The 51,566-nt window shown below is 54.0% G+C and carries 50 protein-coding genes and 6 pseudogenes (1 of these 56 only partly in view); 29 read left to right on the top strand and 27 right to left on the bottom strand.

Annotated elements, in window-relative coordinates:
- Positions 1–261: 261 nt before the first annotated feature.
- The 6 genes and pseudogenes from BCA33_RS05175 to BCA33_RS05150 all read left to right on the top strand — a co-directional run bounded on the left by BCA33_RS05175 (position 262) and on the right by BCA33_RS05150 (position 5,373).
- Positions 262–1,181 (top strand): annotated as a pseudogene (locus BCA33_RS05175) (LLM class flavin-dependent oxidoreductase).
- Positions 1,182–1,187: 6 nt separating this feature from the next.
- A complete protein-coding gene (locus BCA33_RS05170; protein WP_071263936.1) occupies positions 1,188–1,736 on the top strand; it encodes a YqiA/YcfP family alpha/beta fold hydrolase in 549 nt (182 codons plus the stop codon).
- A 96-nt stretch (positions 1,737–1,832) separates the two neighbouring features.
- Positions 1,833–2,855 carry a TRAP transporter substrate-binding protein DctP gene (dctP, locus tag BCA33_RS05165; RefSeq protein WP_071263935.1) on the top strand — a complete coding sequence of 341 codons (1,023 nt, stop codon included), beginning with the start codon at positions 1,833–1,835 and terminating at the stop codon, positions 2,853–2,855.
- Positions 2,856–2,973: 118 nt separating this feature from the next.
- Positions 2,974–3,566 (top strand): annotated as a pseudogene (locus BCA33_RS05160) (TRAP transporter small permease).
- 41 nt (positions 3,567–3,607) lie between these two features.
- Entirely contained in the window at positions 3,608–4,894 is a 1,287-nt protein-coding gene (locus tag BCA33_RS05155) for a TRAP transporter large permease (RefSeq protein ID WP_071263933.1), read from the top strand.
- Positions 4,895–4,929: 35 nt separating this feature from the next.
- Entirely contained in the window at positions 4,930–5,373 is a 444-nt protein-coding gene (locus tag BCA33_RS05150; RefSeq protein ID WP_071263931.1) for a universal stress protein, read from the top strand.
- A gap of 43 nt (positions 5,374–5,416) precedes the next feature.
- On the opposite strand, the gene BCA33_RS05145 is transcribed toward BCA33_RS05150, so the two are convergent.
- The 10 genes from BCA33_RS05145 to BCA33_RS21380 all read right to left on the bottom strand — a co-directional run bounded on the left by BCA33_RS05145 (position 5,417) and on the right by BCA33_RS21380 (position 15,829).
- Positions 5,417–7,690: a diguanylate cyclase gene (locus tag BCA33_RS05145; protein ID WP_071263929.1), complete on the bottom strand. Its 2,274-nt coding sequence runs from the start codon at positions 7,688–7,690 to the stop codon at positions 5,417–5,419.
- A 127-nt stretch (positions 7,691–7,817) separates the two neighbouring features.
- Positions 7,818–8,858 carry an extracellular solute-binding protein gene (locus BCA33_RS05140; RefSeq protein WP_071263927.1) on the bottom strand — a complete coding sequence of 347 codons (1,041 nt, stop codon included), beginning with the start codon at positions 8,856–8,858 and terminating at the stop codon, positions 7,818–7,820.
- Positions 8,855–9,622, bottom strand: a complete 768-nt coding sequence (potC, locus tag BCA33_RS05135; protein WP_071263925.1) for a spermidine/putrescine ABC transporter permease PotC — start codon at positions 9,620–9,622, stop codon at positions 8,855–8,857. Before potC ends, BCA33_RS05140 begins: the two co-directional genes overlap by 4 nt.
- Positions 9,622–10,482: a spermidine/putrescine ABC transporter permease PotB gene (potB, locus tag BCA33_RS05130; RefSeq protein WP_071263923.1), complete on the bottom strand. Its 861-nt coding sequence runs from the start codon at positions 10,480–10,482 to the stop codon at positions 9,622–9,624. The genes potC and potB overlap by 1 nt, the downstream gene beginning before the upstream one ends.
- Positions 10,466–11,602 (bottom strand): spermidine/putrescine ABC transporter ATP-binding protein PotA, encoded by a 1,137-nt coding sequence (gene potA / locus BCA33_RS05125; protein WP_071263921.1) that lies wholly within the window; start codon positions 11,600–11,602, stop codon positions 10,466–10,468. Before potA ends, potB begins: the two co-directional genes overlap by 17 nt.
- Before the next feature lie 152 nt (positions 11,603–11,754).
- On the bottom strand, positions 11,755–12,819 hold the full coding sequence (locus tag BCA33_RS05120; RefSeq protein WP_071263954.1) for a TRAP transporter substrate-binding protein: 1,065 nt from the start codon (positions 12,817–12,819) through the stop codon (positions 11,755–11,757).
- A gap of 164 nt (positions 12,820–12,983) precedes the next feature.
- Complete coding sequence (locus tag BCA33_RS05115; protein WP_071263919.1) at positions 12,984–14,660, bottom strand: methyl-accepting chemotaxis protein; 1,677 nt, start codon at positions 14,658–14,660, stop codon at positions 12,984–12,986.
- Between the two features lie 71 nt (positions 14,661–14,731).
- Entirely contained in the window at positions 14,732–14,950 is a 219-nt protein-coding gene (locus BCA33_RS19670) for a DUF3565 domain-containing protein (protein WP_083394637.1), read from the bottom strand.
- 10 nt (positions 14,951–14,960) lie between these two features.
- Entirely contained in the window at positions 14,961–15,368 is a 408-nt protein-coding gene (locus BCA33_RS21385; protein ID WP_254774198.1) for a hypothetical protein, read from the bottom strand.
- Complete coding sequence (locus BCA33_RS21380) at positions 15,338–15,829, bottom strand: cation transporter (RefSeq protein ID WP_254774197.1); 492 nt, start codon at positions 15,827–15,829, stop codon at positions 15,338–15,340. The genes BCA33_RS21385 and BCA33_RS21380 overlap by 31 nt, the downstream gene beginning before the upstream one ends.
- A 95-nt stretch (positions 15,830–15,924) precedes the next feature.
- Between BCA33_RS21380 and BCA33_RS05105 the strand changes: the two genes are divergently transcribed.
- On the top strand, positions 15,925–16,806 hold the full coding sequence (locus BCA33_RS05105; RefSeq protein WP_071263917.1) for a LysR family transcriptional regulator: 882 nt from the start codon (positions 15,925–15,927) through the stop codon (positions 16,804–16,806).
- 3 nt (positions 16,807–16,809) lie between these two features.
- Here BCA33_RS05105 and rarD read toward each other — a convergent pair whose 3' ends face one another.
- A complete protein-coding gene (gene rarD, locus BCA33_RS05100; protein ID WP_071263915.1) occupies positions 16,810–17,700 on the bottom strand; it encodes an EamA family transporter RarD in 891 nt (296 codons plus the stop codon).
- Between the two features lie 114 nt (positions 17,701–17,814).
- Between rarD and BCA33_RS05095 the strand changes: the two genes are divergently transcribed.
- The gene (locus BCA33_RS05095) at positions 17,815–18,195 is read left to right on the top strand and encodes a rhodanese-like domain-containing protein (RefSeq protein ID WP_071263913.1); all 381 of its coding nucleotides are present in this window, start codon (positions 17,815–17,817) and stop codon (positions 18,193–18,195) included.
- Positions 18,196–18,232: 37 nt separating this feature from the next.
- Here the strand turns inward: BCA33_RS05095 and BCA33_RS05090 are convergent, their stop codons facing one another.
- Positions 18,233–18,658 (bottom strand): hotdog fold thioesterase, encoded by a 426-nt coding sequence (locus BCA33_RS05090; RefSeq protein ID WP_071263911.1) that lies wholly within the window; start codon positions 18,656–18,658, stop codon positions 18,233–18,235.
- 45 nt (positions 18,659–18,703) lie between these two features.
- The gene (locus BCA33_RS05085; protein WP_254774196.1) at positions 18,704–19,492 is read right to left on the bottom strand and encodes an ABC transporter substrate-binding protein; all 789 of its coding nucleotides are present in this window, start codon (positions 19,490–19,492) and stop codon (positions 18,704–18,706) included.
- 205 nt (positions 19,493–19,697) lie between these two features.
- Here BCA33_RS05085 and BCA33_RS05080 point away from each other — a divergent pair, with 205 nt between their 5' ends.
- Positions 19,698–20,381 (top strand): type 1 glutamine amidotransferase domain-containing protein, encoded by a 684-nt coding sequence (locus BCA33_RS05080; RefSeq protein ID WP_071263909.1) that lies wholly within the window; start codon positions 19,698–19,700, stop codon positions 20,379–20,381.
- Positions 20,382–20,426: 45 nt separating this feature from the next.
- Here BCA33_RS05080 and BCA33_RS05075 read toward each other — a convergent pair whose 3' ends face one another.
- The 8 genes and pseudogenes from BCA33_RS05075 to BCA33_RS05040 form a co-directional block, all read right to left on the bottom strand.
- Positions 20,427–21,599, bottom strand: a complete 1,173-nt coding sequence (locus tag BCA33_RS05075; protein ID WP_071263907.1) for a benzoate/H(+) symporter BenE family transporter — start codon at positions 21,597–21,599, stop codon at positions 20,427–20,429.
- 141 nt (positions 21,600–21,740) lie between these two features.
- Positions 21,741–22,519 (bottom strand): annotated as a pseudogene (gene benD, locus BCA33_RS05070) (benzoate diol dehydrogenase BenD).
- Positions 22,516–23,544, bottom strand: coding sequence for a benzoate 1,2-dioxygenase electron transfer component BenC (gene benC / locus BCA33_RS05065; protein WP_071263905.1), 1,029 nt, complete (start codon positions 23,542–23,544; stop codon positions 22,516–22,518). The pseudogene benD and the gene benC overlap by 4 nt, the downstream one beginning before the upstream one ends.
- Positions 23,545–23,564: 20 nt before the next feature.
- Positions 23,565–24,056 (bottom strand): benzoate 1,2-dioxygenase small subunit, encoded by a 492-nt coding sequence (gene benB / locus BCA33_RS05060; protein WP_071263903.1) that lies wholly within the window; start codon positions 24,054–24,056, stop codon positions 23,565–23,567.
- A complete protein-coding gene (locus BCA33_RS05055; RefSeq protein ID WP_071263901.1) occupies positions 24,053–25,429 on the bottom strand; it encodes a Rieske 2Fe-2S domain-containing protein in 1,377 nt (458 codons plus the stop codon). The genes benB and BCA33_RS05055 overlap by 4 nt, the downstream gene beginning before the upstream one ends.
- A 32-nt stretch (positions 25,430–25,461) precedes the next feature.
- Positions 25,462–26,403: a catechol 1,2-dioxygenase gene (gene catA, locus BCA33_RS05050; protein ID WP_071263899.1), complete on the bottom strand. Its 942-nt coding sequence runs from the start codon at positions 26,401–26,403 to the stop codon at positions 25,462–25,464.
- Between the two features lie 113 nt (positions 26,404–26,516).
- Positions 26,517–26,807 (bottom strand): muconolactone Delta-isomerase, encoded by a 291-nt coding sequence (gene catC, locus BCA33_RS05045; RefSeq protein WP_071263897.1) that lies wholly within the window; start codon positions 26,805–26,807, stop codon positions 26,517–26,519.
- A 14-nt stretch (positions 26,808–26,821) separates the two neighbouring features.
- Positions 26,822–27,945, bottom strand: a pseudogene (locus tag BCA33_RS05040) (muconate/chloromuconate family cycloisomerase).
- Positions 27,946–28,052: 107 nt separating this feature from the next.
- Between BCA33_RS05040 and BCA33_RS05035 the strand changes: the two are divergent.
- The 6 genes and pseudogenes from BCA33_RS05035 to BCA33_RS22530 all read left to right on the top strand — a co-directional run bounded on the left by BCA33_RS05035 (position 28,053) and on the right by BCA33_RS22530 (position 33,926).
- Positions 28,053–28,955, top strand: coding sequence for a LysR family transcriptional regulator (locus BCA33_RS05035; protein WP_071263894.1), 903 nt, complete (start codon positions 28,053–28,055; stop codon positions 28,953–28,955).
- Between the two features lie 281 nt (positions 28,956–29,236).
- A pseudogene (locus tag BCA33_RS05030) lies at positions 29,237–30,051 on the top strand (CoA transferase subunit A).
- A gap of 25 nt (positions 30,052–30,076) precedes the next feature.
- Positions 30,077–30,826 carry a CoA-transferase subunit beta gene (locus BCA33_RS05025; RefSeq protein ID WP_071263892.1) on the top strand — a complete coding sequence of 250 codons (750 nt, stop codon included), beginning with the start codon at positions 30,077–30,079 and terminating at the stop codon, positions 30,824–30,826.
- A gap of 8 nt (positions 30,827–30,834) precedes the next feature.
- Positions 30,835–32,037: a 3-oxoadipyl-CoA thiolase gene (gene pcaF / locus BCA33_RS05020; protein ID WP_071263950.1), complete on the top strand. Its 1,203-nt coding sequence runs from the start codon at positions 30,835–30,837 to the stop codon at positions 32,035–32,037.
- Between the two features lie 24 nt (positions 32,038–32,061).
- Positions 32,062–32,850, top strand: coding sequence for an alpha/beta fold hydrolase (locus BCA33_RS05015; protein WP_071263890.1), 789 nt, complete (start codon positions 32,062–32,064; stop codon positions 32,848–32,850).
- Between the two features lie 164 nt (positions 32,851–33,014).
- The gene (locus BCA33_RS22530) at positions 33,015–33,926 is read left to right on the top strand and encodes a methyl-accepting chemotaxis protein (RefSeq protein ID WP_071263888.1); all 912 of its coding nucleotides are present in this window, start codon (positions 33,015–33,017) and stop codon (positions 33,924–33,926) included.
- A gap of 352 nt (positions 33,927–34,278) precedes the next feature.
- Here the strand turns inward: BCA33_RS22530 and BCA33_RS22690 are convergent, their stop codons facing one another.
- Complete coding sequence (locus tag BCA33_RS22690) at positions 34,279–34,407, bottom strand: hypothetical protein (RefSeq protein WP_368087218.1); 129 nt, start codon at positions 34,405–34,407, stop codon at positions 34,279–34,281.
- A gap of 149 nt (positions 34,408–34,556) precedes the next feature.
- On the opposite strand from BCA33_RS22690, the gene BCA33_RS05005 reads away from it, so the two are divergent.
- The 7 genes and pseudogenes from BCA33_RS05005 (at position 34,557) to BCA33_RS19665 (ending at position 40,748) form a co-directional block, all read left to right on the top strand.
- A complete protein-coding gene (locus BCA33_RS05005) occupies positions 34,557–35,264 on the top strand; it encodes an ABC transporter substrate-binding protein (protein ID WP_368087217.1) in 708 nt (235 codons plus the stop codon).
- A gap of 98 nt (positions 35,265–35,362) precedes the next feature.
- Positions 35,363–36,225: pseudogene (locus tag BCA33_RS05000) on the top strand (branched-chain amino acid ABC transporter permease).
- A gap of 12 nt (positions 36,226–36,237) precedes the next feature.
- Positions 36,238–37,194 (top strand): branched-chain amino acid ABC transporter permease, encoded by a 957-nt coding sequence (locus tag BCA33_RS04995; RefSeq protein ID WP_071263886.1) that lies wholly within the window; start codon positions 36,238–36,240, stop codon positions 37,192–37,194.
- 2 nt (positions 37,195–37,196) lie between these two features.
- Positions 37,197–37,964, top strand: coding sequence for an ABC transporter ATP-binding protein (locus BCA33_RS04990; RefSeq protein WP_071263884.1), 768 nt, complete (start codon positions 37,197–37,199; stop codon positions 37,962–37,964).
- Entirely contained in the window at positions 37,961–38,674 is a 714-nt protein-coding gene (locus tag BCA33_RS04985; protein ID WP_071263882.1) for an ABC transporter ATP-binding protein, read from the top strand. The genes BCA33_RS04990 and BCA33_RS04985 overlap by 4 nt, the downstream gene beginning before the upstream one ends.
- A gap of 95 nt (positions 38,675–38,769) precedes the next feature.
- Entirely contained in the window at positions 38,770–39,774 is a 1,005-nt protein-coding gene (locus BCA33_RS04980; protein ID WP_071263880.1) for a porin, read from the top strand.
- 113 nt (positions 39,775–39,887) lie between these two features.
- Positions 39,888–40,748 carry an IclR family transcriptional regulator gene (locus BCA33_RS19665; protein ID WP_217632613.1) on the top strand — a complete coding sequence of 287 codons (861 nt, stop codon included), beginning with the start codon at positions 39,888–39,890 and terminating at the stop codon, positions 40,746–40,748.
- Here the strand turns inward: BCA33_RS19665 and BCA33_RS04975 are convergent.
- A complete protein-coding gene (locus BCA33_RS04975) occupies positions 40,666–41,619 on the bottom strand; it encodes an AraC family transcriptional regulator (protein ID WP_071263948.1) in 954 nt (317 codons plus the stop codon). The genes BCA33_RS19665 and BCA33_RS04975 overlap by 83 nt on opposite strands.
- A gap of 148 nt (positions 41,620–41,767) precedes the next feature.
- On the opposite strand from BCA33_RS04975, the gene BCA33_RS04970 reads away from it, so the two are divergent.
- Both BCA33_RS04970 and BCA33_RS04965 read left to right on the top strand, forming a co-directional pair.
- Entirely contained in the window at positions 41,768–42,496 is a 729-nt protein-coding gene (locus tag BCA33_RS04970) for a MotA/TolQ/ExbB proton channel family protein (RefSeq protein ID WP_071263878.1), read from the top strand.
- A complete protein-coding gene (locus BCA33_RS04965; protein ID WP_071263876.1) occupies positions 42,493–43,539 on the top strand; it encodes a peptidoglycan -binding protein in 1,047 nt (348 codons plus the stop codon). The genes BCA33_RS04970 and BCA33_RS04965 overlap by 4 nt, the downstream gene beginning before the upstream one ends.
- Before the next feature lie 140 nt (positions 43,540–43,679).
- Here BCA33_RS04965 and BCA33_RS04960 read toward each other — a convergent pair whose 3' ends face one another.
- Positions 43,680–44,792, bottom strand: coding sequence for an S-(hydroxymethyl)glutathione dehydrogenase/class III alcohol dehydrogenase (locus BCA33_RS04960; RefSeq protein ID WP_071263875.1), 1,113 nt, complete (start codon positions 44,790–44,792; stop codon positions 43,680–43,682).
- Positions 44,793–44,974: 182 nt separating this feature from the next.
- On the opposite strand from BCA33_RS04960, the gene BCA33_RS04955 reads away from it, so the two are divergent.
- From BCA33_RS04955 to BCA33_RS04935, 5 genes are all read left to right on the top strand, one after another.
- A complete protein-coding gene (locus BCA33_RS04955; RefSeq protein ID WP_071263873.1) occupies positions 44,975–46,102 on the top strand; it encodes an alkene reductase in 1,128 nt (375 codons plus the stop codon).
- A 33-nt stretch (positions 46,103–46,135) separates the two neighbouring features.
- Positions 46,136–46,885 carry an SDR family oxidoreductase gene (locus BCA33_RS04950; protein ID WP_071263871.1) on the top strand — a complete coding sequence of 250 codons (750 nt, stop codon included), beginning with the start codon at positions 46,136–46,138 and terminating at the stop codon, positions 46,883–46,885.
- 150 nt (positions 46,886–47,035) lie between these two features.
- A complete protein-coding gene (locus BCA33_RS04945; protein ID WP_071263869.1) occupies positions 47,036–47,455 on the top strand; it encodes a YkvA family protein in 420 nt (139 codons plus the stop codon).
- A 66-nt stretch (positions 47,456–47,521) separates the two neighbouring features.
- Positions 47,522–48,298, top strand: a complete 777-nt coding sequence (locus BCA33_RS04940; RefSeq protein WP_071263867.1) for a MotA/TolQ/ExbB proton channel family protein — start codon at positions 47,522–47,524, stop codon at positions 48,296–48,298.
- A gap of 5 nt (positions 48,299–48,303) precedes the next feature.
- Positions 48,304–49,227: a flagellar motor protein MotB gene (locus tag BCA33_RS04935; protein WP_071263865.1), complete on the top strand. Its 924-nt coding sequence runs from the start codon at positions 48,304–48,306 to the stop codon at positions 49,225–49,227.
- A gap of 8 nt (positions 49,228–49,235) precedes the next feature.
- Here the strand turns inward: BCA33_RS04935 and BCA33_RS04930 are convergent, their stop codons facing one another.
- The 3 genes in view from BCA33_RS04930 to BCA33_RS04925 are tightly spaced (each overlapping or abutting the next) and all read right to left on the bottom strand, a layout consistent with a single transcriptional unit that may run on beyond the window.
- Entirely contained in the window at positions 49,236–50,321 is a 1,086-nt protein-coding gene (locus BCA33_RS04930) for a lipocalin-like domain-containing protein (RefSeq protein WP_071263863.1), read from the bottom strand.
- The gene (locus tag BCA33_RS22685) at positions 50,318–51,058 is read right to left on the bottom strand and encodes an FtsX-like permease family protein (RefSeq protein WP_368087216.1); all 741 of its coding nucleotides are present in this window, start codon (positions 51,056–51,058) and stop codon (positions 50,318–50,320) included. The genes BCA33_RS04930 and BCA33_RS22685 overlap by 4 nt, the downstream gene beginning before the upstream one ends.
- Positions 51,058–51,566, bottom strand: partial view of a hypothetical protein gene (locus BCA33_RS04925; protein ID WP_368087215.1) — the final stretch only. The gene runs 1,003 nt beyond the window's last position; 509 of the gene's 1,512 nt are visible here — the last part of the coding sequence; its start codon lies beyond the right edge, outside the window; it ends in the stop codon at positions 51,058–51,060. The genes BCA33_RS22685 and BCA33_RS04925 overlap by 1 nt, the downstream gene beginning before the upstream one ends.

Below are 51,566 nucleotides of genomic sequence, written 5' to 3'. Positions count from 1 at the left end.
ACAGTGGTGTCGTCTTCGTAGTAGGCGCTTTGATTCACAATGGTTTCCTTCACAGTGATTGGCGTTACGGGGTCCGCTCATTCTGAAATGGCGGAGGCACCGCTGGCTTGAGATGTTATCGTAGCATCATGTGGTCATCGATATTTGACCTCCTCAGCATCAGACAAAAGAGCGCAACCCGGGAGCATAATGAACCAATACCCTGACTACTCACTTCTGGAGCTCGCTTCCGTTCGTGAAGGTGATTCCGTAGGCGCCACTCTGGCAAACAGTGTTGCCTACGCTCAACATGCAGAAAAGCTCGGCTTTAAACGGTTCTGGCTGGCAGAACACCACAATATGGAAGGCATCAGCAGCTCCGCCACCTCAGTGCTGATTGGCCACATTGCAGGAAACACCCAAACGATTCGGGTGGCTCTGGTGGTGTCATGCTGCCAAACCATCCGCCACTGGTGATCGCCGAGCAGTTCGGAACACTGGAAAGCATTTACCCGGGCCGCATTGATTTGGGGCTTGGTCGGGCCCCAGGAACCGACCCCATCACGGCTCGCGCGCTGCGCCGCGATGGTATGGGGGCCGAACAATTCCCAGAAGACGTCGCACAGCTTCAGCGCCTGCTCGCACCACTTCAGCCAGGCCAGGCCGTTAAAGCCATCCCAGGTGCCGGCACCAACGTACCTGTGTGGTTGCTAGGGTCAAGCCTTTACAGTGCCCAGCTTGCTGCCATGCGAGGTTTACCCTATTCGTTTGCCGGACACTTCGCCCCGCGCCTGTATCGCGAAGCCATAAAGGTCTATAGAGACAACTTTCAGCCATCGGCGCAACTAAAAGAGCCTTACACCATTTTGGCAGTGCCAGCCGTACCAGCAGATTCAGTAGAAGAGGCCAAGTACCTGGCAACCACCAGCTACCAACGCATCCTCGCACTGTTCCGGGGCCAGGCACTCTGGATGAAACCCCCGGTAGAATCGATGGACGGCCTCTGGACTGCCGGCGAACAAGCAACGGTTAAGGATTTTCTAGGGCTTCAGTTACTTGGCGATGCCGCCGCCCTCAAGCGCCAAATCAACGAGCTACTGGCAAGCGTGGCAGTCGACGAGCTTATGTTCACGATAGACATCTACGACCCCGAAAAGCGCCGACATGCTCTGGATATACTCGACGAAACACGACAAGGCTGACGCACCATGAAAACAAAAACGACGCACGTGTTTCTCTCCCACGGCCTTGAGAGTGGCCCTGGTGGCACCAAAATCCAGGCTCTGAAGGCCTTAGCGGAGACATTTGACAACGTTCAGGCACATGCGATTGACCACCGAAGCAGCAAAGATCCGGCCGTTCGCCTTGCGCAGATGAATGATGCTATTTCTGCCAGTGGAGCTGCCCCGGAAGACATCATCCTTGCAGGCTCCAGTATGGGTGGCTGGGTGTGTGCCCAAGCGAGTGCACAAACACCGGTTTTGGGGTGCTTCCTGCTGGCTCCGGCACTAGCACTGCCAAGCTACCCCCAATCCAGTCCTCGCATACAAGCACAGCACGTACAGATCATTCATGGCTGGGACGACGACGTGGTGCCAGCCATGCCGGTTATCGAACTTGCTCAACAGCAAGCGCTTCCTATTTTGGTGTTGCCCGACGGCCACCGTCTTGCAAAAAGCCTTCACCGGGTCACAAAAGCCTTCGGTGCTTTCCTCTCCGGAACAGGCCTTAATAGCGCAGGCCTTGAAAAGTATTGAACCAAAAAGGTCAATTTCTTGCGAAAGTCGCCAAGTTTTGCCAGTCTTTAATAATGTAACAATAAATATCTGAAAAAAAACGAACGGAGAAAACCGATGAGCAGCATGAGTAAATTCAAGAAACTGGCCGGACTTTCAGCGTTCGCATTTGCAGCAATGACCGCAGCAAACTCAGTAAACGCGGCTAGCTGGCGCTATGCCCACGAAGAATATGAAGGCGATGTACAGGATGTATACGCATACAAATTCAAGGAATACATCGAAGATAACTCCGACCACACCCTCCAAGTGTATCGCTTCGGTGAGCTCGGCGAGTCTGACGACATTATGGAGCAGACCCAGGCGGGCATTTTGAACTTCGTTAATCAGTCGCCAGGCTTTACCGGCGCGCTGATCCCGGAAGCACAGATTTTCTTCATTCCGTATCTGATGCCCACCGACATGGACACGGTCATCAAGTTTTTCCGTGAAAGCAAAGCCATCAACGAAGACTTCCCGAAGCTTTATGCCGATCAGGGATTAGAGCTGCTACAAATGTATCCGGAGGGCGAATTTGTTATCACTCTGGATGAGCCAGTAACGACCCCCGAGGGAATGAAAAACAAGAAGATTCGGGTTATGACCAACCCGCTTCTGTCTGAGACCTATTCTGCTTTCGGTGCGACACCAACGCCGCTGCCCTGGGGTGAAGTTTACGGCGCACTGCAAACCAACATGATCAACGGCCAGGAAAACCCGATCTTCTGGATCGAATCCGGTGGGCTGTATGAAGTATCACCCAACCTGATCTTCACTGGTCACGGCTGGTTCACCACCGCGACGATGGCCAACAAGAATTTCTATGATGGCCTGGCAGATAAAGACAAAGAGCTCGTCCAGGAAGCGGCGGATTACGCCTTTGAGAAGATCATCAAGCACATTGACGGCCTGGCAGATGAAGCCCTCGCTAAAATTCAGGAAAGCAGCGATGAAGTTACCGTCACTCGCCTGAATGAAGAGCAGATTAAAGCCTTCAAGGACAGAGCTCCACAAGTTGAGAAGAAGTTCATTGAAATGGCTGGCCAAGGTGGCCAAGACTTGCTTGATCAGTTTAAGAAAGACCTGAAAGCTGTACAGTAAGACTGATACTGTACTGTGCCTGTCCGCCGGCGCCCGCCGGCGGACACTCTAATGAACTAACCCCGCCCCGCCAAGCATCAACGACCGGTCGGGAGCGACATGATCTGGAGCAGACCCCATGTCCGAGAATTCCCCGGAGTTAGACGACGACACCGGCACATTTGAGTCCGGCCTACCTGGGTTTCTGGGAACCATCGACGGATGGATCGCCAACACCGAGGCCGTCATACTGGCTGCGGGCGTGATTCTGATGGCCATTAATACATGCGTTAATGTTATTGCGCGATTTGTATTTGGAGAAGGCCTTTTCTTCTCCGGTGAGATTAACCGCATCTTGATTATCCTGGTTACCTTCGCAGGTATCGGCTATGCAGCACGCTACGGCCGACACATACGGATGTCCGCGGTTTACGACGCCCTCCCGCCCAAAGGTCGTAAAATACTGATGATCACCATTGCCCTGTTCACTTCTGCGGTAATGTTTTTCCTGTGCTATCACTCGTTCGGTACATAGAAACCCTTTACAGTCGCGGCCGTATTTTGCCCGCACTGGGCTTTGAAATCTGGTGGATTTATGTCTGGGCACCTGTGGGCTTTGCGGTTACCGGCATTCAGTACCTCCTCACGGCCGTCAAGAACTTCACCAGTGAGGGTGTTTATCTCTCCACTGGAGTAATTGATGGTTACGCTGATTCAGAATCGGAAGTCTGATCCGGCTTAAATACCGGGCACGATAAAAAAAGGGCACACCTATGGCGACTATTCTAATGATCATTATGATCGGGCTGCTGCTCCTCGGCTTCCCGATGATGATTCCACTGACAACTGCCGCCGTCGTTGGCTTTGTCATGATGTTCGACGGCTTCGGCCAAATGGGCACGTTTATTCAGCAGATGATGGGGGGTATTCGTCCTGCGTCACTTATTGCGGTGCCCATGTTCATTCTAGCCGCAGACATAATGACCCGCGGCCAGTCCGCAGATCGGCTAATTAACATGGTCATGGCCTTCATCGGCCATATAAAAGGCGGGCTGGCTATCAGTACCGCAACTTCCTGCACGCTTTTCGGTGCAGTTTCTGGCTCCACCCAAGCAACGGTTGTCGCTGTAGGCTCTCCCCTGCGCCCGAAGATGCTCAAGGCCGGCTATTCCGATTCATTTACTCTGGCACTGATCATCAACGCCAGCGACATTGCTTTCCTGATCCCTCCCAGTATCGGCATGATCATTTACGGGGTTATCTCCCAAACCTCCATCGCGGAGCTGTTTATTGCGGGTGTAGGCCCAGGCATCCTGATCCTATTCATGTTCTCGCTCTATTGCCTGTTCTACGCCTATAAAAACAATGTGCCTACAGAACCCAAGGCAACCTGGGGTGAGCGTGCGCTCTCTGTTCGTGATGCCAGTTGGCCACTGTTTTTCCCGGTTATTATCGTTGGCGGCATTTACGGCGGCATATTCAGCCCGACTGAAGCAGCGGCCGTCTGTGTGCTTTATGCGTTCCTGCTGGAATTCATCGTCTTCCGCTCATTGAAGATTGGTGAAATTTACAAGATTGCCAAGTCAACCGGCCTGATTACCGCCGTTGTATTCATACTGGTGGCAGTAGGTAATGGTTTCTCCTGGATCATTTCCTTTGCCCAGATTCCCCAAGCAATTCTGGAGTCTGTGGGTGTTAACGAAGCCGGCCCGGTAGGCGTGCTTATAGCCATCTGTGTGGCGTTCTTTGTTGCCTGTATGTTTGTTGACCCTATTGTTGTCATTCTGGTACTGACTCCGATCTTCGCGCCCGCCATCCAGGCAACAGGGCTGGACCCGGTACTGGTGGGCGTACTCATTACCTTGCAAGTTGCGATCGGCTCGGCAACGCCGCCGTTTGGTTGTGATATTTTTACGGCGATTGCAATCTTCAAACGGCCTTATCTTGAGGTTATTCGCGGCACGCCGCCGTTTATTATCATGCTGATCGCCGCTGCCGGTTTGATTATTGCTTTCCCACAAATTGCCTTGTTCCTGCGTGACCTTGCCTTTGCAGACTGACGCCCAACCGGATCTGGATTTTTAAGGAGAAAATCATGTTCAATAGGATACTGGTGGCGGTGGATGGCTCCAAAACCTCACTCAAGGCTTTGGATAAAGCTATTGAGCTGCAAAAGCTGATGCCCAAGGCGGAGATTTTCATTCTCTGCGTCTACAAGCACCACAGCCTGTTTGAGGCATCACTCTCCATCGGCCGGCCTGCGGATATGGACATCCCAGACAAAGTGCTTTCTGAGTACGCCAAAGGAGTCGTCAATCACGCCAAGGATATGGCAAAAGAACATGGAGCGACCAAGGTGCGCGGCTTTGTGAAAGCCGGGCGCCCCTCGAAAATCATTGTTAAGTTTGCGGAAGATAAGGAAGCGGACTTGATTGTGGTGGGTACCCGAGGCACTCACAGCGACAAGGACGGCCTGCTCCTCGGCAGTGTGTCGCACAGGGTAGCCTCTCAGGCCAAGTGCCCGGTTCTGGTGGTTTAGGCTCTCAATAATACTTACGCCGACCAGGCACTCTGCCGGTCGGCTAAGCTTCTGGAAACACCTCAACTTTGTCGCGGCCGCCTGTTTTAGCGCTGTACAAAGCCTCGTCTGCAAGTTTCAACAACTGTCCCGGCATGCTCGTATTCTCCGGCCAGCTAGCCACTCCGATGGAAATGGTCAGGGGGCCCAGGTTGTTGCCCTCAAACATCACAGCCTCTCTCCGTGTCGCTTCACGCAGCTCTTCTGCGCGCTCTCTGGCGCCGGCGATATCTGAACCTGGCAAAATCACAACAAATTCCTCACCACCGTATCGACATACAATATCGCTGCCACGAAAACGTGATTTCAGTATCGCAGCAAAGGCCTGCAAAGCCGTGTCCCCCGCCTCATGTCCGTGGGTGTCGTTAAAACGTTTAAAATGATCGATATCCACCAGTAGAAGCGATAGCGGCAAACCTTTGCGCAAAGCCACAGCGGTTTCATGCTCAAACAACTGGTCAAAATATCGGCGATTTTTCAGGCCAGTGAGCGCATCTTCGTAGGAATATCGTTGCAGATCTTCCCTAAGCGAAATGCCGGATAGGGTAATCCCGATGCGTTCAGCAGCCAGATTAATGGATGACATAAGCCGAGCGGCACCGTATTCAGTGTGCCCCGACGTGCTAATGCTGTCGCCATCGAGTAACAACAGCCCCTCAAGTGCAGTGCCATGGTTTGCAAACTCAATATTCAGAGGGAAGCACACCAACCCCCGCCAACTCCTGCTTGCAGCTTCAGCATCCTCTATAGACCCCGCGATCAGGCGAATCGGGTCAGGCAGGCTATTGAGCGTTGCAACAAAAGGCGCTAATTCTGGATGCCCGTCGCCATAACCCCAGTGATCAAGGCGCTCATAACCGCCACTGGCTGTTTGTCGGTAAATCATACCCTTGAGCGGGCTGCAGAGTTTTGGCATGGCTTCAACGAGCAACTGGAACGCTTGGTTCAGACTTACACACGCCTGCAGCTCGGCAATAACACCTGCGAATACTTGGATTTTCTCGTTCTCTAGCGACAGCAAACTTGCCCTTGCCTGCTCCCGCTGAAGAAGGATCTCCGTTTTTTCTGTACGCTCGGCCACCTGTTGCTCCAAGGTCACCGTCAACTTCTGCAAGGATTTCTGGGTAACCACGTAGTGCCTTAACGAAATAACAACGACCGCCAGAGAAAACACAAACAAGCCAAGGCTAACTGGCACCGGCCTCCAGGGCAGCACACCGTGAGCCACAGCCATATCGACCACGAGCAGAGCGCCAAAAACTCCGCACACCAGCACAAGCACCTGCTGTTCTCCGGCAAGTGATGATATCCGGGGTATCGTCACTCCGCCCATCACCGTAAGAGATAGCAAAAGCAGCGCATCAAACGGTGGATAGGTGGATGAAAGCTCCACTGCACCGGCTAAGGCTAAACTCAGTGCACACACCGCATAAGCCAGGTGCAGCTTCCAGATTAAGTTGATTGCTGGAGATCGGCGATCGCCCAGCCATTGATCCAGCATTAACCCCATCGCGACAGGCAGCAGGAAGTAACCACCCGCCCCCAGATAGTTCCAGAAGATGGCATTTGGAACAATCAACAGACTGGCCTGGCTTTCGGCGACAAGCATGACGGAGGAAGCCAGTGCAAACAGGGCAACACTGGAAAACGTCTTTCTGCCACCCTGGAGCATAGAAAAAATAAGTGCGAGCAAGGCCACGAGCAAAGAGAAGCCGGCAACAAACAAATCTTCAAAGGAGTTTTTCAGGACATAGAGCATGAGCTCAGAGTTATCCATAAGACTAATCTCGCCCCAAAGACCAATATCCGTATAGCCTGAGTACACGCGAAAGTAGAGTGTCTTGCCCTGGTAATCGGTGGGTAGCGTAATTTTGTGCCAGGGCCAGCCTTCAAACTTGCCGCGCCCATGCTCATCAAAGGTGCCGTACTGGTAAATGTTTTGGCCGTCCAGCCACACCTGCACAATCAGGTCTACGCTCAAGATATAAAGCACAGGCTCGTGAAAATCACCGGCTGGAAGAATCACCCGATACCACACTTGGTCCCGGCCATCACGGCCCGGCGGGTTGGAAGGAAACTTTATAGCGTTCCACTGTTCGGGCTGCAGTGTAGGTGCCCAATCCGGGGTGCCGTCTGCGTTAAAGGGCAGGTCGCCCCACCGATATTCCCAGCCCTCGGTTACAGGCTGCGGGGTTGCTACTGCAGCAACTGGCAAAGATCCGCATAAAATATTAAAGAGAATGATCAGGATTTTCAGAGGATGTGCGAGTAGTGGCACTGGGAACCTGCCATTGGCGACTTTATACAAGCAAGTATAGATCACCGCTACCTTTACGTGTACAAATTAAAGACAGTAGCGTGCATGTACAATACTGCAGAGCCGGGGTGGCCCTGCAGTATTGACCTCAGAGCCCGGACTTCAGCTTTTCCCAATACTTGGCATATACCTGCAAAGCTGCATCCCCAATATCAGTCTGAAACTCGGCATTAACCATGTCCTCTGGTGAGGGGTAGCTGGAGCGATCTCCGGCAACGTCATCACCCAGCATATCCCGCGCCGGTAGTACTGGTGTGGCATAGCCAATGTCCTCGCTGATCAGCGCCGCAATTTCCGGTTGCAGAACAAAGCTGATGAACTGATGAGCCGCTTCCGGGTTTTTTGCATTCTTCGGAATCACAAAACTGTCCAGCCAAGCAATAACACCCTCTTTCGGATACACATATTCCAGTGCTTCCATACTTTCCTTGCCCATAACGGCTTCACCGTTCCAGATCATGCCTACATCCGCCTCGCCTTCAAGGAACGGCATTCGGGGTGCGTCTGAGTTGAACGTGCGAACAGAAGGCATAAGCTCCTTCAGTTTTTCATAAGCTTCTTCAATTTGCTGCGGGTCGGTACTGTTACCGGAATAACCCAGCACGCGCAGACCCATGTGGAAGACTTCGCGCATATCATTGGTCAGGTTCACCCTGCCTTCGAAGCGCTCATCCCAAAGATCCTCCCAAGCGGCAACCGGCTCGCCCTCAATATCAGCGGTATCTACGCCAATGCCCGTTGTCCCCCAGAGATAGGGCACGCTGTACTGGTTTTCCGGATCAATATCCAGGCCGGTAAGTTCTGGATCAAGCTGATCAAAACCGCTGATTTTGCTTCGATCGATAGGCATCAGCAGCCCTTCGTTGCGCATTTTGCTTACATAGTAAGTTGAGGGCACCGCAAGATCGTAAGCAGCGCTCTCGTCCAGCAGCTTGAGCCGGGCGTACATGGCTTCGTTGCTGTCATAGGTGGTGTAAATCACTTTGATGCCGGTTTCGTCCTGAAAGCGTGTCAGCACCTCCTGGGGCATATACTCCGACCAGTTATACAGGTTGAGCACCTGCGGATCGTCGGAACTGCAGCCCGTCAGGCCCAAGGCCAGCAGGCCGGCCAGTGCAAGTTTTTTCATTGTTTGCTCCTTGAAAGAATCCATTGTGACAACATCAGCATCGCCAGAGAGAACACAAGCAACAGAGTGCCCAGCGCGTTTACTTCGGGTTTAAGGCCCACACGCACCATAGAGTAAATGCGCAGAGGAAGAATTTCATAGCTGGGACCGCTCACAAATGTGCTCACCACCACATCGTCCATGGAGAGCGTGAAACCGAGCAACCAGCCCGCCAGCAGCGCCGGCATGATTACCGGGATCAATACGGTACGAGTCATGGTGAAATCGCTGGCGCCAAGATCTCGTGCGGCTTCCGGCAGGCGCTCATCAAAGCCGCTGAGCCGCGCCATAACGGTAATCACCACGAACGGCAGGCAGAAGGTTACGTGCGCCAGCAGCAACGATACATACCCAAGCTTCAAACCCAGCAACAGGAACAAACCCAATAATGAAATAGCCAGCACAATTTCCGGCGACATCATCACCACAAACAGCATGCCATTCAGTACTTTTTTGCCACGGAAACGATAACGATGCAGGGCCAGTGCAGTAAGCGCACCAATACATGTGGACACCGTAGCCGCTGTGAGCGCCAGCCACAGGGAATTCCACATGGCTTGTACCATGGCATGGTTACTGAACAGTGATTCGTACCAGCGCACGCTGAGGCCACCCCAGTTGTAACCCGTCCGTGAGTCGTTAAAGGAAAAAATCACCAGCACCACAATTGGCACGTAAAGCAGCAAGTACACCAGCGCGAGGTAACTACGGGAAAGCCAGCGCACTACGCACCCTCCTCGCCCAGGCGGCGCTTACTCAGGCGGTGGGCAAACATCAGCAGCGCCATAGTAAGGGTCAGCACAATGCTGGCAGCGGCACCAAACGGCCAGTTACGGGCATCCAGAAACTGATTTTTGATCACGTTGCCTACCAGCAGGTTGCGCGAGCCACCCAAAATGTCCGGCACAAAGAACAGCCCCATGGCTGGAAGCAACACCAGCATGACACCCGCCAGCACACCTGGCAGCGTCAACGGCACAATCACATTTTTAAAGGTGGCAAAACGCCCGGCACCCAAATCGTGAGAGGCAAGTAGGACGTCTTGCCGCAGATCTTCAAATACCGAGTAAAGCGGCAGAATCATAAACGGCAACAGCAAGTACACCAGGCCCACAATGACGGCTCCCTCGGTGTACAAAAGCTGTGCTGACTCGTCGATGACTCCGAGAGACATAAGCGCGCTGTTAAGCAAACCGTTGGTGGCCAGGATCAACTTCAGGGCATAAGTGCGCACCAGTGAGTTAGTCCAAAAAGGCACGATCAACAAAAAGATCAGCAGTATTTGACGGCGCTTTTCCACCCGCGACAGCGCCCAGGCAAACGGGTAACCGATCAACAGGCAAACCAGCGTCGTCATGGCAGCCATATACAGAGAGTGAAGAAACACTTCCAGATACAGTGGGTTAAACAGTTGCCGGTAGGCATCCAGGTTTAATGGCAGGGAAATGAAGTTTGCGGGATCCCGCGTCATCACGCTGGCCCCGACCACCAACATATTGGGCGTAAGCACAAGGAAAACCAGCCAACCCCATACCAGCACCAGAACAGCCGCTCGAAACGGCTGTTGCCTAATGCTCTGCATCATCGGCCGCCAGCTCCTCTTCGTCCGTCAATGGCTCGTCGCCTTCTTCCGCCAGTAACCATTCCCAGCCATCCACCCAACTTACGCGCACCCGCTCGCCAATGCTGTAGTCAAACGTCGGATCATCCTCATCAAAGAACTCGCTGGCCATCACATGGCTGCCATCTTCCAGCTCGATAACCGAATCCAGGGTGCTGCCCTTGTAGTTACGCTCCACGATCTTGCCGGCCACACCCTCGGCATCATCCGGCGCCAACACGCGAATATCTTCTGGGCGCAGTAAAACGTGCAGCGACTGATTCATTGCCACGCGAAAAGAGGGTTTGCCCAGCTCTCGGTTTAGTCCGAATACATCCACACTGATGCGCTCACCCTCGATCTTGGTGACACGGCCCGGAAAAAAATTGGTCTGACCCACAAAACGCGCAGTGAACACGTTTTCCGGTCGCTCGTAGACTTCCCGTGGTGTGCCAAGCTGCTGAATATAGCCGTCTTTAAGCACCACAATGCGATCAGACATAGACAACGCCTCTTCCTGATCGTGAGTCACGAATACGAAGGTAATACCCAGCTCCCGCTGCAGGCGCTTGAGCTCAACTTGCATGGTGCGGCGTAGCTTGTAGTCCAATGCCGACAGCGGCTCATCCAGCAGCAGCATCTTGGGCCGCTTCACCACAGCCCGGGCAATCGCAACCCGCTGTTGTTGGCCGCCGGAAAGCTGGTGCGGTTTGCGCCTGGCAAAATCCTCTAGCTGCACCATGGCCAACGCGTCTTCAACCCGTTCGAGGATTTCAGCTTTCGGCCGCTTTTCCATTTTCAGGCCATAGGCCACGTTGTCGAAAACCGACATGTGAGGAAACAGCGCGTAATTTTGAAACACTGTATTGAGTGGCCGGTTCTCTGGCGGGGTTTGTGTGATGTCCACGCCAGACAGAGTAATAGTGCCTTGATCTGGGAGCTCGAACCCCGCCATCATGCGCAAAAGGGTGGTTTTACCACAGCCAGAGGGCCCAAGAAGGGTAATAAACTCGCCATCATCAATCGTGAGGCTGAGTTCATCCAGCACGGTCTTGCCGCTAAACTGCTTGCTGATGCCGCTCAGCGATAGGAGTGTTCTAGTCATCAGCCCTGCCCACAGAATAAGCGGCGTATTTTTTCAGAAAGCACACCATATAAAAAGCGTAGTGCAGGATTTTTGCACCACAATTTCGAGGAATATTTTGCAATGAGTGCACCCTGGCTCTCAAAATCGCCAGGGTGCAGGAGACGCGGGGGTCAGTCGGTAGCAATACTATTCAAGTAGGCCTTATCTGAAATATTGGTCCACTGACGAACCTGCTTCAGATAGTCATGTTGGGAATTGATGATTTCTTTCGCAAGATCATCTTTCTCAGCCGCCTCGGCCAGCAACTTGTTGGTTGCATCGCGCATCGCGTCGATCACTTCCGGCGGGAAGGTTTTGTGGGTCACTTCTGGATAGTCTTCTTTCATGCGATCCCAGGCCACGCCGCTTTCGTGGGTGGTCTGAATGTACATGTCATAAGCTGCTGTGCGCATCGAAATACGCAGGATTGCCTGCAGATCTTTGGGCAGCTTATTCCAGGATTTTTCATTAATCAGGAACTGTACCTCTGCGCCCGGCTCCTGCCAGCCTGAGTAGTAATACTTGGCAATCTGGTGGAAGCCCATGGGAAAGTCGAGAGCCGGCCCTACCCACTCAACCGCATCAACCGTACCGCGTTCAAGTGCGGTGTAAAGCTCGCCGGGGGGCAGGTTGGTAACAGCAACCCCTAGCTCGGCCATAACCTCACCCGCAAACCCGGGGGTGCGCATTTTGAGGCCTTTGAGATCCTCCACGGAATTGATTTCTTTGTTGAACCAACCGCCCATCTGGTTGCCAGTGTTACCACCGGGGAACGAGAGCAAGCCAAATGGTTCATAAACCTTCCGCATCAGCTCCATGCCATCGTCGTGGTAGAACCAGGCATACATTTCCGGAGCAATCAGCCCGAACGGTACGGTGGTGAAATACATCGCGTTGGGAATTGTGCCCTTATAGTAATAAGAAGCAGTGTGGCCCATGTCGTACTGACCATTGCGGACCAAATCAAAAATGCCAAAAGGCGCTTTGTGCTTGTTGGCACTGTCGATTCGGATTTTAAGGCGGCCGCCAGACATTTCTTCGGCCATCTTTGCCATGTTCTCGGTAGTGTCACCAAGAATTGGCGAATTAGGCCCCCAGGTTTGCGCAAGCCGCAACGTATAGTTTTCTGCCGCTACGCCGAGCGAACTAACTGAGAACAACAGCGTCACCGCTGCCATTCTGAACAGGCGAGTCATCATTGTTAGCACCCTTTTATTATATCGTATTATTTTGTCGCATTATTACCGTTGAAACGTCTGCAATACTAGCCCGCCATCAACACCTACGCCAAGAATGCCTGCGAAAAAGTTCTTGGTGTGGCGAGCTCATTCAATGAGTCGTTAAATAAACTGACCGGCCGTCAGACTTTAAACTGGCTCACCAGGTCCCGTAGGCTCTCACCTAACCGAGCCAGTTCCTGGCTGGCTTCGTTAGTCTGGGTAACTCCAGTATCGCTACGCTGAGCCGCTTCAACAATTCGCACTACGTTCTGATTTACTTCTTCCGCAACCTGGCTCTGTTGCTCCGCAGCCGCGGCTATCTGAGTAACTTGTTCGTGGATCTGACCCACTGATTTTTCAATCGTTACCAATGAGCCCGTTGCGTGATTAATACGCTCTACCGTCTCATAGGAGCGTTCGCGGGATCGGTTCATACGCTCAACGGCTGAGCGTGACTCATTCACGAAACCATCAATCATTTCCCGGATCTGGTCTGCCGATTCTGCGCTGCGCTTTGCAAGCTGGCGCACTTCATCCGCTACCACGGAGAACCCACGACCATGGTCACCTGCACGGGCGGCTTCTATCGCCGCGTTCAGTGCAAGAAGGTTGGTTTGTTCGGTAACGGCCTGAATTACATCGAGAACCTTCTGAATATCATCAGACTTTTCAGCCAAGGCATGGATGCTGAGTGCGCTTTCCTGAATCTCGTCAGACAACTTGTTCACCGCAGCCTGGGCATTGGCAATGGTCTCACCGCCTTCCCGGGCCATACGGTCAGCATCTGAAGCAGCGCTTTCAACTTCGTTAGCGTTCCCCGAAATCTGCTGAATGGTCGCTGCCATTTCATTAATCGCGGAGGCAATCTGGTCGGTTTCAGAACCCTGTTCCTGAACCGAGGCGCGTGTTTCATTTGCCACACGGCTCAACTCTTCTGCAGCAGAGGCAACCTGATCCGTTGTTGCGCCCACTTCTCGAATGGTCGACTGAATTTTGATAACAAACGCATTAAAACGATGGCCTAGCTCCGAAAGCTCATCATTGCCTTCTTCCGGCAAACGCTGGCGCAAATCACCGTCGCCATCGGCGATTTCTTGCATCATATCGCTGACGACCTTCAAAGGCTTAGTTACCGTGCGACCAACCAAGACACCGATCAACAACGAGACCACCACAACAACGACCGTGACCAACCCTATAAAGCCTAAGGTCGAGACTATGTTTTCCTCTATCTCAACACGAGCAGCCGCGACCTTCTTATCAATATCAGCAATGTACACGCCGGCACCAACCATCCAGTCCCACCCGGGGATGATGGTGGAATATGACAGCTTAGGTTCTTCGTTTCCGGAGGCTGGATTCATCCAATCGTAGCCGTAGTAGCCACTGGATTCCGCAGCATCAAATAAGTCCCCCACCAGCCGCTTGAGTGTGGGGCTATTGCTTGGCCCTTCTTTGGAGGGATCTGGAGCGTAGGCAAGATTGTATACATCCCGCCTGTAAGCAAAGACGTAATTGGTCTTTTCAAACCGGATAGCACGCAAGCGAGACGCGGCTTGCGCCTTCGCCTCGGCTTCAGACAGTGCGGGATTATTTTTTGCCTCCAGCACCACCGCTTTTGCGGCATCAATCAGGTTTTTCAGACCCGCCTTCCGACCTTCCAGAAGACTCGATTCAAGGCGCTCCAACTCTGCCTCACCGTTGGTCTGGATTTGGCTGACAGAAATCCACGCAACGGTAGCTGCGGTAACAAGTACCGGGATCAGTACAGCCAAAAGCAAGCGGGTTCGTATGCGTAGGTAGTTCATGAAGTTCATTACAGCAGATCCTCGGAAAGGGCGTTGTCCCGATACCCTATCGACCAAATCCGCAATATCTTGAATACGATTTAATTATTATTCTGTCGAAAGTCAGCGCCGGCCCCTTCGTCACACTTTCTGCAGTCGAGCTCGAAACCAAGCATAGAGCGCCGCCCCTGCTCAGTGGTGACCCAAGGCCGATTTACCCAAGGCGGGGTGTGGCGCACGTGCTGGTTATGACCACAGGCCAGTCGAGCGACCCAGTGATCCTCTTCATCTTTGTGATATCCCGTGATCGGCTGTTTCATAATGCCCAAATTAACTGACCAGGCTGCGGATGAAAATCGCAGGTCGCACCGGAAGTCCTGCCAGGTGCCTAAGCAGGTTCCACTTCAAACGCTCCACACGCCCCGGCCAGTTGGCGGGCAAGCTGATTTCCATCATCAGGTTCGGGCCAACCTTGGCCATTTTCACTTGCTCCGGAACAATACCTACAGAACTCAGCGCTTCATGAATTTCGTCTGTAAACTCCGCTGAGGGTGCGGCCAACATCAGTTCCCGCACTGCGCCAATGGTCATTTTTACCGGCACGAGTATGAAATAGGCGGAAATGACTAGCATCATCATGGGGTCTGCATATACTGCCCAGGCCGACCAAGCGCTTTGTTCCAACCACCAGGCGGCGCCAAACCCTATCAACACGGCAGCGCTGAGCACCGTATCCATAAACCACTGGCTCTGCTCAGCAACGACCAGCCTGAAGATTTTCCTCGCTCGACCCATTTCAGGTACAGCCATACGGCCACACAGCCCACCACACTTACCGCGGCAAATATCAGCGCTTTGTCTGCACTTACCGCCCGCCCACCTTCAAGCAGCGCAGCAATAGCTGAGGCCAAGGACAGCACACATACCATGGTTATCACGAGCCCTTTCACGGCAATCACCAGCGGCTCAACCGCACCGCGGCCAAATGGATACTCTGCACTAGCCGGGCGACGCACTAGCCGCGCCGCATATAAGGATAAAAGCGACAGCAACAGGCTTACCAGCGAATAAGCACCGTCAAACAAAATAACCAATGAATCAATCCATAAACCCCAAGTAATACCCGCCAGCGCAAACAGGCCGGCCGCTACCGCAGACAAACTCAGCGCCATATTTTCCCGCGCTATCAACTTAAACATTTTGATCTCCCATGAATTACCGACATATTATCGCTGTACACTAGGCAGCGTGAGTCGGTGACCGACGGAAAAACCGTCACCAGAAGGGGGATTTGTTGAAAACATCACAGGTACAAGTATTCCTGGCCGTGGTGCGCAACGGCACCATTGCCGCAGCAGCCCGCGAGCTAAACCGGAGCCGTACGACCATAAGCACTGCCCTGGCAGCACTGGAAGATCAGCTTGGAGTGACATTGTTCGAGCGCAGCGGCAATCAGCTTCAATTGACCACCATTGGCCATGCCATCGTTACGGATTGCAGGCGGTTTGATCAGGTAGCCGGGCAGATTTTTGCACGCTGCCAGCATCATCTTAGCGGTGCAGAGTCAGTTTTGCGTATAGCAAGAGACGACTCGATTCCGGAACCCGTGTGGCGTGACCTTCTGCGACGGCTCAAAATTCGCTTTCCGCAGACCAGCCTTTCCGTATACCTGGCCACTCCCCGGGAGCTGCCACCGCTGGTCAAAAACCAGTCCGTTGATGTGGCTTACGGCTTGATGCCTGAGCTGTTAAACGAGGGCTATCAATGGTTCCGGGAACTTGCAGATGTGCGCATGCTCACGGTTGCCGCACCGGATCACCCGCTGAGCCAACTTAAACGGGTAACTCAGGACGACCTCATTAGCTACACAGAGGTCACACTCGCGTTTATGGAGAACGACCGACTGGAAGCCGAGTCCCCAGAAACCGCCAACTTCCTGGCATTTACCCAATACGAGCTGATACGAGACGCCGTTATTGATGGTGCCGGCTGGGCAGACCTTCCTCTGCCCTTAATAGCAGATGCCCTGACCCAAGGCACACTTAAGGTTATTCACCATCGCAGCGCCAAATGGTGGAAAGTGTTCAGCGCGCTGGAGTCGGAGCAAGCACAAGCTGGCGCCGTGGTGGGCTGGCTGGCGGAGGAGCTGGAGCAGTACCTGGAATCGATAGAATAAACGTTACGATGGCACCGGCTTGGCGCGCTCTACCCACGCCGACCAGGAATAGAGCCCCAGGGCTACCCAAATCATCACAAAGCTTGTCAGCTTTTCGGTGCTCAGAGGCTCGCTGAATACCAGCAAAGCAATCAAAAACTGGATAGTAGGGTTAATGTACATAAGGAAGCCGACAGTCGACAGGCGCAACCTTCGGGCGGCACCGGCAAAAGCCAGCAAGGGAATAGCCGTTACGATCCCGCTAGAAAGCAGAAGCAGGGTGGTTCCTGTATCGGCTGAAAAATGAGAAGCCCCAGCGTAGCTCAAGGCAGCCAACGCCAGAATACCCACAGGCAACAAGAGCAGCGTTTCCACAAACAGGCCCGAAAGTCCGTCTAGCGCAACCTGCTTGCGAAGCAACCCATAGGTGCCAAAACTAAAAGCCAGTACCAATGTAATCCATGGCACCACGCCCAGAAGGAAGAGCTGGTAGAGAATGGCGATGGCTGCCAACGCCACAGCCACAACCTGCAACCGGGAGATGCTCTCTTTAAGTACCAGCATACCCAGCCCCACATTCACCAGGGGCGTCAGGAAGTAACCAAGGCTGGCCTGTAGCACTTGCCGGCTTTCCACCGCGTAAATATACACACCCCAGTTCACTGCAATAAGCACCGCACAACCGAGAACAAACCCGAGCTTTTTGGGGCGAGCCAACGCTGTTTTAACCGGCTGCCAGCGCTTCAAAAAGGTAATAATAATTGCCAGGAAAACGCAGGACCAGAGCACCCGGTGAGTCACCACCTCCCAAGCAGGCACGCCTTCAAACAGTGCGAAGTAAAGCGGGAAGCAGCCCCACATAGTATACGCAGCAAGGCCGTATGCAACGCCCTTGCTGGTTTCCTGCTCGGCCATACCAATAGCTTCCTTATTAAATGGTGGTGTTGAATTTAACACATCTGATAGGTGACGCACCTTGGTAATATGTCTTAATCTGGCCGAACACCCATATAGCTCGGAGAACCTGTTATGAAAACAGCCCAGGATTTCGTTACCCAAGCCAAGCAGAAAATTCAGGAAATACCCCTGAAAGAAGCCGACAGCGCAATTCAGGCCGCGGATTTGCTATTGGATGTTCGTGATGGAGACGAATTCCGGCAGAGCCATATTCCCCACGCCACAAATATTTCCCGGGGCATGCTGGAATTCAAGTTTAGCAATGATCCAGCGCTGGCGAACCGGGATATGAAAATCGTGGTTTACTGCAAAACATCAGGCCGCGCGGCACTGAGCACAATAGCCCTGCAGGAAATGGGTTATCTACACGTGCAATCGATTGAAGGCGGGTTCGATGCCTGGCAGGAAGCCGGTAAGCCTATCGTCAAACCGGACCTGCCTTCGTTCAAGTAATCGTAGCGAGACACCCACAAGGGTCATTTAAGAGGCACTAGGGCCGCCGTGTAACCGCCATGGTCAAGCGGGAAATACAGGTGGTCTTGCCCTCCTCGTTTGCCATGCGAATCTCCCACACTTGGGTTGCACTGCCAATATGGATAGGTTTGGCTGTTCCGTATACCCAGCCCTTGGTGACGGGGCGGATGTGGTTGGCATTAATTTCCAGGCCGACCGCAACGGTATCCGGGTCCTTGAGGCAGCAATTGGCGGCCATGCTGCCTAGCGTCTCTGCCAAAAGCACCGATGCACCCCCATGGAGAATGCCAAAAGGCTGCACCGTGCGCTCATCTACCGGCATACGGCCTGTTACGTAATCATCGCCGATTTCGGTGTACTCAATGCCGAGGTGGCTGACTGCTGTGTTAGCACTGGCTTCGGCCAGATGCTCAAGATCCGGTGTGCGGGTCCAAATTGCCATACTGATAAAACTCTCTAGTTGGTTGGGGAATCCATCTCCAGGGCGCTAAGGCCGAAGAGACAAGTAGCGGGCCGTGTATTCACTGATAAGCTCGTCCAGGCGGCCTGAATTAGTCAGTGTATACAGGCGGTCTGCAATGCGTTCACGGAGTTCAAACGTGTTGCACTTCGAATTCTTGGAGAACGTAAAGAACAACCCTTCGTTGCTGACAGGCACATCCAGGGCAATAAACTTTTCTGCTAACCCCAGGCGCTGAAGTTTTACCTGCCCCTGTAATCGCTCATACAAAACGTAATCCACACGCCCGGCAAGCGCCATTGCAAAAGACTGCTCTATGGTCCGCACACCGACTATCTGCAAGTGCTTTTCCGCATATCGGTCAAAACCCTGCCCAAAGCTGTTGTTGATCAGCGTGGCGCCCTGCTTGCCCTGCAAATCTGGCCAGTGGCGATATTCGAAGACCTGGTCTTTGGGCACCCAAACTGACGCAGGAGCGCGCGTAAAAGGCGGCAACAGATAGTCCATGTATCGGATGCGCTCCGATGTAATGAAAGCACCGGCAATCATATCCAGCTCGCCGACTCTTGCATGACGCTGAACCCGTGCCCAGGAGCCAAGGCTTTGAATCTCAAGCTTCATCCCAAGAGGTTCAAAAATCTCCGCCAGCAGTGCCGTGGCGGCACCTGTCAGATGCTCCGGATTTAGGGGGTCTTCCCAGAGAAGCGGAGGATACTCCGGGTTGCCGCTCACGGTCAGCGTTTCGCAGGAGGGCTCAGCTGCTCCGGATTTACAGAAAATCATCAGTGCCAGCAAAACAGCAATCAATACTCGCATTGTTTGTTACCTTTTTACGCCTTTGTAAATCATAACCAGCAGCGCACTGAACACAAAGTATAGACGTTCTCAGGTCCGAGCACGGCCAGGCTGCGTAAAAGTCGCGAGTCACGGCGGTTGAATTAATACGTTAGCAACACAAGACACAGAAGCAGGTCTGGTAAAAACAGGTGACTCTCACTTCACAACCAAAAGGACAGGCACTATGAATATACTCATGGTACTTACTTCACACGATCAGATGGGCGACACCGGGCACAAGACCGGGTTCTGGCTGGAAGAATTCACAGCGCCCTATTACGTATTCCGCGATGCCGGTGCAGCCATCACCATCGCGTCGCCAAAGGGCGGAAAGCCCCCCGTCGACCCCAACAGCGAAGCCGACGAAGCCTTAACCGACACCACTCGCCGCTTTCAGGAAGACGCCCACGCCAAGGAAGCACTTGCCAGCACGAAAAAGCTGAACGATGTTGATATGAACGGGTTTGATGCTGTCTTCTACCCTGGCGGTCACGGCCCAATGTGGGATCTGGTTAACGACGACAAATCCGTTGCCCTCATCAAAGCAGCCTATGAGCAAGGCAAGGTTATTGGCGCTGTCTGCCACGCACCGGCTGTGTTCAAGAATGTGGAAATCAAACCCGGCCAAAACCTGGTTGGTGGTCGCGAGGTAACCGGCTTCAGCAACAGCGAAGAGGAAGCTGTTGGTCTTGCAGCGGTCGTACCTTTCCTGCTGGAAGACATGTTGAAAGAAAACACCGCAACCTACTCCAAAGGAGATGACTGGGCGCCGCACATTGTTGTCGATGGCAAACTGATTACTGGCCAAAACCCGGCTTCATCTGAAGGTGCTGCCAAGGCAGTGGTGCAGATGCTTCAGCAAGGTTAACTACATGAGGCTGCGGCAGATGAAAAGCTGCATCTGCCGCAGTTTTCAGGGCTTTACTCGCGTGTTTAGCACCAAATAGCATCCGTAACCAATTACCACTCCCCAGAGCGCGGAAGACAGCCCATATAACGACATGCCAGACGCCGTGACCACAAACGTAATCAAAGATGCTTCTCGATGGTTCGCATCTTCCAGCGCGGAAAACAGATTCCCGGAAATAGCACCCAGCAGAGCCAATCCCGCCAGCACTGCAACAAACGCCGCAGGCAGTAATGTGAACAGGCTGACAATGGTTCCGGCAAACAGCCCACCTACAAGATAAAAAACTCCGTTAAACACGCCTGCAATGTAACGGCGGGACGGATCTTCATGGGCATCTTTACTCGTGCAAATCGCTGCCGTAATTGCTGCCACGACCGTGGTTATACCGCCGAAAAATGCTATTGGCAATGAGACCAAACTGGTTACTCCAATGATCGGTTTTGCCTTCACTGGGTAACCTGCCCCCTGAATTACTGCCATCCCCGGGAGGAATTGTCCCGTAAGGCTCACCAAAACCAGCGGGACTGCCAGGCTCAGGGTGGAACCTAGCGACCACTCTGGTTTAATGAATTGCGGAACCGCCAAGCTCAAGCGCACGCCAGACAGCGACGCCCCCTCCAATGCAACTGCGAGGATAACACCGGCAATCAACAACAAAACCAGGGTATATTTTGGAAACAGTCGCCGGAATACGACATAGCAAGCCAGCATGCCGATGGCCAAAGCCGGAGTCGTTTCAATGGCGGTGAACGCTCCCACACCAAACTGGAACAGTATGCCCGCCATCATTCCCGCAGCAATGCCCTTGGGAATAGCGCGAACAAAGGCATCAAAAGTCCCCGAAACACCAATGATAAAGATAATTATTGCGGCTGTTATGTAAGCACCCACGGCTTCATTCAGAGACAGCCCCGGGAACAGCGACACCAGCAAGGCTGTGCCGGGTGCTGACCAAGCCGTCACCACCGGCGCTTTCAGCCAGATTGATAGAATAATTCCGGATATTGCCGCGCCCATGGAAATAGCCCAAACCCAGGAAGTCATCATCTCCGTGGATATGCCCGCGCTCGCCCCAGCTTGAAAAAATATGGCTAATGGCCCCGAGTAGGACACCAGGACAGCCAGAAAGCCGGCTACAATAGCCGGCAAGGAAAGATCTTTCAGTAGTCTCGACATAAGCGTGAACCCGATATTGATTATTATAAATTCGGCTCATAAAAAAAGCCCCGGACATTGAGCAACGGGGCCGAAGAAGGAAAGGTTCGATAACTTGTACCGCGCCGCTGATAACGTCATCGGCAAGTGATTCTCGCCCGCTTAGCCTAAATCGCCGCCAGCCACAGGAATCACCGTTCCAGTAATGTAGCTGGCAGCATCCGATGCGAGGAAAAGGATGGGTTCTGCCTGCTCATCCAAGGTACCGTACCGGTGCATAAAACTGTTTTCCGTCGTCTGGTCGATCAACCCTTGGTACCACGTCTTTTCTTGCTCAGTCTGTTCTTTTGCATTGCGCGGCGTCAGCCGCGGTGGCGCCTCGGTACCGCCAGGCGCGGTGGCATTCACCCGGATATTGTGCGACGCGTACTCGTACGCCATATTGACTGTCATAGCGTTCACGCCACCCTTGGCCGCTCCGTACGGCACTCTCATCAGTCCGCGTGTTGATACGGACGATACGTTCACAATCACGCCGCCCTTTTGTTCGAGCATATAGGGAGAACAGCGCGGCAGCACCACAGCGTTGTGAATAGTGAGCGCTGAATTTCTTTTTCAATCTGTTCAGGCGTGTATTGATCAAAGGGTTGGGCCCAGATTGTACCGCCCACATTGTTGATCAGAATATCAATCTTGCCGAACTGCCTATACGCCTCCGCCATAATGCTTTCAGCGCCCGCCCAGGTCTCCAGGTTGGCCTGAACAGCAATCACACTAACGCCCTGATCGCGCAGATCTGCGGCAACGTTGTGCACATAATCCGCGATATCCACTAACAGCAAGCTTGCGCCTTCAGCGGCTGCCAATTCGGCAACACGCTTGCCAATGCCTTGGGCGGAACCGGTAATAACCATCACTTTATTGGTGAAGCGGGCTTTCATGCCACTTTCTCCCCAGATCCTGACTCGCTCGGTGTGAATTTTTCATAGTGGAAGGAGTGCGGCTTAATACCTTGCTCGCGGAAGTAGCCAAGCACGGAATCGACCATAGGGGGTGGCCCGCACAAATAGACATCCACATCGCCCTCGTTGAGTGGTGCGTTGTCCATGTGGTGAGTGACGTAACCTTTGCGCGGATGATCGCTTTCGTCGCTGGACACACAGGTAACGTAGCTGAACGTATCAATATCCTCAGCGAAGCGATCCAAAGCATCCAGACACACCAAGTCGTCGTCATTTCTGACTCCATAAACCAGGTGCGTCGGTACGTTACATCCGTTAGCCTTCATGTGTTCCAGTTTGGCCAACAGAGGTGCCAGGCCAGTTCCCCCAGCAAGCATCAATATTGGCCGCTCAACAGGTCGCAGATAGAAGCTGCCCATAGGCCCTGTCAGGTTTAGTTTGTCACCAGTGCGAGCTTTACCTACAAGCCACGAGCTCATCAGACCGCCCGATACATTGCGAATCAGAAAACTCAAATCACGGCTACCAGGCTTTGAGCTAAAGGAGTACGAGCGGGTTTCCTCTGTGCCTGGCACCTGAATTTTCACGTATTGCCCCGGCAGGAAAGCCAAGTCGTCGTCTGCCGTAATCTTCAATTCGATGGTGGTGGATGAGATCAGGTTTACTTCGGTTACAGTTCCGGTTTTTTTGGCATTACCCGTTTTGCACATGGTGGAAGCCACCGGGACTTCCACCACACAGTCACCGGAGGGCACCATCTGACAAGTCAAAACCATGCCCCGCTCAACTTCTTCTTCAGACAGCGCTTCGTCAAGGTACTCGTCACCCAAGTCGAACTCGCCCTGATGGCAAGCACCCTTGCAAGTGCCGCAAACGCCATCCGAGCAATCCATAGGCAGGTTTATCTTTGCACGATAGGCGGCATCAAGGACCGTTTCACCTTCATTGCAGGTCACAAAACGGGTAACGCCGTCTTCGAAGTTAAGTGCGATGTTATAACTCATTATGATGCTCTCCCCATCAATTAAAGGTGATAAACGTCCAGCACCTGATGGATGCAATCATTGTTCAGAACGATTCGCTTCTCACGGATCAACGGTTGTTCGCCTGTGATGTCCAACGTGTAGAAAGACGTCCCGAAAAACTCAGCCGCTTTCTTATAGCGGTAGGCCTTGGTCAACCAGTTAAAGCGCAATTTCACTTCGCTGTCGTTCTGGGACAGAATCTCCAGATTGCTCGTGAAGTGCGTTGTCCGTGGTTCCGGCATAGAACTGGCACCGGAACGCTCCGTCTTGATCCGGTAAATCCGATCTTCCAGACCGTCTTTGTTGGGGTAGTAGATGAGCGAGATTTCGCTTTGCGGATCCTCGGTCAACTCCCCATCATCGTCCCAAGCGGGCATCCAGTATGTGGCATCTTCGTGATAGCACGACAACCAGTTGTCCCATTCCCGGTCGTCCAGAAAACGGGCTTCGCGGATGATGAATTGTTCGATATCGTGATAACTGAGGCTCATGCGGTCTCCTCCCCTGACGTCAATGGAATGAAGCGCGCACGCTCGGCTTCAATCGCGCGAGTCATTTCAACTTGCCAGTGTTGATGGTGGTTCACGTAGATGCCTTCGTCATCCGGCCTGGCCCCGCTCATGACCGGCTTCATGCCAATCTGATCGGCGTGTTCGTCGGGGCCGTCAATCCAGTGCTTGGCACCACGGCTCATGTCGTTCCAGCGCATACCGCTGGCCTCATAACCGTTCTGGCAGGCACGGAATTCTTCCAGATCGTCCGGTGTCCCCATTCCCGTCACGTTAAAGAAATCCTCATATTGACGAATACGCTTGGCTCGAAGTTCAGAGGGCTCGTTCTTTGGACCAAACGCGTAAATCGTTACTTCTGTCTTATTAACGTCAATCGGTCGCGTCACACGAATTTGCGTAGAGAACTGATCCATAATGTAAACGTTCGGATACACACACAGATTTTTCGTGGTACGAACAATAGAATCGGCACGAGCCTCACCGTAGGCCTTTTTCAGGCGCTCCAGTTGACTGAAGATCGGGCGCACTTCCGGGTTCAGCAAGCGGGTCCACAGCATAATATGGCCGTTTTCGAAGGTATAGAAGCCACCCTGTGCCGACCAACTCTTGGCGTCGACCGCCTCGGTTCCCCCCTTGTCATAATTACGCTGCCCCATAGTAGACAGATAGTTCCAGTGCACGGTGCCAACGTGGTAACCGTCGGCGCCGTTTTCTGCGGTCAGCTTCCAGTTGCCGTCGTAGGTGTAAGTCGAGCTGCCCCTGAGGACTTCCAGGCCGTCTTCGGATTGGTCCACAATGTTGTCGATAATCTTGGTGGTTTCGCCCAGATGCTCTTCGAGCGGCATCACGTCAGAGCTCAGGCTGCCAAACAGGAAACCACGATAATTGCTGAACTTCGGCATTTGCTTCAGGTCGTGGGAACCATCGGTATTGAACTGTTCCGGATAACCACCCACCTTCTGGTCCTTTGCCTTCAGCAGTTGGCCGTCATTACGAAAGGTCCAGCCGTGGAACGGGCAGGTAAAGGAGGTTTTATTTCCACGCTTTTTGCGACACAGGGTGGCACCACGGTGAGAGCATGTATTCAGAATGGCTTTCAGCTCGCCATCTTTGGTGCGGGTAACGACCACTGGTTGGCGACCAACCGTGACTGTGTAGTAATCCCCGGGTTCCTGAATTTGACTCTCGTGAGCCAGATACACCCAGCCGCCTTCGAAAACGTACTTCATTTCCAGGTCGAACAGTTCCCGATCCGTGAATATGCCGCGATCACATTGATAACGGCCGGTCTCCGGATCCGCGACGACTGCATTGCGCACCTTCTCTGCGAGCTTGTCGAGTTTGGTAGTCATGTCGTTCACTCCGTTTTGTTCTTGGATGGCACTTACGCAGCGTCTGTTTGCAGGGCGCGCTGACGTGCGTGGCGTTCTTGGAGTTCTGCTTTATCCGTGGCAACCAGGACTATGTTGAATTCAACCTCGGTGACCGGACCATTTAAACGGTGCTCGGAAGCGGTTTCGGAATGCTCAACGCGGTTGGCTTCCACCACCAGCTCTTCGCGGGTTGCGAATGCGAAGTCGTCATAGGTGTACTCGTCCCCGGCAATATTGATCTGGGTGGTCAGGTGTTTGTAACCCGGCTTCGACACGAAGTAGTGAATGTGCGCAGGGCGCTGGCCATGGCGGCCCAAATGGTTCAGAAGCTGTTGAACAGAACCTTCCGGCGGAACCCCGTAGCCAGAAGCCATGATGCTTTGAGCGACGTAACGGCCTTGGGCATCTGTCTTGATGCGACGGCGCAGGTTGTACTCACTCTGTGACTGGTCAAAGTACGAATAGGCGCCTTTGGTGTCAGCATGCCAAATATCGACAATGGCGTTGGCCAGTGGCGAGCCCTTTTCGTCTGTGACCTGACCCTTGATCAGAACCACCTCAGCGCCTTCGTCGGATCCATCGTCCATGCGGGCAAAGCCATCACTCATTGGTGCTCCTGCAACGTAAAGAGGGCCTTCAATCGTGCGGGGTGTTCCGCCAGTTAAACCGGCCTGCTCGTCTTCAGCGTCTTGGCGGATATCCAGATAACGATCCATGCCCAATCCCGGAGCCAACAGGGCGGCCTCACCATTTGCGCCCAATTCGCCGACGTAATAAACAGCGCTCCAGAATTCTTCTGGTGTGACATCAAAATCCTCAACGATCTGAAAGATGTCGCGCATAACGCGATGAACGATTTTTTTAACGCGCTCATTTCCGCCGTCTCTGTCGAAGCCAGCCACTTTATCCAGTAGTTCTTTGACATCGGCTGATTGCATTGTTTTAACGGTCATTGTTGATCTCCTCGATCTTTTATTTTTGTTGCTCAAGACAGCTCTCAATTGGCAACGTCATATATGCCGCCCCTCTTCCACGAAGACACCGGCACTTGGTTCACAGCTCCTGCTTAGCGATCATCCTCGTGAATTGAGGACGGATGACGGCACAGGGGCGCAACGGTAATGTCCATATAGGGAAACAGCGGAAGATTGCTGATCAGCTCCTGTAATTCGGCATTGTCCTCAACGTCGAAAATACTGACATTTGCGTAACTGCCCGCTACACGCCACAAGTGGCGCCACTTGCCCTGTTTTTGCAGATCCTCGGCGTATGCTTTCTCGCGTGTTTTGATATCAACCGCGACATCTGCAGGCATATCGGTGGGCAGATTGACCTTCATTTCAACTTTGAACAGCATGCAAGCTCCTCCGTTTATTGATCTTTGCGGCGGTATTCAGCCAGCTTGTCTTCATCTATTTCGACGCCCAGCCCCGGCCCCGCCGGAAGATCAACGCCATTGTTATGAAAATTCAGCGGCTTGGTTACGATGTCGTCCTTCATAAGCAGCGGACCAAACATCTCCGTACCCCAATGCAGGGTCTCCAACGTAGACCATGCGTGAAGGGCCGCTACCGTCCCAATCGTGCCTTCTAACAATGTGCCTCCGTACAAGCCGATACCCGCAGCCTGGGCTACAGTTGCCTGCTCCAGAGCACGAGTAGGACCGCCGGCTTTAGCGATTTTCATTGCTACGGCTCCGGCAAAACCTGCGGCGGCCAGGGCAAACATATCTTTCGCGTCCGCTATGGACTCGTCCGCCAGAATCGGGATATGAAACTTCCGGGAGAGTCGAACCAAGGCGCCAAGGTCTTTCATCGGGGTAGGCTGTTCGACCAGATCAATGCCGGCCGACTGAAGCTCTGCCATCCCTTTGGTCGCTGTGGTTTCATCCCAGGCCTGATTCACATCGACCCGCACACTCGCCTGCTCTCCCACTGCCTCCTTAATAGCGGCAACGTGGCGAACATCATCCATCACCCGGCGCGATCCGATCTTCAATTTGAAATCGCAATGGCGTTTTTGCGCCAATAAGCTCAGCGCTTCGTCGATGTCTCTGGCGGTGTCGCCGCTGGCCAATGTCCACAGCACAGGAATATGCTGATGCAACGCACCCCCAAGCAAATCAGATACAGGGCGGTTCAGCCGCTTTCCTTGCAAATCCAGCAACGCGGTTTCAATGGCTGACCGCGCCAGGTTGTTGCCTCGGGTTGAGCGGTTTAACATTACCCTCAAGGTATTGATGTTATCCGCAGGCTGCCCCACAAGTTGCGGCTTGAAATAGGCTTCAATGGTAAGCTTTACACTTTCAGGCTCTCTTGGCCGTAGGCCAGGCCGCCTATGGTGGTGGCTTCACCTAGCCCCTCGAGCCCTTCAGAGTCTTTCATTCGCACGATTACCATGGTCTGAACACCCATGGTTGTCATCGCCAGCTGGTGCGGCCGAATGGTTGGTATATCTACCAGAATGGCTTCAATGGACCGAATTGTTGCGAACATTTACTCTCCAAATCACAAGTAGAAAAAGCTTATATTTTGAACAGTACGCAGTTTTACTCACCCGCACTAATATTGATTTAGTAATAACCAATACCCTGGAGGTATGAGTGGAGCTCAGACACTTACGATATTTCGTAGCGGTAGCGGAAGCCTTGAACCTGACCCGGGCGGCAGAAAAGCTGTTTATTGCTCAGCCGCCCCTAACCCGGGCTATCAAACAACTGGAGGAGGAGTTGGGGGTAGAGCTATTTATCCGCAAACCCCGGGGGCTTCAATTGACCACTGGAGGAGAGTATTTCCTGGAACAGGCGCGGCAGATTCTCAACAAAGTTTCCGGCACGATTAACGACACTCGCCGAATTGCACAACATCGAAAAACGCTGTTCTCGATCGGTTTCGTGCCCTCAGTGTTTTATGGGCAGCTGCCATTTATGGTCAGACGTTTGAGGCGCAACAAAAATCTGGAAATCGTCCTTCATGAATTGAAGACACGGGAGCAGGTGGATGCACTGAAAGCAGGCAAGATAGACATTGGTTTTGGTCGCGTGCGGATTGAAGACCCCGACGTGGAACAGACGCTGCTGTTTGACGAGCCCATGATTGCCGCGGTACCCGCCGGCAGCTCTCTAACCAAGCACCCACCCACCCTTAAGGATTTATCGGAATGGCCGATGATTACCTTTCCCTCTACCCCCGGCCCCAATTTCGCGGACATGACCCAGAGTCTGTTCCATCGCTACGGCCTGCGCGTTAACGTGATGCAACAGGTCAATGACGTGCAGACCGCTCTATCCCTGGTGGCCTCGGATATGGGTTTTACGTTGGTTCCGGAACAGATCCGGCGCGTGCACAGGGAAGGGGTGGACTACATGCCCCTGGAGGACGACAGCATTACTGTGCCGGTAATTGCATCAAGGCGAAAAGGCGAAAATCCCAACGCAGTGATGCGGCTGGCAAATACCATTCTGGATGAGCTGGTGGAAAACCGACTCACCGGGCGCTACCCCTGACTCAACACCGGCACCGCGACAGAGCGAAGCCCGGATACTTGCGCACCAACATAGTCCCGATCTCCGGTTTTAAGAACCTGACTGCCCATCCCTGCTCCTTTACCGCCCAAAAGACAGCACTTGCATGCTAACAGCTAGTTCGGTGTCCGAACATCCGTGCATTTTTGTAACTGGTGAAAATTCATACTTGACGACGGTAAAACCTTCGAGCCATTATGTTCGCATATTAAACTTATGTTCGCACATCGAACTTTGACAATCACTGCAATGGAGACTCTGTGATGGCTGAATTTCTCTCCCTGAAGGAGGCCGTGAGCCGCCACATCAACAATGGCGACACGGTCTGCATGGAAGGCTTCACCCACCTGATTCCGTTCGCCGCGGGCCATGAAATCATACGTCAGGAAAAACAAGACCTGACCCTGATCCGCATGACCCCGGATCTGGTTTATGACCAGATGATCGGTGCTGGCTGCGCGAAAAAACTGATCTTCTCCTGGGGCGGCAATCCCGGCGTGGGCTCACTTCACCGCCTGCGGGATGCCGTTGAGAACGGCTGGCCGAACAAGCTGGAAATCCTCGAACACAGCCACGCCGCCATGGCCAGCGCTTATGAAGCCGGAGCCGCCGGGCTGCCGCTCGCCGTGCTGCGCGGCTATGTGGGCAGCGACCTGCCGAAAGTGAATGACCAGATCAAATTCATTGAGTGCCCTTCACCGGTGAGCGCCTGGCCGCGGTGCCTTCGGTTCGCCCGGATGTCTCCGTGATTCATGCCCAGCGCGCCGATCGCAAAGGCAACGTACTCGTTGAGGGCATTATCGGCATCCAGAAGGAAGTGGTGCTGGCAGCCAAGCGCAGCATCGTTACCGTTGAGGAAATCGTCGATGATCTTGGCGCTTCCGTGAATGCCTGCGTACTGCCGTCCTGGGCTATCACTGCCATCGCCGAAGCTCCGAAGGGCGCCAGTCCTTCCTACGCACTGGGTTACTACGACCGTGACAACGCCTTCTACAAAGAATGGGACGGCATCGCTCGTGACCGCGAAACCTTCCAGGCCTGGCTGAAACAAAACGTGTTTGAAAAAGGAGCTGCGTGATGAGCTTGAATATACCTCTTCGGAAATGATGAGCGTCACTGCCGCTCGCGCACTGACCAACGGCATGACCTGTTTTGTGGGTATCGGCCTGCCCAGCGAGGCGGCCAACCTGGCGCGCCTAACCCATGCGCCGGACGTGACCCTGATTTACGAGTCCGGTACTTTGCAGACCAAACCAGATGTTCTGCCGCTCTCCATAGGTGACGGCGAGTTGTGCGAGTCTGCCCTGACCACGGTTTCGGTACCGGAGATGTTCCGCTACTGGCTGCAAGGTGGCCACGTCAGCGTCGGCTTCTTGGGCACCGCCCAGATTGACCGTTACGCCAACCTGAACACCACCCTGATTGGTGACTACCGCGAGCCCAAAGTCCGCCTGCCTGGCGGTGGTGGCGCACCGGAGATTGCCACCAGTGCGAAGGAAGTATTCATTACCGTTAAACATTCCAAACGCACCTTCGTTAAAGATGTGGATTTTGTGACCACTGTCGGCTTCGGCCGCGACGGCAAAGCCCGGGATAACGTACCTAACATTGGCAATGGCCCAACCGTGGTGATCACCGACCTGTGCATTCTGAAACCGGATCCAGAAACCAAAGAACTGGTGGTCAGCTCCCTGCACCCAAACGTGACCCGAGAAGACGTGATTGCGGCCACCGGCTGGGACATTCGCTTTGCAGAAAACCTGGCAACAACACCGGAACCCGGCACCAGGGAGTTGGAAGTACTACGTGACCTGAAGGCACGCACCAACGCCCACCATGCCAGCCAACAATGAGATCCATCATGACTGACGTCTATCTATGCCATCCCCGCCGGTCGGCCATTGGCCGCTTCGGCGGCTCCCTGTCCAGCATTCGCCCCGACGACCTGGCGGCCCATATCTTCAAGGCCGTACTGGAACAGGCCCCGGAACTGGACCCTGCCGCCATCGAGGAAGTGATGATGGGCTGTGCCAACCAGGCTGGCGAAGACAATCGCAACGTGGCGCGCATGTCGGCGTTGCTCGCGGGCTTGCCTACCTCAGTCCCCGGCACCACACTCAACCGTTTGTGCGGCTCTGGTATGGATGCCGTAGGCACAGCTTTCCGCGCCATTCGCGCAGGCGAGATGGACCTGGTGCTGGCCGGGGGTGTGGAATCCATGTCCCGTGCGCCCTACGTCATGGGCAAGGCCGACAGCGCGTTTTCCCGCAAACAGCAGATTGAAGACACCACTATTGGCTGGCGTTTTGTAAATCCGTTGATGAAAAAGCAGTATGGCATCGATGCTATGCCGGAAACCGCCGAGAACGTCGCCGAACAGTTCAACGTATCGCGGGAAGATCAGGATCTGTTTGCGTTGCGCTCCCAGCAAAAAACCGCCCAGGCGCAACAGGCGGGCACCTTGGCCGAAGAGATCGTCGCAATCTCAATTCCGCGTCGCAAACAGGAACCGCTGGTGTTCGATACCGACGAACACCCCCGCAGCACCACCCTGGAGAAGCTGGCCGCCCTGCCTGCACCCTTCCGTGACGGCGGCAGCGTCACCGCTGGCAATGCCTCCGGTGTGAACGACGGTGCCGCCGCCATGCTGGTCGCCAGTGAGAGTGCAGTTAAGGCTCATGGTCTCAAACCCATGGCCCGCATTCTGGGCATGGCCACGGCCGGAGTGGAGCCACGCGTGATGGGCATTGGCCCGGTGCCCGCCGTTCGCAAACTGCTGGAGAAGCAGGGCGTCAGCATCAATGACATCGACGTGATCGAACTGAACGAAGCCTTTGCCGCCCAGGGCCTCGCGGTCCTGCGTGAACTGGGCGTCGCCGATGACGATCCAAGGGTGAATCCGAACGGTGGTGCCATTGCCCTCGGCCACCCTCTGGGCATGTCCGGCGCCCGATTATTAATGACGGCGGCCCATCAGCTCCAGCGCACCAACGGCCGCTACGCCATATGCACCATGTGTGTAGGTGTCGGCCAGGGTATTGCTACACTCATCGAACGGGTCTGAAACAGACGGAAGTAAGGAGAGCCCATGGCATTTCTCAAACACAACGGCCGCACCATCTGTTATCGCTTGCTGGGTGACAGCGCGAAACCGCTGCTCCTCATGGCGCATCCCCTGGGTATGACCCAGGGCGTATGGGACGACATGCTGCCCACATTGCTGGGTAAATTCCGGGTACTGACCTGGGATCTGCCGGGGCACGGTGCCAGCAGCGCCTGGCCGGAAGAATCCGACCAAATCACTCCAGAAGAGCTGGCGCAGGAAGCCCTCGCGCTCGCTGCAGTTGCTGCCGCCGAGAACTTCCACTTTATCGGCACTTCTATTGGCGGCGTGATTGGCCAGCAGCTCCTCAGCCAGCATTCGGACCGGTTGCTATCCACCACGCTCACCAACACCGGCGCCGTCATTGGCACGCCCGAGGCCTGGAACAGCCGCTCAGCGAGCGTCATGGAACTCGGTCTTGATACCATGGCAGTGGACATAGTGCCACGCTGGTTTGGCCCTGCCGCCTGTGATCAGCAGCCCACCCTGATAGAGGGCTGGCGCGTCATCCTGGGACGCGTTGATAATCGCAGCTATGCGTTGCTGTGCGAGATGCTGGGCGAATGTGACTTCCGGGAAAAACTGCAAAACCGTCGTACACCCCTGGTGCTGGTGGGTGGGGCCGACGATGTCGCGACACCGCCAGAGACACTGCAAGCCCTGGCCCAGTTCAGCGGCGCCGAGGCACCGGTGATCCTCGAGCGGGTTGGTCACGTGCCCTCCGTGGAATGCCCGGACAAACTTAATCAGATCTTGCTTGATAACCTGGCCTGAACGCCAGCCCTGAAGCCAGGCCTTGTCGTCAGGGGCCTGGTTTCGTGTTTGCAGCCTCGCTTTTCAGAATACGGACAAAGCTCTGCACTGCGCGGATAGCTCGCCGCACAAAAAGCCTTAGCGTTTATCCACGATGCGAACTCTTGCCCAGTGGAAACAGAACCATGATCAATACCGTCCCCCTCGAACAAGAAACCTCTCACCCCGGACCTTCCAAGGCCCTGGTCTACGGAACACTGGTTCCGGCAATTGCCAGCTCAGCCGCACTGCTGATTATGGCTGACGCTTCGATCCAGGTCGCTCTCGCAGCCCTGACCCTCGGTTTGGCCACCACCGCGCTGATACTCTGCGCCAGATTAAAGCCAGTGACGGTCACGGTCCGGGAACAAGCACCGACACCCGAACCTGTGCAAGAGCCGGAGATACAAGCTCCGCCCCCGGCTCCGGAATCACCAGATCCCATGCTGATTAGTCACCTGGATGATCTGCACAGCAACGTGAATGTCATACTTGCCGAGATGGACGAGGCCGGCAAACTCGCCAAAGCGTCCGGGGCCAAAGTAGCCCAAAGCGCGAACTGCATTTCCGAATCCGAGGCGTCTATACGGGAACTGGTGAACTTCATGAGTCGCATTGATGACGTCTTTACCCAGCTTGGCATGCAGTCTAAAGAGATTGGCAGCATCGTGGGTAAAATTCAGGACATTGCCAAACAGACCAACCTGTTGGCTTTGAATGCCTCTATTGAGGCCGCCCGGGCAGGGGAACACGGTCGTGGTTTTGCCGTGGTCGCCGATGAAGTGCGCAATCTGGCGGTGCGTGCCAACGAATCCAGCGAGGGCATTCGCGCCATCGCCAACAGCCTCAATACAACCTCGGTCGAGGCCGGTAATGGCATGGACCAAATCCGGGAGTCCTGCAGCCAGTGTCTGGGCCAGTCGGGCGAAGCCTTGCAAGCCATGAAGGATATTCAGGCCGGTGCGGTGGCACGCATGGAGGTGGTACAGGGCATTACCGACCGGCTGCAGGTTCAGCGCAACCTCACCCATCAACTTTACACGGATCTCAGCGCATAACACCGAGATTCCCTAGCCTTTTTTTGTCGGGCAAACGACTGAATTGCAACGCTTAGCCACCAGCGCTGCAATCACCGGACACCCCCGTGCAGAAAACGGATATTTATATAGCGACTTCACGCCTCTAATAGCAGAACTTACAACAACAATCTGAGGTGTTGAAATGAGCAGGATCACATTCCTTGCCAGTGCAGTACTGGCAACCACATTTACCGCCGGACTCTCTTCTGCCGCCCTGGCGGCCACGGGCGATCCAGTAAAAATCGGTCTCATGCTGCCTTTTAGTGGCATTTACGCGCAACTTGGCGAAGCGGGTCGGGATGGCCTTAAGCTGGCATTGAAGGAACACGCATCAGAGCTGCATGGATCTCCGGTGGAGTTCATTGAGCTGGATACCGAAGCCAAACCGTCCCGCGCGCCGGAACTGGCGTCCTCGATGCTCAATCAGCACAAAGCGGATTTCGTAATTGGTCCGGTCCATTCTGGCGTTGCCATGGGCATGATCAAGATGCTGCGAGGCAAGGACACCATCATGATCATCCGAACGCGGGTTCCGCCGCCGCAACCGGGCCACTGTGCTCCCCCAACGTATTTCGCACGTCGTTTTCGTCTTGGCAGCCGTCTTACCCCATGGGCAAGGTGGCGCTGGAGAAAGGCTATAAAAAGGTTTATGCCATCAGCTGGAACTACGGCATGGGTCGCGAGAGCCTGGATGCATTCAAAGAATCGTTTACCGCGGGCGGCGGTGAGATTATCGAGGAAGTACTACTGCCCTTCCCGTCTACCAATTTCCAGTCTCACGTCAGTGCCATCGCCGACAAAAACCCGGACGCCGTGTTCACCTTCTTCGCCGGTGGCGGCGCCATCAAATTCGTGAAGGATTACGACGCCATGGGCCTGCGCGGCAAGATCCCGTTGCTGGGCTCCGGTTTTCTTACCGAGGGCACCCTGCAAGCTCAGGGCGAAGCCGCGGAGGGCGTGATTACTGGCCTGCACTACGCCGAAGAGCTTGATGTTCCCAAAAACCGGGAATTCCGCGAAGCCTTTAATACCGAATACGGTCACTACCCCGACATCTACGCAGTTCAGGGGTATGACGCCGGACAAGCTATTGCCAGCACCCTGGACCAGCTCAACGGCGACATCTCGGACAAACAGGCCGCAATCGCCATCATGGAGAAATTGACCATCGACAGCCCAAGGGGAAAGTTCACCTTCTCCAAGGCTCATAACCCGATCCAGAATATCTATCTGCGGGAAGTGAAGGATGGCGTGAACGTGGTGCAGAGCGTAGCTGCAGAAGCGCTGGAAGATCCCGCCCGCGGCTGCAAGCTCTGAGCGCGGGTTCCGCTAGCCTCCGGCACTCGCCGGGGGCTTATTCGAAGCTCCCTACCCGCACCTGAACTGAATTTTCCGTAAAACCGTTGGGTTCCGTTATGTCTACCGAACTTTTCTTTGTGCAACTCGTCAATGGCGTCCAGTACGGGTTGCTTTTGTTTCTGATCGCCTCCGGGCTAACCCTGGTGTTCGGCGTTATGGGCATTCTCAACCTCGCCCACGGTTCCATGTATATGGTGGGCGCGTATCTGGTGTGGTACTTCGTTGCACTGACCGGCAGCTTTACTGTGGCCGCCATTCTCTCAGCCGTGATCGCTCTGGGGCTGGGCATACTCATAGAGCGAATGCTGATACAGCGGCTCTATAACCGCAATCACCTTGACCAGGTGCTGCTGACCATAGGCATGATATTTGTATTCAATTCTCTGCAAAGCATCCTTTGGGGCAACGACCCCTACGGCGTGGCCGTTCCACATGCGCTTAGCGGCTCAGTACCCTTTACCGACAACTCCAGCTATCCGATTTACCGCATCTTCGCGGCTGTAATCTGCATCGCCATTGCTGCTGCGTTGTATTTTTTGGTGAGCAAAACGCGTCTGGGCATGCTGATTCGTGCCGGTGAATCCAATAGGGAAATGGTTGAAGCTCTGGGCGTTAATATCAAAAGCTCTACACCATTGTGTTCGCCATCGGCGTCATGCTGGCTGCCATATCAGGCATTATTGCCGCGCCCATGAGTTCCATTGTTCCGGGTATGGGAGAAAGCGTACTGATTACCTGTTTCGTGGTGGTGGTCATCGGCGGCATGGGCTCCATCAAGGGCGCCTTCGTGGGTGCTCTGCTTGTCGGGATTATCAGCACCTTTGCGGCGGTCCTGATACCGACCATGTCCAACATGATTATCTACATCTTTATGATCCTGGTGCTGCTGGTGAAACCCCAGGGCCTGTTCGCAAAGTAAGCGGAGCCGAACATGATTTTTGAAAAGCGCACTGAACGCATTTTCCTGGCGATCTTTTTCCTGATTGCCCTTTGTATTCCTCTGTTCCTGGAGGACAACTCGTTCTTCGTGGGAAAAGTTACCACCATCCTGATCCTGGCCGTCTTCGTGATGTCGCTTGATTTTCTGGTCGGGCGTGTTGGTCTGGTAACCTTGGGACATGCCCTCTTCTACGGTCTGGGGGGGTACCTGTTCGTCATCCTTACCCCCGAGTATGAAGCGGTCAACTTCTGGGTTTATGCTTTCTACGTAATGGGGATCAGCGCCCTGATCGCACTGGTTATTGGCGCCGTGGTGCTTCGCACATCTGGCATCTACTTCATTATGATCACTCTGGCCATATCGCAAATGGGCTATTACTTCTTCTTCGACTCGCTGGAATTCGGCGGTGGGGACGGCCTGTTTATTTTCATGAAGCCGGAGACCAGTATTTTTGGCCTCAGCTTCCTGAATCTCGATAACCCGACGCACTTCTATTACCTGGCATTGCTGGGCGTGCTCATTACCCTGCTGACGATAAAGATCGTCTTACGTTCGCGTTTTGGCCGGATTATCGAAGCCAGCCGCCTGAATCCGGAACGTACTGAGGCGCTGGGCTACAACATCTTCGCCTTCCGCCTGATCAGTTACGTCATCGGCAGTACCCTGGCGGCCTATGCTGGCTTGTTGTTTGCCTTGCAATACGGTTACGTGAATCCGCAATTCATGACTTGGGAGATGTCTGGTACCGCGCTGGTAATGTCCATTCTCGGGGGCATGGGAACGATCTACGGCGCCATTCTCGGCACTATCACGTACGAGGGTCTGCAGTATTTTTTCGAGCACGTGAGCCAAGACTGGAAGCTGTTCATGGGCGGCGCCATCATCTTGATGGTCTTGCTGCTGCGCAAAGGCCTAGCCGGTTATCTTGAAAAACTGCTGGAGAAATAATCATGGCCAACAACATCATTCTGGAAACCGAATCCCTCAGTAAACACTGGGGTGGCATCAAGGCACTCAACGATATTTCGCTGCAGTTCCATGATAAACAACTGCACGGAGTGGTAGGCCCTAACGGGGCTGGCAAAAGCACCTTGCTTAACATGCTATGCGGCACGCTGAAGCCCACCAGTGGTTGCATTCTCCACAAGGGCGAACAGATAGAGGGCATGAAGCCCTGGAAATTTGTGCGCCGTGGCATCGGCCGCAGTTTCCAGAAAACCAATATCTATGCCGATGTCAGTTGCTTGGAAAACTGCGCAGTGGCAGCCCAACGCCGCTTTGCGGGCAGCTTCAATCTGTTTGCATCACGCCATGCCAACAAGCTGGTCAGGGAAGCTGCGGAAAAAGCGCTTCACCAGGTTGGTTTGGCCGACCGGATTAGCACTATCGCGGCGGAAATATCCTACGGTGAACAGCGACAGCTGGAACTGGCCATGGTGCTTGCAACCGATCCCTGCATCCTGCTGCTGGACGAACCCATGGCAGGCATGGGTCACGAGGAATCCCTGCGCATTATCGAGCTACTGAACGAACTCAAGCAAACTTACAGCATTGTGTTGGTAGAGCACGATATGGATGCCATTTTCGAACTCTCAGACCAGCTGACCGTGCTTGATAACGGCACCCATCTGATTACCGGCACCGTGGATGAGGTGCGCAATGATCCTCGAGTGAAAGAAGCCTACCTGGGTAAGGACGACGAGGAGGAAGCCGCATGAACACTACACTTCTGGAAGTAAAAAACCTCAATACCCTTTATGGCCGCAGCCATATCCTCCACGACTTGTCATTCCGGCTTGAAAAGGGTCAGTCCATGAGCCTGATGGGCCGCAACGGCATGGGAAAAACCACCACGCTGAAATCGATCCTGGGCATCGTGTTACCACGCAGTGGCCATATTTATTTCGACGGTGAGGACATCAGCAAGCTACCAACCTGGAAGCGAATGCGCCGCGATATCGCGTATGTCCCGGAAGGCCGGGGCATGTTTCACAACCTGACCGTGAAGGAACACCTGCAGATGGCCGCCCGCCCGGACAGAAATGGCAAATCCGACTGGGATTTCGACCGGGTCATGGCAACCTTTCCCCGCCTTCAGGAGCGGTTGTCGAACCTGGGCACGGAACTTTCGGGAGGAGAGCAGCAAATGCTGGCTATCGGTCGGGCACTCGTTACCAACCCGCGGCTTATGATGCTCGATGAAGCCACAGAAGGCCTGGCCCCACTGATCCGGGAAGACATCTGGAATGTCATTGCGACCATCCGGGAGTCCGGCATTTCCACGCTTGTGGTGGATAAAAACATCAAGGCCCTGAAAAAACTATGTGACCGACACGTGGTTGTTGTAAAAGGCAAAATTCACTTTGATGGCAGCTCTGAAGAACTGACCCAGAACTTGGAGAACGTCGAAACAGCGCTCAGTGTCTAAACGTACAGAAAACGGATAGGAATGTTCATTAACCGGATATTTGATCGGGCCCGGATAACCGATAGTTCATGTGCCAAATAAAAAGGAGAAAGCAAATGAACTATCGTAACCCACTGTTAGCGCTGGCAATTTCATGCGCCCTCGGCACTACCCCCGCAGCAAATGCCATTGATCTCGGCGAATTCAACGACACAGCATTCAGCATTGGCGGCTATTTCAAAGCCGAGGGTATCTACGAAAAAGTAGACGACGGGGACTCCCGTATTTTTGGCCGATCAAACCAAAGCCGAGTTAACCTTAAAACCGTCACAAAAAAGCAAGGACACACCATCGTCGGTTTTGTTGAAGGCGATTTTTACGGCGGCACTTTCCCCGGTGAAAACAACGACCTTCGGTTACGTCATGCGTTCATCAAGGTTGATCAGACCACTGTAGGTCAAACGTGGACTGGCCAATTCTGGGCGGTTGCCTATCACGACTATCTGGATTTTCTTGGTGGCCCCCGAGGAACTTTGGGCGGTTTTAATTTTCGCACCAACCTGATTAGTCACGAGGTAGCGGGCTTTCGTTTCACCGCACAGGATCCAGTCAATAATGATGCCGACACCCCGGACCTGGCGATCAACTACACGCTGAATCTCAACGGCGGCCACCGTGTCATCCTAACTGCATCCGGTCGCGAGATAGAGAATGGGGACTTTGTTGGTGGCGGAGCCATCGGCTCCAAGTTCATGATTGGACCTCACAGCATCAACATAAACGCTCATTACGGAGAAGGTCTTGGCGCTTTCACTGGTGTGGGCGTGAATAATAGCCTGTCATCGCCCGATATTGAGAACGGCGAAGCCGTTAGCCAAACAGGCTTTGATGTCGGTTTCCGTTATGTGATTAACCCCGAGTGGCGGGCCAATTTGGCATACACAGCGGTGGAAGTTGATGATAACGCCGGCACCAACTATGAGGCTCAACGCGTAAACGTGATCCATAATATTATGAGCGACCTGGAAGTTGGATTGGAATGGCGAAAGTATAACCTGGCGTTTGGCCCTCTCATCCCAAGGGGACAACAAGTCGAGTTGATGGCAAAATACTCGTTCTAAATCGAGCACTCAGAAGTAAAAACTTCGATAAAATAACAGGCGCTAAACGTCTTTCTGGCGTCTGTTATGATTCATCGATCGAGTCAATTCTCTACCCTATAACGGCAATATCCATGGCAGAAGAGAGTCCCAGACGACAAGGAATCGGCTCCCTAGAGATCGGCCTTCGCATTCTTAATTATATTTCCAACGCCGCAAAGCCACCGACGTTAAAGGAACTATCTGGCGCACTGGACCTGTCTCCCAGCCGTGCCCATAAGTATCTTGTGAGCCTTCTGCGCGAGGATTATATAAACCAGGTCAACCAGACCCAGTACACTCTAGGGAACTCCAGCTTAACTCTTGGTATCTCGGCGCTGCGCCGTATTAACCCAATTCAGCTGTCCTATGCGGCTGTCGACCTACTAAATGAGGAAACTGACAAGACGGTCTCAGTTACTGTCTGGAATGGCAACGGGCCACTTGTTATTAAGTGGCTTGATTCCAGCCAACCAATTGCAGTCAATGTGCGCCTTGGCGCTGAGTTGTCGGCCCTTAATTCGGCATCTGGTCGAATTTACCTTGCAAGTATGCCAAAAAAACGCCGAAAGGAGCTGATTGACCACTATTATCGGCAATCACCGACACTACCAAAACATAATAGAAAAGACATACCTAGAGAAAAACTGGGGAGTTATTTAGAGTTAATTCGGGAGAAAGGTTATTGCGCTTTTTTCAGCGACTACCTCCCCGAAATCAATGTATTGAGCATGCCTGTATTTGACCTGAACGGGAACATAGTTACCGTAATTACACTACTTGGCCTTGAGCAGGACACTGATATCAACGAGGCTCGGAATTGTTTAATCAAGTGCGCCAATGCGTGGAAAAGATTACACGTCAAATATGTGGTCAACCCGCCAGTCGCATGGTTTCAGATGGCAGCTCACCAAACCGTTTGCGATAATCTGAGGAAAAACGACCAAGGTGGCTAAAACCGTAATCCAGTGCAGCTTCAGTGATATTCCGGCAGTTGCCTTGCAGCAAGTCACTCCTCAAACGTCTAAGCTTAATAAGTTTCACATAACTTTTGGGGGTCGTTGAGAACATCCTTGAAAAAGCGTTGTAGATAGAGCGAATACTCATGTTGGAAATTTGAGAGAGCGTTTCAAGCTCAATATCTTCTTTCACATGTTCCTCTATATAACGGATTATACGCTCCATAGAGGGGGAAACCGGTTGAACGTTATCCGAAGCTTTCAAATTGTTAGGAAAAACCTTGAGCAGTTTTTTCAGAACAATTTCCCTGTACGACAAGGTAATAGGCCCAGGATTCGAGTCGCCAGATTCTTCAAACTCAGAAAAGACGGCGTCAAGGATACTCATCAAGGATGGACAAAGCCGCATATCTATTGGCAGGCGATCAAAACGCACCATCTGCTCACGCACAGAACTCTCAGTGCTACAAATAGATTTCATTATCGATGCAGGCACCTTGATAATCACCTTTTCACATTCCTGAGTGTACTCTAGGTCAATAACCTCGTCCGGATTAACCATCAGTGCCTGCCCGCGACGCAATCGTATAACGTCCCCATTCTGCCGCCAGCGACACTCACCCCGAGTCACCACCTGAAAGTGATATATGTCATCCAGTGCGGGGGACTTGACCCTGACGTGGTTCCCATAACTGACTCTTGAGAGCCCCAAACCTGCGAACTCTCCAAAGCTTAGGCTTGCAGCAAGGTTCTCCCCAGAGAGCAGATCCAGGCTGTGTCCTCCGATATGCTGATTAACGAACGCCGACACCTCTTCAGGATGAGCACCATGGAAAATCGTTGACGTGGCAAGCGACTGGGAGAACATTTTTCGCACCATTGTATTTATTATGAATCAATTCACTCTATATGAATCCATGGATGCGATCAACAAATTAGATCTAAGAGATCTTCTACCTTGTAATCATCATGTTTGTGCTATGTTTCGAGGGAATCCTTATGACAGCAGGAGCCACATGAGTAACCCAAAACACACTCTTTTCTGGATGACGCTCTTTCTCGCGGTTGTCGCAATCGTTGGCGTATTGATCCACAAGCCGCTGGCATCGGCGTTTATGGCAAACTGGGTTTTCAACCTGTTGATTGTTGCCGTGTTGATTGTCGGTATCGGGCTTACCTATCGTCAGGTGTTTATCTTGTTTCCCGAACTGCGCTGGATTTCCCAGTTCCGCACCGGCCACTCCGGGCTTTCGGTATTACAGGAGCCCCGCCTGCTCAAACCCCTGGCACGGCAACTGGGCGAAGAATCCAAGCGGGATCGCTTCACGCTATCTACCATGTCTCTCCGTACGGTGCTGGATGGCATTCATTCGAGAATGGATGAGCAGCGAGAAATCACCCGTTACTTCATCAGCCTGCTGGTTTTTCTCGGGCTACTGGGCACTTTCTGGGGTTTGCTCGGCACCATCAATGCAGTGGGCGAAGTGATTACCAACCTGGACATGGGCCAGGGGGATTTTGGCAAAGTATTCGCAGATCTCCAGGCCGGGTTGCTAACGCCCTTGCAAGGCATGGGTACGGCGTTCAGCTCCTCGCTGTTTGGCCTTGGCGGCTCTCTCATTCTTGGCTTTTTAGACATCCAGGCGGGCCATGCTCAAAACCGGTTCTATGACGGCCTGGAAGAATGGCTTACCGGTGTTACCAACCTGCTGGACCCATTCACCAGTAACGACCCCCAACCATGATCGGATCCAGACGCCGAAGCCGCAGCAACATTAATGTATGGCCTGGGTACGTAGACGCGCTCTCGGCCCTGCTGATGCTGGTGATATTCATGTTGCTGGTTTACGTGGTGAGCCAGCTTTATCTTTCCCAGACACTCTCTGACCGTAACTCCGAGCTGGCCAGTCTGAACCAGCGGCTGAACGAAATATCACAACTGTTGGGGCTGGAACAGAACAAAACGGAAGCGTTGGAGCAGCAAATGCTCACGGTTCAGAGCAGTTTCAGCGACAGCCAGGCTCAGAACGAAGACCTGCAAGACCGCCTGGAAGCTTCCCGTAACCAACTGATGCAACAGACAGCTGATGCCGAAGCCAGGGCGGAAAGGCTGGCGAACATGAACCAGGAGCTGGACGACAAGGACGAACTTTCCGTCGGCCAGCAGAACATGATTATGCGACTGTCCAACCAGATTGCATCGCTCCAGAACCAGCTGCAGCAAATAACCACTGCTCTGAACCTGCAAAAGGAAATGACCGCAGATAAAGAAGGGGAACTGGAGAATGTCAGCCGACGCCTGAATACGCTACTGGCAGAGCGCGTCAACCAGCTGGAACAGTACCAATCTGAATTCTTCTCGCGGCTACGGAATATACTGGCGGCCAATGAAAACATCCGGGTGGTCGGTGACCGTTTCCTGCTGCCGTCAGAACTACTTTTTGCTTCCGGCTCTGCCCAGTTAGGAACAGAAGGCAAGCGCGAGCTTGATAAACTGGCCGGCGTGCTGCTCGAAGTCGTTAAAACAATCCCTGCAGACCTGGACTGGATTCTGCGTATTGATGGGCATACCGATCGGATTCCCATCAACACGCCACAGTTCCCCTCCAACTGGGAGCTTTCAACCGCACGTGCCGTGTCCGTTGTTCGCTACCTGGCGGGTCAGGGCGTACCACAAAACCGCATGGTCGCAGCGGGCTTTGGCGAGTTCTTCCCGGTTGCGGAAGGCACCACGGCGGGTGCTTTGCAGAAGAACCGACGCATTGAGATCAAGCTGACGGATCGCTAACTGAGGCCCTTCACCCATTGCAAGTTCTGTGGTGGGGCGAAGAGCCGCCCCGGCAATGAGGTCAAACCCAGGGGCGGCCCTGGGTTTGAAAGGCGCCTGGCTGCTTGCTCCACCAAGCCATGGCGTATTAAACGTCTACGTTAAAAATGAATCACAGTGCGAATGCTCTTGCCTTCGTGCATCAGATCAAACGCCTTGTTGATGTCTTCCAGGGGCATTTCGTGGGTAATGAAAACATCCAGCGGAATCTCCCCTTTTTCTGCCTTCTCCACATAGCCCGGCAGTTCTGTACGACCTTTTACGCCGCCAAACGCTGAGCCTTTCCAGACTCGACCGGTAACCAACTGAAATGGGCGGGTGCTGATTTCTTCTCCCGCACCGGCCACGCCGATGATGATGGATTCACCCCAGCCCTTATGGCAGCACTCCAGCGCTGAACGCATAAGCTGAACATTGCCAACGCACTCGAACGAGTAATCCACGCCGCCATCGGTCATGTCGACGATCACTTCCTGAATGGGCTTGTCATAGTCTTTCGGGTTAACCACCTCAGTCGCGCCAAGCTGTTGTGCAATCTCGAACTTACCCGGGTTGATGTCTACCGCGATAATACGACCGGCCTTGGCCATTTTGGCGCCGATAATGGCGGCCAGGCCGATGCCACCCAAGCCAAAAATCGCAACCGTTTCACCTTCTTCAACCTTGGCAGTATTCAGTACCGCGCCAATGCCTGTGGTTACGCCACAGCCCAGCAGGCACACTTTATCCAGAGGTGCTTCTTTAGGAATTTTGGCCAAAGAAACTTCTGGCAACACGGTGTATTCCGAGAAGGTTGAGCAGCCCATGTAGTGATAAAGCGGCTCGCCTTTATACGAGAAGCGGGACGTGCCATCGGGCATCACGCCCTTACCCTGGGTTGCGCGCACGGCACCGCACAGATTGGTTTTGCCAGAGGTACAGAATTTGCACTCGCCGCACTCAGCTGTGTACAGCGGAATTACGTGGTCACCGACCTCAAGGCCAGTTACGCCTTCGCCCAGCGCTTCCACAATGCCACCGCCTTCGTGGCCCAAAATGGTGGGGAACAGGCCTTCGGGGTCGGCACCTGAAAGGGTGTAGGCATCGGTATGACACACACCTGTAGCCACAATACGCACCAGAACTTCGCCTTTCTGGGGCGGTGCGACATCCACTTCTACAATTTCCAGCGGCTGGTTGGCAGCAAAAGCCACGGCGGCACGGGATTTAATCACGGGACATCTCCTTGCAGGCAGAATTACGGTTAAAGAGTTACGGTTATTTCGGATACTGAGCGTTTGACGCATACTAGACGACCGGTCTAGTATGACCGCCATAACGACGAACAGCACACGAAACCTTATCATTCAGATAGACGTCTGACCTTATCGACGAACAGAACCATGGTGCAACCTTCATGAGCAATCAACAGCAGAACGACCCGCTATTTCAGCCATTCACTATGGGCGATCTCACGCTGCCCAATCGCATATTGATGTCTCCGCTCACCCGTTCACGTTCAAGCCAGCCCGGCGATATCCCGAACGACATGAACGTGCGCTATTATCAGCAACGGGCGTCTGCTGGGCTAATACTGAGTGAAGCGACTCAGATTTCACCCCAGGGCAAGGGCTATGCCTTCACACCGGGCATTCATTCTCAGGACCAGATTAATGGCTGGAAAAAGGTTACCGACGCCGTTCACACGGCTGGTGGCCGCATCCACATGCAACTATGGCATGTGGGCCGCATCTCACACCCGGAGTTACAGCCGGGCTGCAACCAGCCAGTCGCCCCCTCAGCTATCAAGCCGGAAGGTGCCAAAACCTTTATCAGCGCAGACTCCGGCATGGTGGATGTGCCTGAGCCCAGAGCTCTGAAATCCGACGAGATGGCCGATATTGTTGAGCAGTATCGCCAGGGCGCACTGAACGCGAAGGAAGCCGGGTTTGACGGTGTTGAGGTGCATGCCGCCAATGGCTATCTGCTGGACCAGTTCCTCAAAAGCGGCAGTAACCATCGCACCGACGAATACGGCGGCTCCCTGGAAAACCGTCTGCGCCTGCCGCTGATGGTCATTCAGGCTGTCATAGATGTGTGGGGCAAAGACAAAGTGGGTGTTCGTGTTGGCCCGACCGGCAGCTTTAACGGAATGCACGATGATAACCCGCTGGAAACCTTCAGCGCCTTCGCCAAACAGCTGAACGACTTGGGCATCGCTTATCTCGAGGTAGTAGAAGACTCGTTCCAGGGTAACCACGCCAACGGTCGCCCGGAAGAAATTATCGACGCGATCCGGGCTGTTTATAAAGGCACCTACATCGCTAACGGCGCTTACACCGCCGAAGAAGCCCGCACGCGCATCAATGAAGGTCGCTGCGATCTGGTTACCTTCGGCCGTCCGTTTATTGCAAATCCGGATCTGCCGGAGCGCTTCCGTGAGAATGCGCCTCTCAACGAATGGGATGACAGCACTTTCTACGGCGGCGATGAGCACGGTTATACCGACTATCCCACACTGAAAGAACTTGAAACTAGCGCTTGATCAGAATTGTTTGATCCAAACAGGAGAAAGACTATGAGCAACACTAACGACCCGATTAACAGCAAGGTTGTCATCATCACAGGCGCCAGCAGCGGCCTGGGCGAATCCACCGCCCGTCGCCTGGCCGATCGTGGTGCCAAACTGGTACTGGCAGCTCGCAGAGAAGACCGCCTGAAGTCTTTGGCCGACGAGCTGACGGCAAAAGGTGCCGAAGTCCTGTGGCAGGTTACCGATGTCACCGACCGCAAACAGGTAGAAAGCCTGGCGGCATCGGCCAGGAAAAAGTTTGGTCGTATCGATGTCCTGATCAACAACGCAGGCCTTATGCCCCTGGCACCGCTGGATGCCCTCAAGGTAGACGAGTGGGAGCAGATGATAGACGTTAACATCAAGGGCGTTTTGTATGGCATTGCAGCAGTTTTACCCACCATGCGGGAGCAACACAGCGGGCACGTGATCAACCTGTCCTCCGTAGCCGGGCACAAAGTGTTCCCAGGTGGTGCGGTTTACTGCGCGACCAAGTATGCCGTCAAAGCCCTGTCCGAAGGGCTACGCATGGAAGCCGGTGACGAAATCCGCAGCACCAACATTTCACCGGGCGCAATAGCCACCGAACTGACCAGCACCATCACCGACCCCAATGCAGCGGAAGCGGCGGAAGAACTCTATAAGGTCGCTATCGACGCCGATGCCGTTGCCCGCGCCATTGTCTATGCGATTGAGCAGCCGCATGACGTGGACATTAACGAGATTATCCTGCGTCCTACGGCGCAAGAGATGTAAACCTGCATTCAGGTTGAACTATGTTCGGGCGGTGGCGAGGCCACGCCGAACAACCTGTCGGACTGCATACAGTGGATGCGGCAGACCGGCCTGTTTCGTGACACTATACAGGTCGGTCATCCATCGTTTTCTAACAGAGGACACTTGTTCATGGCTCTGTTCAGCCAGAAGAATGCCCGCAAACAGTTGAATGCCGAAGCGGAGAAGGTAAGCCGTGCCGACCTGGAAGCTCTACTGGAACGGCAAAGATCCATAGAGGAAAAGGTCAAAGGCAGTGGAAAACTGAACCGTTTCAGCGCAGATATCAAACTGATGTTTTCGATGATCCAGGATTACTGGAACGGAAGTTACCGCGATGTGCCCTGGAAAAGCATCGCAGCTATGGCAGGTGCGCTGCTGTACGTGATGAACCCGCTCGATTTTATCCCCGACCTGATCCTGGGCATTGGCTTTGTGGACGATGTTGGTGTGGTTGCACTGTGTTTGAAGCTGGTCGAATCGGATCTTCACAGATACGCGGCCTGGAAAGAATATAAAGAAGAGCTCACACAAACAGCACAAGCAGATTGATCGAATAATGAACTAAAGGTAATCTCTCCACCCCCAAGTTCATAACGTTAAATCCCCGGAGAGCATGTGGATTTTGCCACCCTGATCGGCCTTGTCGGCGCAATTGTACTCATCGCTTCTGCCGTTATTCTCGGCGTGTCACCCGATGTGTTTCTCAACGCAGCATCACTATTGATCGTTGTTGGCGGAACAATGTTGGTGGTGCTGGCCAAATTCAGCATCCCACAATTTCTTGGCGCTTTTAAGGCGGCTGCCCGGGCGTTCAAGTTCAAACTCCCGGAAACCCAGGCCAGCATTGAAGAACTGGTGGACGTTGCCAACGTTGCCCGCAAAGAGGGAGCTCTTGGGCTTGAAGGACGGGAGGTCGCGTCACCGTTCCTCAGCAATGGAATCCAGATGCTAGTAGATGGCCAGACCAACGACACCATCAAACAGCTCCTGGACAAGGAGCGCCTGATGACGCTGGATCACAACCGTTCGGGAGCCAAAGTGTTTACCGCCATGGCGGATGTGGCGCCAGCGATGGGTATGATTGGCACGCTGATTGGCTTGGTACAGATGCTCTCCAACATGGAAGACCCGAAATCCATCGGGCCCGCCATGGCCGTCGCACTGCTGACCACGCTTTACGGCGCAATGATAGCCACCATGATAGCCACCCCCATAGCGGATAAGCTTTCACTTCGGATGACCGAAGAGGCTCGCCTGCAAATGCTTTACACCGATGCACTGGTGGCCATTCAACAAGGCACAAACCCGCGCATTATCGAACAAATGCTCTCCAGCTACCTGCCTCCAAACCAGCGTGACAAAACGCCTGAGGCGGAGGCCACCAGCGGATAAGCCCCATGGATGAGCTGCCAGAAGAGGAAAAACCAGGTATCCCGGCCTGGGTTGTGACCTTTGCCGACCTGATGTCGCTGCTGATGTGCTTCTTTGTGCTTTTGCTGTCGTTTTCAGAAATAGACGCGATGAAGTTCAAGCAGATTGCCGGGGAGCTATCAAAGGCATTCGGCGTTCAGCGCGAAGTGCCGGCACTGGAGATTCCCCAGGGCACTAGCCCGATCTTTGACAAATTCTCGCCAGCGCCCCCGGAACCAACCCTCGTTAACGAAATCCGGCAAACCACAACCGATCAACAGCCAGAGCTGCAAACACTGAAAAGCCTCACAGAAGAGGCTTTGGAGGCCGAGGCAAACGTATCTCTGGAAGCCAGTACTTCCCGAATTCGTGAGGTGCTTGAAGACGCGATTGAAGACGGCCGAATTACCGTAGAAAAAGATCAGGATCAGCACCACATAGTCATACGGATAGAGGAAAAAGGCTCGTTTCCGTCTGGCTCTGCTGAGCTGACTTATGAGTTTGAGGGTCTGCTTCTGGAGATGGCGAACGTACTGGCCGATATGCCTGGCAAGCTGACGGTGGAAGGGCATACCGACGACATTCCTATCCGGACGTCACGTTTTTACAGCAATTGGGATCTTTCTGCGGCCCGCTCAGCAGCCGTTGCAAATGTCTTGCTCGCCACAGGCGATGTAGAGCCGACCCGCCTGGCTGTCAAAGGCTTGGCTGACACAAAGCCCCGGGTGGCAAATATCTCTTCGGAAAACCGCGCAAAAAACCGACGCGTCGAGATCATCGTCAACATGTCCGATCCATTGGAGGAACAACGTTTACGGCTTCGGGAGCTGATTGAAAAAAATGCCAGTGAGCGCGAAGCCATCATTGATATCCGCCCCGTAAGCCCCGATTCCGGCAACATTACCTGGTAAGCAAACACTCAGTCGTCATACCCGGTCAGCTCCATATAACCTTCACCCTCATGGCTACCAGACACCCTCACCGGGCTTTCCCAATAGGGATAGAGGCCGGCGTTTAGATAGTCACCGGATGGTGCGCTCAGCTCCAGATCTACCTGGTAAGCCGGAACGCTCAACCGCCAGCGCACAGGCACGCCCTTGCGTCGATCCAGCACCACCAAACTCAGTTCTTCAGAACTTAATGGCACAGGATCACCCCCTGCGGGAAGCCAGGTACCGGAGCGGAAGCTCCCGTTTTTATCACGCAAACGGAACGCCATCAGCTTGTCGCCACTATCCAGATGCAACGCAAACCAGTCCCAGCCCTGCTGACCGGTTTTCAGCAGCTGGCTGCTCCATTCCCGGTCAAACCAGCCCTTACCTTTCACCTCCAGCACTTCACCTTCCAGTGTGACTTCTCCGGTAATGGCAATGTCCACCAGGCTGAAATACATCGAACCTTCGCCGCTGGCGGATTTTGCGCTGAACCCTCCCTCTCCATGGGCCACAGGAGTGCCCTGAATGTGCAGATCCAGGTCGTAACTCCAGCCCTTGCCCGCAGCTTGCAGTTGCCAGCGGTTGTTGTCCGTGTTGCCTACCAGCCGCCAGTTATCCAGCCACACCTGAAATGGAACAGCGGTTGCACCTGCATTACCCATGTCGCCACGGGCAAGTTTTTCCGCAAAATAATGCTGGCCCTTCCAGCTTACTGCGCCATGGGCCATCCAGGCAGCTTGCAGCGGCCAGTTGTTAGAAGCTGGCGCAGGCGCGTCGGCCGTTCTGGGCTGCAGGGCCTGTCGGAACTGCGTCCATTGCAACCCTAGCGGCTCGCCGGCCTCAGTTTCAAGATTTGCGGTGAGATACCACCACTCAATGCGGTGCTGCGGGTGTGGCCCGAAATCGGCAGGAAAGCTCAGCCGATCCCCGGGGCCTGGCTGCGAATAGGGCATATCGGCGGTCGCGCTTTGCTCAAGCCCGGCCAACCCGGCAAAGCCTTCATCCCCGGCATCGCCGGAGCAGCCTGCAAACGCCGACAAAAGCAGCACAAAACCAACGTATCGGATCATCGCTCACCTCCCGCCAGAGCGCTGGCGGAGACGGGTGCAACTGCGGGCCTGCGCAGCTGCCGGCGCATCAACGCCGCAATACTCAGACCAACGGCCAGGCTGAGAACAGCCAGCTCCAGCCAGAATAGCGGATACACGGCCATAGGCAGCGACCAGCCAAACGCCAGAGGATTGATCCGGTGCACCAACACCCAGGTTAGCCAGATACCCAGTGGCAAAGCCAACACGGCAATACCGCCAGTCAGTAATAGCGCCAGCCTTAGCAATTGACCGGCGACAACCCGGTGTGGCAAACCCCAGACCATCAGCAACTGGAAGTACCAGGTACGCGTGGAGAAAAACACCCAACCCATCATCAACAATGCAGAGGCCGCCAGGATCAGAGTGAGCAGGGTTATCGCGCGGGTGAGCGCAAATGTTTGGTCAAACACACCGGTTGCCAATGCCCGAATGGTGCCGTTGTCTCTCAGAGAAAGCGCTTCCACGCCCCATATTTTCTCAAGCGCGTCGGTAATGTGCACGATTCCGGGCTCCCCAGGCGTAACAGAAAAGCTCTCGAAACGGACGCTGAAGGTATCGGGCAGGGTTTTGGCGTTTAACAAGACCTCCCCCACAGGCCGGCCGTAATCAGGGTATACGCCCAGCACCGGCAGGGCCGTTAGCTGGTCGCCGAGAATTAACTGCACGTTATCGCCAACCCCAAGATTCTGCCGGCGCGCCAGCTGCTCGTTAATCATCATCCCGCACCGGAAGACAAAGCTACCCAAGGCTGATCTGCCGATTCCAACAACGCCCATGCGCGTACCAGAGAGCCAACGGGGGCGACCGCAAATACATCCACTTGCTGGCTGCCTGCCTCTGCAAGCTCAGCCCGGCCCCGAATTACTCTGTGCCAGCGCAAACCTGGAACCTTCTCTTGCTGGTTTGTCAACCACTCAGCTGCCTTTTTGCTGTCGGCACCGGCCGGTACTTCAATGTAATAGGCGGCCTCGAGCCGCTGCGCCAGCCAACGATCAAACGTGCCCTCAAAGGTGGTGACCAAAGCCTGCACCGCCAGCACCATGGCCAATGCAAACTGCAGGGCAACCAGCGGTAATGTCAGGCGGCGAACCAGCACCGCGAGTTCCCTGTGGCGCCACAGGGCAAGCGAAGCACTCGAGCGATTTGCGCGCCAGCGCGCCAGGTAAGCAACAGTAGCCGGTGTCAGCCAGCCAGCACCGGCGAAAACCAAGGCAACCGCAACAA

The sequence above is a fragment of the Marinobacter sp. AC-23 genome, from assembly GCF_001858325.1.
GTDB lineage: Bacteria > Pseudomonadota > Gammaproteobacteria > Pseudomonadales > Oleiphilaceae > Marinobacter.
Note: the sequence above shows the minus strand (reverse complement) of the source record. Positions and strands in the feature narration are given on the sequence as shown.

What these genes read in the sequence shown, in the direction of transcription:
- BCA33_RS05170 (WP_071263936.1), top strand. Translation starts at nt 1,188, where the DNA reads ATGAAAACAAAAACGACGCACGTGTTTCTCTCCCACGGCCTTGAGAGT.
- dctP (WP_071263935.1), top strand. Translation starts at nt 1,833, where the DNA reads ATGAGCAGCATGAGTAAATTCAAGAAACTGGCCGGACTTTCAGCGTTC.
- BCA33_RS05155 (WP_071263933.1), top strand. Translation starts at nt 3,608, where the DNA reads ATGGCGACTATTCTAATGATCATTATGATCGGGCTGCTGCTCCTCGGC.
- BCA33_RS05150 (WP_071263931.1), top strand. Translation starts at nt 4,930, where the DNA reads ATGTTCAATAGGATACTGGTGGCGGTGGATGGCTCCAAAACCTCACTC.
- BCA33_RS05140 (WP_071263927.1), bottom strand. Translation starts at nt 8,858, where the DNA reads ATGAAAAAACTTGCACTGGCCGGCCTGCTGGCCTTGGGCCTGACGGGC.
- potB (WP_071263923.1), bottom strand. Translation starts at nt 10,482, where the DNA reads ATGATGCAGAGCATTAGGCAACAGCCGTTTCGAGCGGCTGTTCTGGTG.
- potA (WP_071263921.1), bottom strand. Translation starts at nt 11,602, where the DNA reads ATGACTAGAACACTCCTATCGCTGAGCGGCATCAGCAAGCAGTTTAGC.
- BCA33_RS05120 (WP_071263954.1), bottom strand. Translation starts at nt 12,819, where the DNA reads ATGACTCGCCTGTTCAGAATGGCAGCGGTGACGCTGTTGTTCTCAGTT.
- BCA33_RS05115 (WP_071263919.1), bottom strand. Translation starts at nt 14,660, where the DNA reads ATGAACTTCATGAACTACCTACGCATACGAACCCGCTTGCTTTTGGCT.
- BCA33_RS19670 (WP_083394637.1), bottom strand. Translation starts at nt 14,950, where the DNA reads ATGAAACAGCCGATCACGGGATATCACAAAGATGAAGAGGATCACTGG.
- BCA33_RS21385 (WP_254774198.1), bottom strand. Translation starts at nt 15,368, where the DNA reads ATGGATACGGTGCTCAGCGCTGCCGTGTTGATAGGGTTTGGCGCCGCC.
- BCA33_RS21380 (WP_254774197.1), bottom strand. Translation starts at nt 15,829, where the DNA reads ATGTTTAAGTTGATAGCGCGGGAAAATATGGCGCTGAGTTTGTCTGCG.
- rarD (WP_071263915.1), bottom strand. Translation starts at nt 17,700, where the DNA reads ATGGCCGAGCAGGAAACCAGCAAGGGCGTTGCATACGGCCTTGCTGCG.
- BCA33_RS05095 (WP_071263913.1), top strand. Translation starts at nt 17,815, where the DNA reads ATGAAAACAGCCCAGGATTTCGTTACCCAAGCCAAGCAGAAAATTCAG.
- BCA33_RS05090 (WP_071263911.1), bottom strand. Translation starts at nt 18,658, where the DNA reads ATGGCAATTTGGACCCGCACACCGGATCTTGAGCATCTGGCCGAAGCC.
- BCA33_RS05085 (WP_254774196.1), bottom strand. Translation starts at nt 19,492, where the DNA reads ATGCGAGTATTGATTGCTGTTTTGCTGGCACTGATGATTTTCTGTAAA.
- BCA33_RS05080 (WP_071263909.1), top strand. Translation starts at nt 19,698, where the DNA reads ATGAATATACTCATGGTACTTACTTCACACGATCAGATGGGCGACACC.
- BCA33_RS05075 (WP_071263907.1), bottom strand. Translation starts at nt 21,599, where the DNA reads ATGTCGAGACTACTGAAAGATCTTTCCTTGCCGGCTATTGTAGCCGGC.
- benC (WP_071263905.1), bottom strand. Translation starts at nt 23,544, where the DNA reads ATGAGTTATAACATCGCACTTAACTTCGAAGACGGCGTTACCCGTTTT.
- benB (WP_071263903.1), bottom strand. Translation starts at nt 24,056, where the DNA reads ATGAGCCTCAGTTATCACGATATCGAACAATTCATCATCCGCGAAGCC.
- BCA33_RS05055 (WP_071263901.1), bottom strand. Translation starts at nt 25,429, where the DNA reads ATGACTACCAAACTCGACAAGCTCGCAGAGAAGGTGCGCAATGCAGTC.
- catA (WP_071263899.1), bottom strand. Translation starts at nt 26,403, where the DNA reads ATGACCGTTAAAACAATGCAATCAGCCGATGTCAAAGAACTACTGGAT.
- catC (WP_071263897.1), bottom strand. Translation starts at nt 26,807, where the DNA reads ATGCTGTTCAAAGTTGAAATGAAGGTCAATCTGCCCACCGATATGCCT.
- BCA33_RS05025 (WP_071263892.1), top strand. Translation starts at nt 30,077, where the DNA reads ATGATGAGCGTCACTGCCGCTCGCGCACTGACCAACGGCATGACCTGT.
- pcaF (WP_071263950.1), top strand. Translation starts at nt 30,835, where the DNA reads ATGACTGACGTCTATCTATGCCATCCCCGCCGGTCGGCCATTGGCCGC.
- BCA33_RS05015 (WP_071263890.1), top strand. Translation starts at nt 32,062, where the DNA reads ATGGCATTTCTCAAACACAACGGCCGCACCATCTGTTATCGCTTGCTG.
- BCA33_RS22530 (WP_071263888.1), top strand. Translation starts at nt 33,015, where the DNA reads ATGATCAATACCGTCCCCCTCGAACAAGAAACCTCTCACCCCGGACCT.
- BCA33_RS22690 (WP_368087218.1), bottom strand. Translation starts at nt 34,407, where the DNA reads ATGGACCGGACCAATTACGAAATCCGCTTTGTGCTGATTGAGCATCGA.
- BCA33_RS05005 (WP_368087217.1), top strand. Translation starts at nt 34,557, where the DNA reads ATGGGCAAGGTGGCGCTGGAGAAAGGCTATAAAAAGGTTTATGCCATC.
- BCA33_RS04995 (WP_071263886.1), top strand. Translation starts at nt 36,238, where the DNA reads ATGATTTTTGAAAAGCGCACTGAACGCATTTTCCTGGCGATCTTTTTC.
- BCA33_RS04990 (WP_071263884.1), top strand. Translation starts at nt 37,197, where the DNA reads ATGGCCAACAACATCATTCTGGAAACCGAATCCCTCAGTAAACACTGG.
- BCA33_RS04985 (WP_071263882.1), top strand. Translation starts at nt 37,961, where the DNA reads ATGAACACTACACTTCTGGAAGTAAAAAACCTCAATACCCTTTATGGC.
- BCA33_RS04980 (WP_071263880.1), top strand. Translation starts at nt 38,770, where the DNA reads ATGAACTATCGTAACCCACTGTTAGCGCTGGCAATTTCATGCGCCCTC.
- BCA33_RS19665 (WP_217632613.1), top strand. Translation starts at nt 39,888, where the DNA reads ATGGCAGAAGAGAGTCCCAGACGACAAGGAATCGGCTCCCTAGAGATC.
- BCA33_RS04975 (WP_071263948.1), bottom strand. Translation starts at nt 41,619, where the DNA reads ATGTTCTCCCAGTCGCTTGCCACGTCAACGATTTTCCATGGTGCTCAT.
- BCA33_RS04970 (WP_071263878.1), top strand. Translation starts at nt 41,768, where the DNA reads ATGAGTAACCCAAAACACACTCTTTTCTGGATGACGCTCTTTCTCGCG.
- BCA33_RS04965 (WP_071263876.1), top strand. Translation starts at nt 42,493, where the DNA reads ATGATCGGATCCAGACGCCGAAGCCGCAGCAACATTAATGTATGGCCT.
- BCA33_RS04955 (WP_071263873.1), top strand. Translation starts at nt 44,975, where the DNA reads ATGAGCAATCAACAGCAGAACGACCCGCTATTTCAGCCATTCACTATG.
- BCA33_RS04950 (WP_071263871.1), top strand. Translation starts at nt 46,136, where the DNA reads ATGAGCAACACTAACGACCCGATTAACAGCAAGGTTGTCATCATCACA.
- BCA33_RS04945 (WP_071263869.1), top strand. Translation starts at nt 47,036, where the DNA reads ATGGCTCTGTTCAGCCAGAAGAATGCCCGCAAACAGTTGAATGCCGAA.
- BCA33_RS04935 (WP_071263865.1), top strand. Translation starts at nt 48,304, where the DNA reads ATGGATGAGCTGCCAGAAGAGGAAAAACCAGGTATCCCGGCCTGGGTT.
- BCA33_RS04930 (WP_071263863.1), bottom strand. Translation starts at nt 50,321, where the DNA reads ATGATCCGATACGTTGGTTTTGTGCTGCTTTTGTCGGCGTTTGCAGGC.
- BCA33_RS22685 (WP_368087216.1), bottom strand. Translation starts at nt 51,058, where the DNA reads ATGATTAACGAGCAGCTGGCGCGCCGGCAGAATCTTGGGGTTGGCGAT.